The sequence below is a fragment of the Candidatus Methanogranum gryphiswaldense genome (genome assembly GCA_019262145.1).
In the GTDB taxonomy this organism is placed as follows: domain Archaea; phylum Thermoplasmatota; class Thermoplasmata; order Methanomassiliicoccales; family Methanomethylophilaceae; genus Methanogranum; species Methanogranum gryphiswaldense.
The window spans coordinates 57,672-114,080 of record CP076745.1; the positions used below are offsets into that span (position 1 = coordinate 57,672).

The following is a 56,409-nucleotide window of genomic DNA, read 5'->3' on the forward strand; positions in this document are numbered from 1 at the left end:
AGGAACTAGAAGCCGAAGGAATGATAGAGAACAGGATCGATTCGTCCTCCTTTCCTGTGAAAAGTGAATACCGTCTTACAGAACCTGCAAGAGAATTAATGAAGATCGTTCATGAAATTAAAATATGGGCACTTGAATGGAAGATTGATAACAAACCATGCGGAAAACAAGATTGCAGTCTATGTTTGCTCTAAAAACACAGGACATTGACACCTCTCGACACCAAACATTTATTAATTAAATATAATTCCCCGATATAGGGTAATAATAATGAAAGCATTTCGCGTAACAGGTTCATTTGCAGACCCCAGACAAAAACAGCAGAAATTTTCAGTTGAAATGTCTGGAGAGAACGAAGCCGCAGTAAGAGAGAAAGCACTTTCCACATTCGGTAGCAAACACAGGCTCAAGAGAAGACAGATCGACATCACAGAAATCACTGAGATTCCCGCTGACCAGGTCATAAGCCACGTAGTGAAATACGATATCGGTGAGTGAGATGGAAGATGGTGAGCTCCGTCAGGCGATGGCGGTCCTTGAATCCTACAACAAACAACTGGAATCGCTAGGCCGCCAAGCACAAGTGCTCCAAGCATCAATGGATGACATACTCAGAGCACGTGAGACCCTTAAAGCCTTGAAGGATGCCAAGGAAGGCGACGAAGTACTTCTTCCAATCGGAGCCTCATCTTACATAAATGTCAATGTATCGGCAAAAACAAAAGTAATTGTAAATGTTGGAAATCGCGTTTCTATCGAAAAGACGATCGACGAGGCCATTGAATTTGCAGTCGCCACCGGAAACGAGTGCTCAGATACTCTTAAAAATGCAGTTAATGCCATGGGAGAGATCGAATGTTTAGCTAACGACCTCACAATGGCCATACAGAATGAGTACCGCAACAAACAACAGAAAGGTCAGTGAAGATGTTCGATTCGCTTAAATCCAAGCTTAAAAATGTTTTTCATAAATCAGAAAAGCTGGATTCAGAGAAATTATACGAACAACCAACAGATGAACCAGCGAAACCTGAGAAAGTTCCTTCCAAAGACGAAACTTTAATTCAAATTTCTGAAATTCCGACCCCCTTAACAGAAGATAAAACTGTCTCTAGGAAGGAACAGATAAAATTGGATAAACAGAAGAGAACAGATACTAAACCCGATAAAAAATCGTCTACTGATTCCAAATATTCCACAGATAAAATGGTCGGAGACAGTGGAAAAAAAATCAAAGAAGATCCTCTGGACGATATTCTTGACGAACTTGAATTAGCACTTTTAGAATCCGACGTCGCATACCCTGTGGTCCAAGAAGTGATCCTCGGTGTGCGCGACAATCTTGTAAATAAGAAATACAGCCGGGAATTCACCCTCGAACAGGTTGTCGAAACAGCTGTAAAAGAATCCGTCAGAAGTGTTCTAACGGTCAATGAATTCGATTTCAAAAAATGGATAAATGAACAGACCAGACCAACTGTGATAATGTTCATCGGTATCAACGGCACAGGAAAAACCACAGCAATAGCCAAGATTGCAAATATGCTTCAAAAAGATGGCAAAAGTGTTGTTATGGCCGCATGTGATACATTTAGAGCTGGGGCAATCGAACAACTCTCTGTGCACGCTGACAGACTCAATGTAAAAATAGTCAAGCAGGCACAGGACGCAGATCCGGCCGCTGTTGCATATGATGCAATAGAACACGCAAAATCAAAAAGAAGAGATGTCGTACTCATAGATACTGCTGGACGTATGCAGACAAATAATAATCTCATTGATGAGATGAAAAAGATTGCGCGTGTTTCCAAACCAGCATTGAAGATCTTTGTCGGTGATGCCCTCGCAGGCAATGATGCGATCGAACAGGCAAAGGTTTTTGATGACGCAGTAGGAATCGATGCTGTGATCCTGACAAAGATCGACACAGATGCAAAGGGTGGTGCAGCACTTTCTATTGCACACACCATCGGAAAACCTATTGCTTTTGTATGCAACGGCCAAGGTTACGATGATATAGAGCAATTCAATGCAGACTGGATGCTTGAAAGACTTTTTGAATGATCATTTCAAGATCATACACACAATTTGTAAAGCAAAGTGGCAAACACCTTTGCATCTATTACGATGCTATCAATAGGAACGTACTCGTTCGGTCCATGAAGTGTTCCTCCTCCATATTCCCACACATATGCATCATATCCCCTTTCTCTGAAGAAGTTAGCACATGTAGCCCCACCGACACCGATCGCCTTTGGTCTAACGCCCACAACGGATTCTATCGAATCAGAAAGTGCGACAAAGATCTCTGAATCTGTAGAAGACATCTTTCCAGATTTGTGCCTCTGAACCTCTGTAACGTGTATGTGTGAGCCGGTCCTGCGTTCATATTCCCTGGATAACTCAACCACAGACGCCTTGATATCATCCAGATCGTACTTGGGAATGACCCGGATGTCCATATAGAACTCGAACTTTCCAGGGATTGTATTTACATTCAGAGAAGTAATCTCATTCTTGGTCGGTTCAAACGTTGACATTGCAGGATCAAACAATGGATCGGTCTCGTTGAACTCTCTTGCAAGCTTACTCATAAGTTCTGATAGGAAAAAAGTACCGACGCGGAATGCGTTCTGTCCTTTATTTGGAGTGGATCCGTGTGTTGTCTTCCCAATGACCTCGAATTTAAGCCATATGAGATTTTTCTCAGAAACCTCTATCATGGAGCCTCCTGGAATCCCCCAATCTGGAACGATAAATACATCATCCTCGGAAAAATAGCCATGATTTAGAAGATACTCTATTCCCATGCGACTCGTAGTTTCTTCATCAGCGACATATGCGATGCCGATTGATTTTTTTGAAAGTATATCTGCTGGAATAAATTTTGATGCGAACATGGAAGAAAGTACGGCCTGACCATTATCTTCTGTGCCGCGCCCATATATCTTTCCATCTTTAACAACGGCCTTAAATGGATCTGTATCCCAATCATCCAAATTACCAGCGGGAACGGTATCCATATGTGCAACGATCCATACAGTGCCTTTGCCCTCGCCGTTCTTTTTCGCCAAGATATTGGATCTTTTTATTAAGGGATTATTTTCGTCGAGAACGTCTATACGTTGAATTGAATCATATCCTACCAAACACCTTTGGAGCATGTCTGCTCTCTTACTTTCGCCAATACCTCCATTTTCAGGAGCCATTGCAGGTATTCCAATCATTTCGGACATGACCTTGACGATGTCCTTACGGGAGCCTTCGATATTCTCCAGAACAGCGTTCAATTCCATGGTCATCCTAATCCAACTGAGTGTTCATATATTCTTTGATGAATAATAAAAAAGGGTAATGGGGGTTGTACCCCCTTGAAATTTTAATATCTGCGGACGATCATTGTGACTGCATTTCCGCCACCAAGACAGAGTGTTGCGAGTCCTGTATCCAAATTGCGATCATGAAGTGCATATATCAATGTTGTAAGAACACGTGCTCCAGAACATCCTATCGGGTGTCCGAGGGCGATTGCTCCTCCATTGACATTGAATGCCTCATCTGGAACATTCAGCTCTTTCTTTACTGCACATGATGCTGTGGCAAATGCCTCGTTGTGTTCGAATAAATCGATATCGTCGATCGTCATCTCTGCCTTCTTGAGCACATGTTTAGTTGTGGGTATAGGTGCTTCCATAATGTATTCAGGTTTCACACCACGCTCTCCATAGGCCACGATCTCTGCAATGGGTTTAATGCCGTGTTCCTCTGCCCATGATCTTGAAGTAATGATACACGCGGCTGCTCCATCACTTAGCTGTGAAGAATTACCAGCTGTAACAACACCGTCTTTTTTGAAGACAGGCTTTAATTTTGCAAGTGATTCCAAAGTAGTATCCGCTCTGACTCCTTCATCTTTATTGAATATTATGTCCCCTTTCTTATCTGGGACTACAACGGGGACGATCTCTTTATCGAATTTACCTTCAGCCTGCGCTTTCGCGGCTTTCAAATTACTTTCATAAGATATCTTGTCTGCATCTTCTCTCTTGACATTGAATCTCTCGGCTACAATTTCTCCGGTGAATCCCATGTGTTGATTGTTGAATATGTCCCAAAGACCGTCATGAACCATTGTGTCGACCATAGGTTGGTCATTCATTTTGAGTCCCCATCTAACACCATTTAAGAGGTATGGAACATTCGACATGCTTTCCATTCCCCCGGTAGCAATAACACTATACTCGCCGGCTTTGATGGCGTCTGCTGCATTCATTACAGATTTCAATCCTGACCCGCACACAGCATTGACTGTGTATGAACCAATCTCTACTGGGAGATTTGCACCGATCGCTGCCTGCCTCGCAGGGTTCTGACCAAGACCGGTGGAAAGAACATTACCCATTATGCACTCCTCGATATCCGTGGTCTTGATTCCAGCCCTCTTTATCGCTTCATTGAGAGCAACAGACCCGAGTTGTGTTGCTTTGATACCGGTTAATGCCTTTCCATATTTGCCTATAGGCGTCCTTGCTGCGCTTATTATTACTGCATCTTCCATAACGTACACCTCATTTCTGAGAATGGAGTAAACTCGAAAATACAATATATATTACTGTCGGTCATTGACTTCGGCAATTAACGAAATCAATTGGCTGTTCTTCCCCCATTCTCTTGAGTGGTTTTGATAAATGACGTCTTGCAGAAGTTGGAGGTTCATACCAACCCGTAACCATCCCTCTTTTTGATTTTATAATTACTGGATCCTTTGCTCTAGTATGACATTTCTTACAACGAAAATCTTGTCCGGTTCCTGCTGAACCCATAGTTCTACCACAAACAGAACAAATTGGATTGGACACTTTTTCAAAACTTTCTACGACCTTTAACACATGGATCTTTTCTATGTTCAAGGTCCTCGGATCCTCTCTCAATTCTCCCATCACTCCGATCTTGTCACCTATGCGTAGATTATCGAGAACATAACGGAATTCCTTTGACGGTTCATAAGCACCGCATGTTATTCTACCATATCTTGTGATGATGTCAATAAAAACATGTCCGCCTTTAATGTGTTCAGATAAAGAGGTCACCTGACCTTCAAAATAATAGGATTGATTTGGAATCAATATTTTAGGATTATAAATTATATGATCGTCAGTACCTTGATTTGTAAGAAATATTACCCACCTATCAAGAGATTCTGTCTTGATCATTTTATATCCTTTTATCAGATCGTCTGGAATATCTCCTCTGAATCCATACATCACCGGGCACGGAGTGGAAGGGACCATGGCAACTTTCTCTGCCCTATCCTCCCAACTATTGAAAGATGTGCTAATGCAATGCTCAGCATCTCTTATGCTAAGGGGGTCGTATATGCGCTTGGTACCCCATCTTTCCCTTGGCCTATATGTCAATAATTCATATGTACTGTCGCGAGGCCTCCAGGCCATGCCACAGATGCACCCGATAACACCTCTTCCGTTACCAATCTCAAATTTTTTTGCACCTATTCTTAAGATCTCATCTTCTATGATCTGCCGGTCCATGATGGTCCTCACACCATTCCAATAAAAACATTGAGATGGCTTATTTTTTGAAAGTATCAATCCGGGATCCGCTGTCGGTTCATGATTTTTTTCGATAAGGGGAATTATTCTTCTAAGTAGATCGTTTTCGTTCGGTTCAAATGATTTCATTCTATCAAAACAATATATGTCACGACCACCAATATTACCAATCAATCTCTTATTTCCAATACCTTTTCCAAATCTCATTATCAACGAGCCATTTCCCCTTGTTTTCCAAGGAGTTGCTGGATTTAAACGAACAAGTCTGGGATTGCCTATTAGATCGAGATCATTCAGTTCTCTGATTATCTCAGTTGCCAAAAATGTGGTACAGTTTCCTTCTGTTGAGTCTGTATCATCCACTGCAACGTACATGTATAAGACTAATTCATCAATATATTATATTTTATTCTAAGGTAACAAATTTCATTGAACTTACAAAAAATATAGAACCATCATCAGAAAATTTGCCATCGATCTCATATGAACCTACGTCTGGCTCATATTTATAATAACATTTGATTATTAAACAATCTGTTTTTTGAAATTGAAAAGTATAACCATTGGAAGATTTGTTTATATCATATACAATTCCGTAAATATTCTCATTTTCTATTTTTATTTGTTCTTTTTCATTTGAAACAACGAACAATGATAACATAATTATTAATGAAATTGAAATACACATTAAAAAATATTTATCTTTTATTATTTCACTCATAAATCAAAATATTTTTTGTAAATAATCAAATGAGTCATTACAATTATATTTAATGCCCCCCACCCCTCCATTTCCACTGCATCATAGAAGTGGTATTGATAATATTTAAAATTAAAAAAAGTTTGATCTTAAGATAACTTTCCAATAGCGAAAAGTAATAAAACAAAGGCTACAATCCCAAGAATGCAACCTCCGATAACTAACCATCCTTTCATAGTTCTATCTCCTAAGGTATTGAAAGGTAATACTCATTCAGTTATAAAATAGATGTACTCAAAATCAATCAACAAAAAACAAATCATTATAATCTTTGGATAAATACGTATTCCATCGGAAAGAGTGGTTGTACAAATGGAAAAGGAAAAATCAATTTTTGAAAAATATATGGAAAGAAGAAATATTCTAATAAAAAATAGAAATATTCTTCAATCGTCCTTTATTCCAGACCAACTTCCTCACAGAGACATACAAATAAATCAAATTGCAGAAATATTAGCACCTTCATTAAATAAAGATAAACCATCTAATATCTTGATATATGGTAAAACTGGAACAGGAAAAACCGCAGTTTTAAACTATATTGGAAAAGAATTAAAAAAAGCCGATCCTGATGAAAAAAATTGTAGTTATATTTACATAAATTGTGAAGTCGTGGATACGCCATCTGGAATTTTATATAATATATCAAATCAAATAATCACTGAATTTAATAGAAAAATTCCATTTACAGGTTGGGCTTTAGATAAAATTTATTATGAATTATCAAATTATATTGATGAAAAAGACAAAGTATTCATTATAGTACTTGATGAAATAGATAGATCTTTTAAGAAAAATGGTGACGATATATTTTATTTCCTTACAACAATGAATGAAATTCTTAAAAAATCAAGAGTTTCAATTATAGGCATTACAAATAATTCAAAATTCACTGAATTGCTTACAACAAAAATAAAAAGTAGATTAGGTGAAGAAAAAATAGTTTTCAATCCATATAATTCTTCAGAATTACAAGATATTCTTTATGATAGAGCAAAAGAAGCTTTTGATGTAGATGTTCTTGATTTTGCAGTAATACCTTATTGTGCAGCATTATCAGCTCAAGATTCAGGTGATGCTAGGAAAGCTTTAGATTTTCTTAGAATTGCAGCAGATATCGCAGAAAGAAATGGAGATTCGATTGTAACTGAAGCACATGTTAATTTTGCACGTGAAAAAATTGAATTTGATGCAGTTGTTGAAGTAATGAATACAATAACAAATCAATCAAAAACAGTTTTAATGAGTATTATTAAAAATTTTGAAAGTAATAATAAAAAGATGACAACTGGTGATGTATATACTACATATAGAGAAATTTGTTCTATGATCAATCTTCCTATTTTAACTCAAAGAAGAGTTGCTGGTTTGATATCAGAATTAGATATGTTAGGTATTATTCATGCCCAAGTTAAATCATTAGGAAGAAATGGAAGAACCAAAGAATTTTCATTGAATATTAATCAAGATATAATTGAGAAATTTGTAAGGGATTCTCTTTTTGAACCATTGGTAAATTATAGACCTACAAAACAAACAACACTTATGTAATCTAATCTAAATTTGATTTGATTTAGTGTTCATAGGTTACAATGGAAATGGAGGGGTGGGGGTCTCATTTATTATTACGTCTTTTGTAATATTTTGAAAATTCATGATAATTGTATATTGAGCTAATTGCAATAATTGAAAGAATAATTGAAAATGCTGATATTATCATACAAGGAATTGAGTTTGGAACCCACGTATCGATAACTGTATTTTTACCATTACTGATCAACTTAATTATTCCGCCCCAAGGAATTTCAATCCATGCAACAGAATTGATTTGATTCTCAGTAACAAGGCCTATTACTATGGTCAATTGATCAAAATAAGAGTTATCTGAATTATCTCCCATCGTAAGATATCCACTGTGAGGGGCTTTTACTGCAAGTTGATCTAAATCAATAGAAACAACTTTGGAACTATAACCAACATCATATAATGTCAATGTTCCACTAAGATCATTCCAGTCAGAACTTCCGGTGCAAGACCAGAGATTACTACTATAATCTGATAAAGAATAGGCACTCCAATGTCCTGTATCCTCATTATAATCAAGCCAAAGGATTAGACGGTGGATTATGGGATTGGCGGTCGTCGAATTGTCCCTTTCATAAACAACAACAGTACCGTATTCACCAAAAGACGAAACACTTGTCTTCGAGCCCTCTACATATGTTATCAAGTGTCCATATGTATCTTTGTCCGTGTTGTCCTTTGTTTTTAATATGACCATGTCTCCAGTATCTATGAGACCTATCTGTGAAGTATGGGAATGCTGCATGCTTTGAGATTCGATGTTTGTAAAAGTCGGATTTACGTCGGACTCATACTGTATGTAACCGTACAATCCACCTACGACAAGAATTGTGACCATTAGGATCGCAATTGATTCTTTCGTATCCTTCTTCATCATCATCAGATATTACATTTTGGATTATAACTTATTCCTAAAACCAATTATAGAATTAGTGTGATGCGGTATCATGAACAGGCCTTCCAATGACCAATATTTCATGTCAATGGCACATCTCGTCTCTTCTAGGTCCACATGTGTCAGAAGGATGGTTGGAGCAGTAATTGTAAAGGATAAACATATACTCTCTACAGGTTACAACGGAGCTCCCAAGGGCACGCGCCATTGTGTTGAGATGGGATGTATAAGAGAACAATTAAAAATTCCATCTGGTACCAGACATGAATTATGCAGGGGGGTACATGCAGAACAGAATGCTGTAGCCCAGGCAGCATATTTTGGAGTGAGTGTAAATGGAGCCACCGTGTATACCACTACCTTTCCATGTTCAATGTGTGCGAAGATCTTAATTAATTCCGGCATTGTGGAAATTGTATATGATTCTGGATATATTGACGATCTTTCAAAAGAATTGCTCTCTGAAACCAATGTAGAAATACGTCATTTTTCATTAAATGACGAAAAAGATCAAAACAGTATTCCTTTAATATAATAAAATAATCAAAAGAAAGCATTACGTTTAAGTAAGGTCAAAGGATATCGCATCCCGCAAATAGTCGGGGAGTGTAAATTGAGCCGAACTGACATACTTTCGGAAATTAAAGAGGCTGAAGCGAAAGCGGACGCCAAGGTCGTACAGGCCGAGGCAAATAAAAAGGACGCGATTGCAGAAGCTCGCAGAGATTCTGTCAAGAGAATTCAGAACGCTGAAGCAGAGATGCGCAGTACTTATGAATCCGCAATGGCAAAGGAAAGAGGGATACTTGAGAATGAGAGGGCTGTAAAGCTTGCCGTAGGCGAGAAAGAAGCCGCTTCTATCGAGTCCTCTTCCAAGAGAAAGAGCAAGGAAGTCAATGATTTTCTTAAAAAGAAGTTTGAGGAGATCATAAATGTCACTTCCTGAGTCGATGAGTAGGATTGTGATTGTGGGTACCAAATCACACATGGATGAGGCCGTAGAGGCCTTCTACAGAGTGAAGGCACTCCACTTGATCGATCATACCACCGGCGCGGACGGACTCTCTATTGGGTCTACTGTGTCTACTAACGTAAAAGCATCTGAAAGGTTGCTTAAAGTTAGGGCCATGGAAAAAGAGCTTGGTATAAACAAACATACCGAGACCTCTAAAGTTCCAGTAGATGAGATCAAAGGTCAGATCAAAGCTGACAGCGTCGAAAATGCCGAGAACGAAATAATGAAAGTTCTCGACAAAAGGAATGATCTTAGTCAAAGAATCACTGAGTTAAACTCTAAGAAGAAGAACTTGGAGCTTCTCGCACCGATCCCTGTGGATCTTGACCTATATTCTGGGTACAAGACCATCACATCGATCGTCGGTTCTGTTGCCGAGGATCCCACCGAGGTCTTGAGAACGATGAATGACATCGAATATTTTGTCTCCTTCAAAAAGAAGGAGGGCGGTGTCGTCGCGGTCTTTATGAGGACAGCGGAGAGGGATAAGATTTCAGCAGTACTCGCTGATTTCGAATTCACGGAGGTGTCCGTTCCTGAGGGAAGGGGCTCCATAAGTGAGAATATCGCGTTAACAGACGAAAAACTGGCGGACCTCACCGTTCAGTTGAATTCGGTCGAGAAAGAAATCGAAGTTCTTCAGATGAAACATAAAACCTTCCTGAGAGCATCAGATGAACAGTTATCTATCGAGATTGAGAAAGGGGAATTCCCTCTCAAGGTCGCGATTACAGAATACTCGTACATCATGGATGCATGGGTTCCGACGAAGAAACTCGAGACAGTAATGAATGAGCTCGAGTCCAAACTTGGAAAAGATGTATACGTGGAATTCCAGGAAACTCGTGGTAGAAGTATGCACGAGACTGAGGAAGTTGAGGATAGATACAAGACCGTTCCGACTAAATTCAATAATGGAACAATTGCGAAGGAATTCGAGTATCCAACCAAATTGGTATCGATACCGAAATATCAGGAGATCGATCCGTCGATCCTCATAATGATCTTCCTTCCAATGATGTTTGGATTTATGATCGGAGACTGCGGATACGCGATTCCCTTCATTATTTTGGGAGCGTATGGATTAAAAGTAACACATCATAAAGACTGGCGCGCCATCGCTACGGTATTGTTCTTCGGAGGCATATGGTCATTCGTCTTTGGATTCTTCTTCTTTGGAGAAGCCCTTGGAATGCACTTTGTCACAGAAGATTTCGAGAATACAATATGGGGTGGCGGGGTCAATGTAACTTGGGACCATCTGTTGGGAGTAACATTCCCTGCATGGTTCAGTGGATTGCTTCCATTCGGCCACGGAGTTGGAAAATTGGAAGCTGTTACATTGCTTCTCAAATTGTCAGTCTACATAGGAATTGTACACCTTTTGATCGGTTATTTCTGCGGATATTACAACAAGTATATCCAGCACGGCAACAAAGAAGCCTTTGTTGAAAAAGGAGGATGGATCTTATCATTCGTTGGTATGGTAGTTCTCTGTTTCGTGCTTACGCAGGTGATGATCGTCGAAGATGCATCCGTTGTGATACGTGGTACGCAGGTTTATATTGTGACCGCGATCGGATTTATTCTGCTTATCGCTGGAGTTGCAATAAACTTTAAGAGAGAGAAGGCGCAGTCGATCCTGGAACTTCCAGGAATGATAGGAAATATTCTTTCCTATACTCGTTTGGCCGCTATCGGTATGTCTAAGGCTGGTATGGCTTTGGCATTCAACTATATAGTGTTCGATATGATCATGTCGATACAGACTGGGACACCGGGAATACTTATGATTATCATAGGTCTTCTTTTGTTCTCGTTCCTTCACTTGGTTATATGGACACTGGCCATCTTGTCGGGAGGATTGCACGCATTAAGGTTGCAGTTCGTCGAGTTGATGACCAAATTCTTCGAGGGTAATGGAATAGAATATTCGCCCCTGAAGGTAAAACGCAATAAAACAATTTTAACTACAGAAAATACTAATAAAGAGGTATAAAAATGACAGACGTTGGAACAGGACTTATTGCAATTGGAGCAGGACTTGCAGTCGGACTTACGGGTCTCGGTGCGGGTATGGCAGAGAAAGATGTCGGAGCAGCAGCAGTCGGTGCTATCACCGAGAACGAGGCTCTCTTCGGTAAAGCGATGATATTCATGGTTCTCCCTGAGACAATCGTTATCTTTGGTCTCGTTATCGCAATCATGGCAATCTTCGTAATGTAAGTCGAGAGGCCCTTCCATGGCACTTGACAACGTAACGAAGGAGATAGTCGCATCCGCCGACACAAAAGTCGCCGAGATCACAGTCCAGCAAACAGCTGAACTTAAGAAGATCCAGGCAGAGGCAGATGCAGCTATCTCCGAAATGAAAGAAAAAGAGGACAAAAAGCTCAAAGAAGCAATTGAGCTTCTCAAACGCCAGGAGCTTTCCAGTGCAGATCTGGAGAGTAAAAAAATCGTCCTGTCGAAGAAAAAAGAGATCCTCGCCAAGGCATTCGAGACGGCACTCAATGACCTCGAGTCTGCATCCAGCGAAGAAAAGCTGAAGCAGTATCGGGAGATGGTTGAGTCAGCAAAGACTGTTATCGATAAGCCTAAGGCATTCATTTCAAAGAATGATAAGTTCACTGCAAGTCAGTTGAAAGTATCATCCGTTGAAGTGGATACGAGGATCCGTGCTGGCATCATTCTTCAAAGTGAAGATGGTACCATCGAGGTCGACATGCAATATGAGACCCTTCTTCAGACGATCTGGGACCGCGAGATCAAAACTTTGTCAGACATTCTATTTGGGTGAGACATATGTTTAGGCGCAGCGGAAAGAAAGGCAACTATGCGTATACTGTCGCTAGAGTTAAGGCCAAAAAGTCCCTCCTGATGAAAGAAGAGGATTACAACAAGATGCTAATGATGTCTGTACCGGAGATTTCCCGTTATATCAGCGAGTCAGGTTATCAAAAAGAGATGACCGATCTCGCGGGTAAATATACGGGGCTAAATCTCCTGGAACATGCGACCTATGGTAGCATGGCAGGGATCTTCGGCGATATCCTCTCGGCTTCTCAGGGTGAGTTGAAGGACATGGTTTCTGCATATCTCGCTAAGTGGGATTACTGGAACCTGAAGGTCATACTCCGCGGAAAGTCATACGGTCTTGGTGCTGACGGAATCAAGGAAGATCTTGTTCCAGCCGGCAGCCTCAGCGCCGAAGATTTGGATAAACTCATCTCTTACGAATCCGAGGACGATATCCTTGCCGGTTTCTCCGCAATGGTACATGTTACAATCCCTTCTGAGACGATCACTGCGTTCAAAGCAGGTAAGAATCTTGGAATTATCGAGGATTATCTTGACAAGTGCTACTACGCAAACCTGATAGGAAGCATCAACCCCCGTTCAAGACCTGAATTGCTCTTCCTGAATTATGTTAGGCAGGAGATCGATATCAAGAATCTGGAAACCATTCTCAAGCTTAAACTTGAAGGAATCCACGGAGAGGCTGCAATGCAGTACTTCATTCCCGGAGGGAAGCAGATTGACACGAAGCTTGCGACACAGCTTGCTAATGCAGAGACCATCGATGCAGCAATGACTGACATCGGGCAACTCGATTTCTTCGAGAGCATCAAAGAAGGTCTTGAATCTAGCACGTCCTCGCTTATGGGCGTCGCTGTCGGTATGAGAAAGTATGAGACAGATCAGGCAAAGAAGTTCTCACATCTGTATCCCTTGTCAGTCATCCCGGTGATTGATTTCATGCTCAACAAAGAGAAGGAAGTCAAGAACATAAGGATAATAGCAAGAGGTACCGATAGCGGATTAGACAAAGATGCAATCAAACAACTACTGGTGATCTAATGCAAATAGCGGTTATAGGAAGCGATGAGTTCGTTCTCGGTTTCAGATTAGCTGGACTGAGACGTGTTTTTATCGCTGACAAGAACAACTACCAGGGAATGATGGCGGAGGCAATGGCCGATAAGAACATAGGGATCCTTGCCGTCGATGCCAAAGACCTGGAGTATCTTCCCGCTAACGTTAGGGCCAAGGTAACGGATTCGATCCAACCAGTGGTCGTACCGGTAGGCGGAGACGAGAGCGACCTTCGTGAGAAGGTAAAAAGAGCGATTGGCGTTGATTTATACAAAACAGAGGATGAATAAATGAGCACTAAAGGTGTAATTTACAGAGTCGCAGGACCTGTCGTGACCGCCACAGGGATCTCGCCCAAGATGTACGATGTCGTACATGTTGGTAACGAGCAACTGATGGGAGAGGTCATTAAGATCGTCGGCGACTATTCTATCATCCAGGTTTACGAGGATACCTCCGGCATAAAACCCGGAGAACCTGTTACAAATACAGGACTTCCTCTTGTTGCGGAATTAGGACCCGGACTTCTGGCATCGGTTTACGATGGAATCCAGAGGCCCCTCCCTGTACTCAGGGAGAAGATGGGAGATTTCATCTTCCGTGGTGTCGCAGCACCTGGACTCGACAGAGACAAAAAATGGGAGTTCACTCCCGTTGTTAAGAAAGGAGAAGAGGTTGAGGCTGGCCATGTACTTGGTACAGTTATGGAAGGAACAATGCTTCACAAGATCATGGTTCCTCCTGCAATCAAGAAAGGAACAGTTACTGAGATCAAACATGGAATGTTCACTGTGGAGGACACAATTGCTGTCATCAATGGTGTTAATGTTCAGATGATGCAGAAATGGCCAGTCCGTGTACCAAGGCCTGTTTCTGACAAATATCAGCCTGATGTTCCACTGGTCACAGGACTCAGGGTTCTTGATACGATGTTCCCCCTTGCAAAAGGAGGAGCAGCTGCAGTTCCCGGTGCATTCGGTACTGGAAAAACAGTTACTCAACAGTCCCTCGCAAAGTATTCTGATGCACAAATAGTTGTATACATCGGATGCGGAGAGAGGGGAAACGAGATGACAGAGGTTCTTACAGAGTTCCCAGAGCTGGTCGATCCTAAGACCGGACAGTCTTTGATGAACAGAACAGTACTGATCGCCAACACCTCCAACATGCCTGTAGCTGCAAGAGAAGCTTCCGTTTATACGGGAATGACCATTGCAGAGTACTATAGAGACATGGGATATGATGTCGCACTCATGGCAGACTCCACTTCAAGGTGGGCAGAGGCAATGCGTGAGATTTCGTCCAGGTTGGAAGAGATGCCTGGTGAGGAAGGTTACCCCGCGTATCTTTCCGGACGTCTTTCCGAGTTCTATGAGCGTGCTTGCCGTGCAAAGACACTAGCAGGGGAGAATGGATCGATCTCAGTCATCGGTGCGGTTTCACCTGCAGGCGGAGACCTTTCTGAGCCTGTTACGCAGAACACTCTGCGTATCGTCCGTGTCTTCTGGGCATTGGATACAAAACTCAGAGAGAGAAGGCACTTCCCAACAATCAATTGGTTGACGTCTTACACAATGTATGACAAACAGCTCGCTGGTTGGTACAAGGAGAATGTCGGTCAGGATTTCCCTGCACTTAAGGCATGGGCCATGAAGACCTTGCAGAAAGAGTCCGAACTTCAGGAAGTCGTTCAGATGGTCGGTTCCGATTCTCTGCCCGATGAGCAGAAGATAACACTCGAGGTCTCCAAGATGATCCGTGAGATCTATCTGCAGCAGAACGCATACCACCCGGTCGATTGTTTCTGCCCTCTCAACAGACAGTACGTAATGATGAAACTCATCAAAAAGTACTCAGAACTCGCAGAGAAGGCACTTGTTGCAGGTGTGTCGGTTGATAAGATCGCATACATCCCAGCAAGGCAGAGGTTCAACCAGGCCAAATACGAAGAGAATGTCGACGCAGAGCTCGAGGCTGTCAACAAAGACTTTGACACTCAGTTCGCAGCATTAGGAGTGTAAGTATATGGCAAACGCTAAAGTTTCCAAAGAGTACAAGACGATCTCTCAGATTGCAGGGCCCCTGGTCTTTGTTAAGAATACCGAGCCTGTTGGTTTCCAAGAGATGGTCAGTGTTAGGCTCTCTAATGGAACCATAAAAAGAGGACAGGTCCTCGATACGTCCAATGACATGGTCGTCGTTCAGATCTTCGAAGGTACTTCAGGTATCGACAGGGCGGCATCAGTCCGTTTCCTCGGAGACACTATGAAGATGCCCGTTTCAAAGGACATGCTTGGAAGGATCCTTTCAGGATCAGGACAGCCTCTGGATGGTGGAGCGAACATCATTCCTGAGAAAGAGCTCAACATTGAAGGATCGGCCATTAATCCTTGGGCAAGGGACAGTCCCGCTGATTTCATTCAGACCGGTATCTCTACGATAGACGGTATGAATACTCTGGTCAGAGGACAGAAGCTACCAATATTCTCGGCATCTGGTCTTCCTCACAATGACATTGCATTGCAGATTGCAAGACAGGCAAAGGTCCTTGGAGAGAATGATGAGTTCGCCGTCGTGTTCATTGCGATGGGAATAACAAACGAAGAGAAACAGATGTTCATGAAAGAATTCGAGAGGACCGGTGCACTGAAAAGCGCAGTGGTTTTCCTGAATCTTGCAGATGATCCCGCAGTCGAACGTATCGTTACGCCCCGTCTCGGTCTCACAACAGCAGAATACATGGCATTTGAACTCGGAATGCAGGTTCTCGTGATTATGACCGATGTCACAAATTACTGTGAGGCACTGCGTCAGGTCGGAGCAGCCCGTGAGGAAGTTCCAGGAAGACGTGGCTATCCCGGTTACATGTACACCGATCTTGCACAGCTATACGAGCGTGCAGGAAGGATCAAGGGCAAGAAAGGGTCCATTACACAGGTACCAATCCTGTCAATGCCCGGTGACGATATCACCCATCCCATCCCTGATCTGTCTGGTTATATCACCGAGGGTCAGATAGTTCTGTCAAGGGAATTGCACCGCAACGGAATCTATCCGCCAGTCAATGTATCTTCATCTTTGAGCCGTCTGATGAACTCCGGTATCGGAAAAGGTAAAACGCGTGATGATCACAAAGCAGTATCAGATCAGCTTTACGCATCATATGCGGAAGGTAAGGATCTCCGTGGACTCGTTGCGATCGTTGGAAAAGACTCCCTGTCTGCAAAAGACAGAAAGCTCTTGGACTTTGCGGACCTTTTCGAGGACCGTATTGTACGTCAGGGCCACGACGAGGATCGTTCCATTGAGAGCACCCTCAATATTGCCTGGGAGATACTCAGAGAGCTTGATGTTGATCAGCTGACAAGGGTCGATCGTAAGTACATCGACAAATATCTCAAGAAGTGAGTTAAATGGGCACGCATGACATCACACCGACCCGTTCCGTACTTCTGGACCTAAAAAGAAGGATCAAATTGTCCCAGAGTGGATATAAGATCATGAAGATGAAGAGAGACGGTCTCATCATCGAGTTCTTTGAAGTCATGGAAAAGGCCAGGAAGATGCGCGCAGGCGTCACTTCCGACTACGCCAATGCTATGAATAAAATAACCATAGCTCGCGCGGTGGAGGGAGAGATTGCCGTTAAGAGCGCAGCATACGCTCTTAAGGCAGACCCACAGGTCAGAGTGGGCAGCAAGAGCATCATGGGAATGATGGTGCCAAAGGTAGAGGCGACAGCGTCAATGCACACAAAGATAGTCGACAAAGGCTATGGTGTCATCTCTACCTCCCCCTATATCGAGGAGGCATCACAGGCTTTCGAGAAGCTTCTCGACACATTGGTCCGTGCGGCCGAGGTTGAGACCACGATGAGGAAGCTGCTTGACGAGATCGAGAAGACCAAGAGAAGGGTCAATGCTCTTGAGTTCAAGATAATACCTGATCTCAAAGAGTCTGAGAGATTCGTGAAGTTCCGTCTCGAGGAGATGGAAAGAGAGAATACAACTCGTCTCAAACACTTGAAGAGGAAAGGAGAGGCCGTAGAGTGAAGTCATTCGGAGAACGCTGGGATGATATCCGCAAGGATCCCGTCAAACTAAAGAGGCTGTTTACAGCTGTCTGGGTAACAGCGTATTCGATGCTCATACTGGGGTTTTTCCTTATCGTTTGGGTCTTACTCACTGCGAGATGAATTAAACTTTTTAAAATAATCTCTTTTTTTTAGCATATATGACAATTAATGTTTAAAATTCTTAAAATATGCTAATTCGAAGTATATTTATTTCATGAAATTTTTCATAACGGTTCTTCCAGTTCCAAGATGAACCATGGGCATTATTGCGGGATCTGGATTGAAATTATGCATTTTTTGATATTCTGTTTGGCTTTGCCAAGCTGACGCATTAATAAGTCTCACTCCCTTGTATTCTTTTGTTCCAGCGCCGTGAACATGTCCAGAAACAAATATATCTGGTACATTTTCCATAACAAGATAGTCCTTTTTTTCAGGTGCGAGTGCTGTTCTCTGGCCATACATGGGTGCAAGATGGCGCCTCACGGCCATATATTCCATTACTTTCAAAGGATCCTCATATGAGAGTTGTTGGACCCCTGCCACCCAATCATCTATGCCCTTTCCATGATACGACAGTATTGTCCTTCCTTCAATTTTTAGATTAACAGGATTACCCACCATCATTATGTTCGAATCAAAAGATTTTCTGAAAACATCTGGTAATGCGGGTTGAGGCTCAGTGATGCGAACTGCATCGTGATTTCCTGGATGTACGACCATTTTTATATGATCCGGAATCTCTTTGAGATATTCTGAAAGTGTTTCATATTGTTTGTAAATGTTGTTTATGGTAAGTTCCTCTTCCTGATCTGGGAAGATACCGATGCCATCCACAACATCCCCAGGAAAGATGATGTAATTCAGATTCAGATTCATGGAATTGGTTTTAAGCCATTGGATCATTTTTTTCCATTGTGGTTCTAAGAAGGTATAGCTTCCAACATGTATATCGGATAGGAATGCGACGGATGAATTGGAATCTGATGGTATCCAACTGTTATTCGCTGGAATATCTGGCCTGTATATCTCGTTTGCAATGAAAAGGTCCTTTCTTGATGTAGGTTTTCCTGCGATTCCAATGACCTCATCATTCACATAGGTCTCAGTTATAAGAGGCGTATCTTTCGAGATAAGCACATTGCAGGATCCGGTATCATCTTCCACTTTGATTATGAAGTGTCCGTTTTTCGTTTCTTTTTTTTCATAGATGATACCGATTATCTTTGTGTCTCTATCGACCCTCATCGCCTTTTCTATCGACATGGCAGAACCGAAGTCTCTCCGTCTTTCGATTATTTTTTTAAGTGCGAAATATCTGCTCTTAAAATAGTTAGCGAAATCATTGATCTTCCCTTCACAGGTAGATTCTCCCGTTACATCTGTTCCAGCTACTACGGAAATGTCCCATTGAAATTTGTTATTGGGTTTTATGGTTTTTGGAGATTCGAATATGACGGTATCTCCTGTTATTGCATTCATCACGTCTTGTTTTGTTAGGAACATGGAATTTTCAGATAGTTTTGACAGCACAGTATTCATGAATTCCATCGGATGGGAATTGGAGAGTATCATTTCCAGAGCATCAGGAGAAAGGAAGATACTCTTCCTCGCGGCTTCGGATAGCACTTCGTTTTTCATCATCGGTTGACCCCATTGCCCTCGTTGCCTAAATAATTTCTATCTGTTTCGGGAGCGTTAAAATATCAACAAAACTATGAGGACACATGGTAAGAGTTACGGTTTCGTGTCCCGTTTATCCAAGCGAAGATCCTAAAAAGGTCAGGGAGGCCATAGCTAGGATATTTCCCGGAATGGAATTGGAAGAGTCGAAATGGGGATTAAAGGGAGAAGGTTCCTTGGACAATTTTTCCAAACTAATAAGGAGGCAGGAGATATTGGACAGTACCAGAAACATGCTTTTCAAGGGAATGCACGGGAACAAGACCACCATTCGTTTGAATAAACAGGTTGCGACAGTTGGTAAAGTGTCCTTTGCAGAACCGCGTGCGATACTCGGTAGCATAGATATCGTAATTGAGGATGATGATCTAGAGGCCGTTATAGACAGGATCGCACCAGGTACTGTTGATGGTAGGGAAGTGTTCCATTGATAGGCATTTCCTGTACTGAGTTCTGTTCTAAGGATTTTGTAGGGACTTGGAAAGAGGTCAGTAATGACTTTTCTCATTGGGAGATATTTTCTGACGGAACGCATGCTGTTCAGAAGATATGCGGTGAATTTATGGCGAACGTGAATGAATTCGAGATGTCCTATTCTCTTCACTCTTCTATTGCAGATACAAACGTGGCAGCGATCAATGAACGTATGAGAGAAGCGACCTTTATGGAATTCTATTCTGAGATCGAGAATTGTCAAATAATGGGCATAGATCTTATCACGATACATCCTGGTCTATGCAATCTTACCTGCAGTGCTTTAAGAGAGCGTTCAATAGAATGTGCCAGATTGACAATGAAAAGTCTAGATCGTGTATCTCAGGAGTATGGTGTAAAGATAGCTATCGAAAATATGCCGAATCTTTCATTCATGTTGGGTCAGACGGCGACAGATCTTTTCCATATTGTTGAAGATACGGAACTGGGTATTTGTTTTGATATTGGGCATGCCAATACAATGGGGCAGATCCAAGAAATGGTAGAGTTGTTTGATCGTAGGATCATCAATGTACATATTCATGACAATATGGGAGATAAGGATTCACACCTTACTATAGGCGAGGGCAATATTGATTTTCAGAAGGTCGTCCATCTTTTAAGGAATTATGCTGGCAATTATATAATCGAGGCTAAGAGCATCGAGTCCGCAGTCAAGTCGAAGAAGGTCCTTGAAGGCCTACTAAGTTAATCTTTGATTTTTGGCAGCAATGTCAGACTATTCCATTCTGTTATGGCTTCATCTTTTTTCGGTATCCTTGTTGCTATATAAGCGCAAGCGAATAGTCCCAGCGCAATGAATGTGATCTCGCCTAGTACACTTATCGAAGGCACACCGACGTACATGAAACTTCCAAGATAATCTGTTAGGAAATGCATTATTATCGAGGCATATAGGCCGAACTGTACATACACGTATCCTAGAACTATTCCTCCGACACAGGTTATGATTGCCTTTGTCATCCCCCAACTGTAATAATGTGCCAGACCAAATATTATTCCAGAGAATAAAATCAAGATCAATGCGATCTTGTTCATTCCGAAACCTCCTAATAGGCATTTCATGGAATCTAATTTTTTTGTTCTGAATAATTGTATGGCCATTATCGGTATGCCGATCATCATAACGCGAGATATTATCTCCTCCCAGACGGAGGCATTGGCAAGCATGTAAAGCAGCTGTTCGTGAGTATATTCATCCATCCAGCTAGAGTCTATTTTTAGACCTAGATATATTGCAATGGCAAAATAAACAATCTGAACGAAAATATCGGCACAAAAAAGAATCCCTACCCAGTAGATGGCGGTCTTCGTCAACTGGGTGTCATCTTTTTCCTTGGATAATTTCTTGATCCCTTTCAAGAATGTTCTTAATGCGTAAAATGTGCAGACAGATATTGTGATCACAATTAGTATCCAATAGATTTCTGCTCCCAATCCATGTATTGTAATCAATCTAATGGATTTTGGAATTATTATCGAAATACTTACTCCGAAATCACCTATTATTGAAAGTATCGCAGGAGCTTTGATCAAAAGTACTGCTATTTCGCAAATAAGATATATCGCAGTTATAAAAGCGATCAGTAACATTATTTTTTCGAGGAAGTTTCTTTGTCCTTTTTTCTTCGGGAATCTATAACCGCATGCACCACAGAATTGAGAACCGCGATCATAATACCCTTGACATTTATCGCATTGCGATTTCATCTCAAATCCTCTATATGCCTTAATATTCCGTCGACTCTTTCTGCCTCTGCCACCACCAAGATCGAGCGCCTGTATTTAGGTATGTCAAGTATCTGTTCGGCGATGTATTTCTCACGTATTTCGGAGACCTTTCTGTATCCTTTTACGCCGTTTATGTAGGCATCCCAACTTTTTACAAAGGATTCCGGTGAGGACATGTTGAATTTCTTTCTCATACCTTTTTTGGCGACTTTATGTTCTTTAACGAATTCGGTGGTTTTTATTGTGTTAATATACACGTCCGTAAAACTGTCCTCATCCATGTCTAAGGGTATGACATTCTTTTCATCTTTTTTGCATAGATCAACTAGTTCACAGAATGCTGGACAGGGAAATTGGACTTCTCCAAAAACAGAAAGACGATCTGCATATACCAGATCCAGTTCGCTTACTTCATAATCATCAGAGAGTTCATCTCTTTTTGACAGTGCGATGATACTTTCTATGCTCAATGGTATTCCATATGCTTCATAATTTCCGTAGTTTTGTTTTACGGCCTCAGCTTCTGACGTGAGTCCTTGAATAATGGGCAAAATATCGATTTTGCAGTTATCAATGTTTAAGGAGATCATTTTTTCGTACTCCTGGATTTCACCATATCGGTCAGTTCGTCTTGGTCGTCGATCTTTCTGAGTTCTTCCTTAGAAACTATGGCCGTGGTATCGATATTGTCGGCAGACGATTTCTTTTCGACTATCATAAGTGAATGTCTGCCTGTTATTCTGGAGATCTCAGCAGCTACTAAGGCTCTTTGGATCAATTTTTCTTCTTCTGATCCAATACCAGTGAGCATAGTTATATCTGAATTTTTTGTAATCGCTTCGAACGGACTTTTTAGTACAGGCGTTATAGTGAATCCAATCTCTGCCATATGGTTCAGAGGTTGGGAGTTGATCTGTGTCTTAATGATGTATTCTTCTGTTTTTGTTTCACGTTTATACTCGAACGGATCCAACGGTTCGATTATTGGAACATTCAAAAATTCTTCAAGTCTTAGAGCAGCATCAATCATAGCTCCCATTCCTGCCTCATACATCTGTATTGTGCGTCTTGATACGCCCGCGGTCTCTGCAAGCGTACCTAGGCTAATGTTATTTGATTCTCTGAGATCTTTGAGAAGGCCACTGGATATTTTTACATATAGCCCGCCGGGGGCTGCAAAAATGAACGGCGGAACTTCTTCAAGAAGGTGTTCAGCCAAGGTTTCGTTGGATATTATGGGGATTTTGAATCTTGAATAAACAATTCCTCCTTCAAGTGGTCCTGAACTGGAATTTTCGCCTATGAGGAGTGGATTGGCCCCTAATGCATCTGCAAGGATCTTCATTTCGTCTGCGTTGTCTCTAGAAAATGCATCTACATTTGTAAGGACTTTGATAATTAGCAATGTTTTATCCTTTTTTCCTACTATGTCGAAACATATGCTACGTAGAGCAAGTGCTGAAGATACATCGAAACCTGCCTTGGCAAGAATGGCTCGGGTGGTATTGATGAGTTCCTCTCTGCTCATAGAATATACAGTGGTTGTTCTTCTATAAAAAGTATTTACTTAAAAATAAGGATTGGAGGTTGCCGGGATTTTATTCCCGGCATTGTGGTCATTCGATATCGATCTTCTTTTTCATGTCCTTTGTACCAGCAATCTCAAAGATCACTTCCAGGATCCCGTTGTTGTATGTGGCACGTGCGGTCTCGGACCGGATTTCACATGGCAGTGCGAGAACCTTGGTGAATGTTCTTCTTGCAGTTTGTGCTTGGACAGAAAGTGAATCCTCTGTGCATTCAAGCACAATGTCTTGTTTTTGAACACCAGGTATTTCGAGAGTGACCCTAACGATATCGTTCTCGACGGTAATATCACTGAAAGGTTCAATGGTATTGGCCTCAAGACTGTACTCTTCTTTCGCGTTACCAAATTCGTGGAAATGTGGTACTCCATCAGGTCCCTGATACATCGTGTAACCATAGGTCTTGAAATCAAGATCGTGGAAGTTATTCATCTCAGAGAATATGCTTTCAATCCTTTGGTTGAGGAGTTTGAAATCTTCTCCGAAGATGTCGTTCCAAATGTCGTCATTTTTCATATTTATCACCTGTCATCCTTTATTTTTGATTAATTTTTGTTCTTGTTACCGTATTCTCTCAGTTCTTTTGCTATCTTAGGCCCGAATTTCTGTACAGCGTTTTCTAGATCGATCATATCTACCTTTGTAGCATTGATCTCATCCTGAGTGGGGATCCTGCCATCTTTTACCAGGCGTCTGACCGCTGTCATGACTGCCTCGTTGCAGATCGCAGCGATGTCAGCTCCGGTACAGCCTTCGGTGGCATCTGCGAGTTTTGACAGATCTACATCTTTAGCCAGAGGTTTTCCGGCAGTATGTATCTTGAATATGGTCTGTCTTGATTCTTTGTCCGGTGGACCGATGTATATGCTCTTGTCAAATCTTCCAGGCCTTAGCAATGCTGGGTCTATGATATCAGGTCTGTTTGTCGCTGCAATGACGACCACATTGTTCATTGCTTCAAGCCCGTCCATTTCTGTAAGCATTTGTGATATCACTCTTTCTGTGACATTGTTATTATCGTCCCCACTTCTTGTAGGTGCGATCGAATCTATTTCGTCCATGAAGATCACGCATGGTGAAGCCTGTCTTGCTTTCCTGAAGGTTTCTCTGACTGCTTTTTCCGATTCTCCAACCCATTTGTTGAGGAATTCTGGACCTTTGACGGATATGAAGTTAGCTTCCGATTCTGTAGCAACCGCCTTTGCCAACATCGTCTTTCCTGTTCCGGGGGGTCCGTAAAGCAATATGCCCTTTGGAGGTTTGGCGTCCATATGTTCGAAGACCTTCGCGTATTTCAGTGGCCACTCAACAGCTTCCCTGAGTTCTTGTTTGGCGGATTCCAGCGCACCGATATCATCCCACTTGACGTTGGGTTTCTCTATCAAGACCTCTCTCATGGCTGAAGGTTGGAGGTCCTTTATCGCGGACATGAAATCGTCCTTCGTGACGCTTATCTGATTAAGGACATCTATTGGGATCTCCTCGGTCTCTAGATTGACGCTAGGAAGTACGCGCCTTAGTGCCGCCATCGCAGCTTCTTTGCACAGGGCGGACAGATCCGCACCCACATATCCGTGCGTTCTGTCGGCTAACCTTCCCAAATCCACATCGCTTGTCAGTGGCATTCCTTTTGTGTGTATCTGAAGGATCTCAAGGCGTCCGTTCCTGTCAGGTATTCCGATCTCGATCTCACGATCGAATCTTCCAGGTCTTCTCAATGCTTCGTCTAGAGAGTTAGGTCTGTTTGTTGCCCCTATTACGACAACCTTTCCTCTCGAGTTCAATCCGTCCATCAATGATAGTAGTTGAGCAACGATGCGTCTTTCTTCTTCACCGGTGACCTCGTCACGTTTCGGTGCGATCGAATCTATCTCATCGATGAAGATTATACTCGGTGCGTTTTCTTCTGCTTCCTTGAATATCTCTCTGAGTTTACCTTCGGATTCTCCGTAGAATTTACTCATGATCTCGGGTCCACCGATGGAAATGAAATTACTGCTGGTCTCTCCGGCAACAGCTTTTGCCAGCATCGTCTTTCCTGTTCCAGGTGGCCCATGCAATAAGACTCCTTTAGGAGCTTCAACGCCAAGCCTCTTGAAGAGCTCTGGGTGCTTAAGAGGCAGTTCTATCATTTCTCTGATTTTACCGACCTCATTACCAAGTCCGCCTAGATCATCATAGGATACCTTGGGGACCTCCATATTGGAAGCCTTCACAGGTTTCTCTGATACTTTCACTTCAGTGTTGGTATTCATGATGACGGCCTCTGCCGAGGGGGCGAAAGAGGTCACTATCAATTCGATCTTGTTGCCCATGACGTTAAGTGTCAAAACGTCACCTTTCGTGAAAACACGGCCTTCCATGACCTGTGCTAGATATTCTTCCCCACCCTGGAGTCTGAGTTCTTCAATCGGTGAGAAGGTTATCTTTTCAGCATTTTTTGCTACTATTTTCTTTACGTTCACTCTTTCATCAATGGATGTACCTGCATTGCGTCTTGTCGAACCGTCTATCCTTATGACCCCACGATTCGCATCTTCTGGTCCTCCCCTGAGTACCTTTGCTACTGTTTTTTTGTTGCCGTCTATCTGGATTATATCTCCGACCTTTATATCCAGTATATCCATTAGTTCGGGGTCTAGACGGCAGATTCCCTTTCCGGTTTCTCCGGGTTTTAGTTCTGCGACTTTAATCGCTTTGTTGTTTGTCATTGATATCACCTTGTTTCATCTAATATTTTCAATAGGTCGTTCATCATCTTGTCAACGAATGTCGCATTTACGCCCATCTCTTCAGATATTGACGACGTATCCATGTCTGGGTTGTTCAGTAATTCATAAAGCAGATTTCTGTGATCATAGTCTATAACACGGTCGTCTATGCCTTCAAGGAAGGTTTTGATGAGGTTGTTACGCTTTCCGATCATTTCCGATCTCAGTCTATTGATCTCTTCCAGTTGTTTGTCTATCTCAGATATTTTCTCCCTTGTTTCTTGGAATTCTTTTGTATTTTCTATTGCTTTTTCTATTTTCAATCCTATATCGGTTTGATTAAGTTCCACCATCCGTGTTTCAAACATCCCGTCACGCATGTCGATCACGATCGTAAATTCTCTGCTGGGGCGGTAGAATATCCGGTCGGGTCCGATGTTGCTACTTTCCTTGTAGCTTACCACCAATCCGTTACGTTCCATTATTTCGAGATTTTTAACTACGGCTTGTTGGCTTATTCCCAATTCCTTTGAAAGTTGTAAAGGGTAGTGGGGTTCACGCACTATGGCTTGTAGTATGCGCCTTCTTGTGGGGTTCTCCACTATTGACAAGACTTGATCGAGGTTATTCATGGTTTCACTTGTTCTTTAAGTTTACAACTAGTAGTTGTATAGTGATTTTTGAGTATAAATAGCTTTCTTTTTTGCATTATAATGTATATTATTAGTCATTGATGTATAAAAAGATAAATAGATAATTGTTGTTAAGTGATTTATGGCAATACCAAAAGATGCAAGAATAAATCTGTCGCCAGAGGACATCCCCAAGCGCTGGTATAATATGGCGGCAGATCTGCAAGGACTAAAACCTCCAATGAATCCAGGTACGGGAGAACCTGCGAAGCCTGAAGATTTCGAGCCGATATTCTGTAAAGAGATAATAAGGCAGGAAGGCTCGACCGAGAGGCACATCGCAATCCCAGAAGAGGTCAGGGACAATCTTATCTATCTTAATAGGCCGGCGCCACTTCAAAGGGCATACAGGCTTGAAAAGCATCTTAAGACCCCAGCAAAGATCTATTTTAAAAGAGAGGATATGAGCCCTCTAGGCAGCCATAAAGGTAACACGGCTATCGCACAAGCGTACTATAATGCAGAGGCCGGCATTCACACCTTGACAACAGAGACAGGCGCGGGGCAGTGGGGTACCGCTCTCGCAATGGTTTCCAATTTATTTGACATTAAGACCACTGTGTTCATGGTAAAGGGCAGTTACATCGCCAAGCCGCTAAGGAAAACTATAATCAATACGTATGGTGCCAAGATCTATGCTTCACCGAGTACACAAACAGAATTTGGAAGAAAAATTCTGAAGGAGCATCCAGAAACATCAGGGTCCCTCGGAATAGCAATTTCTGAAGCATGTGAGGTCGCAGCCAAAGATGAACATACTTGCTATTCATTGGGCAGTGTTCTCAATCACGTGATGCTCCATCAGACTGTCATAGGTCAAGAAACAATAGAACAGATGAAGATCGGAGAGATCGATCCAGATTATGTGATAGCTTGTGCGGGCGGAGGTTCTAATTTCGCAGGTATGACCTTCCCGATGCTCGGTGAGAAGATCAAAGGAAAAGATTTCAAAGACACGGAGTTCATAGCAGTAGAACCTAAAGCCGCGCCATCACTCACAGAGGGGGTGTTCAAATATGACTTCGGTGACACAGCAGGATTCACACCATTGTTGATGATGTACACTCTTGGAAGTGATTTCATTCCGTCATCCATCCACGCAGGTGGGCTGAGGTATCATGGGATGTCTCCGTTGGTATCAGCAGCATACGATCAAAAAATGATAAAGGCCGTGTCATATGATCAGGTCGATACATTTGAGGCAGGAGTGATGATGGCCAGGACGGAAGGGATAATACCTGCTCCAGAATCGTGTCATGCACTCAAAGCGGCCATCGATGTGGCTTTGGATTGCAAAAAGAAGAATGAGGAAAAGACAATTGTCTTTTGTTTATCAGGGCATGGTCTCTTGGATCTGTATGGCTACGAACAGTATTTGGAAGGTACACTGGCTTCTTCACAGCGCTAAACATTTTTTGGGAGTTACTTTCTTTCAGGTTCCATTACGAACCTGTAAGATTGCATTCCCTTTTCTTTTTTTATATTTATGATGCTGGCAGGCACATATTTAGTTCCAGTTTTTTGGAATATCATCTCTGAGATCTCTCCAATGTAGAATTGAAGGAGTGCATAGCAACCAATATTGGTAAAAAGTGTGCATTCAAGTGTCAGCGTGAGTGGGATGTAGGATTCCAAAGTTAATGTGCTGTACATTCCGTTTTCTTCCTCGCAGAGTTTCATGATCATTTTATCGGCATTTGTATCGTTGGACCGTTTTAGCATTATGTGTGCATAGGACCTTCCCATGCAATTTTGAATGTTACACGTATCGATCGATGCGGCATCCAGTACCATAATAAGATATTGGAAAACGTATCTGTAATACAATTCGGGAAACTCTGCGGCCTTTTCGAGCATATTTTTTACATGTTCAAGATTGATAGGCAAATCGTTTTTTTTGGACATGACCTTTAAGCCGCAATTGGTATAGGTATTGGAGCCTGGAGAATTTCTGTCGGTATGAACAATTTTTAAGTTTTCCAATTTGGTTAGATTGGAAAAAATTGTTGATTGGGACCCTCCAAGTTTCTCATTAAGTCCTTTTAGAGTATCTGGCTCAGCCTCCAATCTATCTATTATCTCGATCTGTGACAGATTATCTATCATTCTTGGATATCCGTCTCCATCCATAATTATGCAAAAATTGTCTTCACCACGATTCTTTTTGATTTTGATGAATTCATAGTCCGTATATGGATCTATACGGGTCCGTTTGTTTCTATTATCGGGTTCGATTTTAAAAAGTAAAGAATAGTGGTCATCCATCATTTTTGATTCTGTTATTACGTGTGATACACCAGTGCAATGTTCAATGGCAGAGCATACCAGTCCGATTGATGATCTGAATACGATACTGGGGTCGCTTGGTAGATTAAAATCGAATTGCATCTTTATCTTTATAGGGGAATTAGATTGTAGGGATATTTTGGGTCCGTTTGATATAATGAAATAATCTTTAAGATACTCGATAACTTGGTCGATCGTTTGATTTTTGAATTTATCTTTCATAGCATTTCCAATTAGTAACCCAGCTTTCTCCATAAGAGGGCCCAGATTTAGACCCATTGTCATAGCACCTGAATTGACAAAACCTACGAGATATTTGTAAAATAAGGGGTTGTTGGTTGGTGTATTTACGAGCATTTTTTCCATGACTTCTTGGAATTCAGGATGTGGTTCCATCGAAGCGATCATTTTGATGGAGATGTTGGTGTAATAGATCTTTCTCCGGTCATTTTCATCTTCATATGTTCCAATTAGTTTTTTTTCTTCAAGTTTATTTGTGTTAAACAGTACCGTTGACATTGGTAATTTTAGTTTTCTTGAGATCTCAGCCAGAGTAAGGTCACTTTTATCAATAATATCCATTATACTCATGCCTATTTCGTTATTAACACATTTCATTTCGTTTTTTGTGTAAAAGATTCCAAATGATCTGCCTTTGTCCTCGGTTGACATGCGGATAAACATACGCGATGCAAAACATTTAAATTCTTTCAATAAGGCGTTATTGTTTTCATAGTGCGTGTTGCTTTGAGTTAATCAATCTTAAATTATCTTATTTTCTATTTCTTAGCAGAATAACTCATAAATAGTGACTTACAGTAACATTGGTGATGTCCGGGGAATTGATAGATGATATGGTGGTCGTGGAAGATCAAAAAGAGGGGTGTCAACTTTTCAATAAAGGCAATTTTGGTTATCCAAGGCGCGGAGGAGGTTCAGAATTGGACCTTGTAGAGGCGACATTTTTGACTGAATGCAAAAGACTCGATGTAATCTATCAAGGAAGGACACTCAATTTCGAAGAGATGTTTGATTATGCATCATCATTGAGTGATGGTTTTGATATTAGATATCTTGTGTACAGGGACATAAGGCAACGTGGTTTTGTTGTGAAGATGGAAACTGGGGCATTTGATTTTTCAGTTTTTCCAAGAGGCACCACAATGAGCAATGCACGTCCGATATACCTTGTGCGTGCAACATCTGAACGTACAGCACTGGATATAACGAAATTCGCATCTGAGATAACACAATCTGAGAATAAAGGTAAGCAACTTTTGTATGGCGTTGTTGATGAAGAGGGCGACATAACTTATTACATTATGTCGACAAAGGACCCTACGGGTAAGGTTTTTGAGGAATTGTCGATCGCGGTCGAAGGAACGCTCATACGCGACCGGGTATTCGTTTTCAACCCAGAACATGCTGAAGCCCTTCGAAAAGGAGGATTTTATGGTAAACTGTTGGAAGGAATGCTTCAATTATCTTTGATAGAAAGTTGTTATCTTTCATCCGAGGGATTGTTGAAGATATCTTCTGTTAGTGGTGATCGTATCTCACAAGAAGAGTTGATGGAATTTGGAAGGAATGCACAGGATGAATTCGATCTGCGCATGAGGGCATTTTCTTCGCTTCGTAAAAGGGGACTTGTTGTAAAGACCGGATTCAAATATGGTACGCATTTTAGAGTTTATGAGCAGTCTCCGGATGATTGTCATGCAAGATATCTAGTGCATGCCGTGCCGGCATCAAAGGTGACGATGTGGCCAGAGATTTCAAGGACCGTTAGATTATCGGGCGGGGTAAAGAAGGAGATATTGTTCTGTCGTGTGAGTGACAAGATCGAGTATCTGGAATTCAAGTGGTTCAGACCGTAAAAAATTTAAATGGTTTGAAAAGGGTTTGTATCAAAGCTGTATCTCAATTCCGAGTTTTTCGGTGAGTTCTTTGTATCTGTTCCTTATGGTAACTTCTGTTACGCCTGCAACATCTGCGACCTCTCTTTGAGTTCTGCGTTCATTGCAGAGTATGGATGAGATGTAGATCGCTGCTGCTGCAACACCGGTCGGTCCACGACCAGATGTGAGCTCTTTTTCAGAGGCATCTTTTAAGATCTCTGCGGCTTTGCTTTGTACTTCTCCGCTGAGTTTCAGCTCAGAGCAGAATCTCTGGACATAATCCTGAGGTTTTGTTGGCATAAGTTTCAGTTTTAGTTCGCGAGTCATGAAACGGTATGTACGACCGATCTCTTTCCTACCTACGCGACTTGACCCTGCAACTTCGTCAAGTGTTCTTGGTACACCGCATTGTCTGCAAGCAGCATAAAGCGAGGCAGCAACCACACCTTCGATAGATCTTCCTCTGATGAGGTTCTTGTTGACGGCCTTTCTATAGATCATAGCTGCCGTTTCCCTTACATTCCTTGGCAGCCCCATGGCTGAGGCCATTCTGTCCAATTCAGATAAGGCAAATGCAAGGTTTCTTTCAGTTGCATTCGAAACACGGATCCTTCTTTGCCATTTTCTAAGTCTGTATAGCTGAGCTCTGTTTCTTGTGGGTATGCTTTTTCCGTAGCTGTCCTTGTTTTTCCAAGAAATCTCAGTAGACAATCCTTTGTCGTGGATGGTGTAGGTCATTGGGGCACCGGTACGTGCCCTTTTTTCGCCCTGCTCAACGTCAAAGGCCCTCCATTCCGGACCCTGGTCAATGAATTGATCATCAATCACAAGTCCACAGTCCTCGCACAGGAGTTCTCCTCTCTCGTAGTCACGTATGAGGTGGTGGCTCCCGCACTCAGGACAGACTTCAATCTCCTCTGTTCCTTCTTTTGCCTTTACCATGTTGAGTTCCCTTCGTGAAGTATAGTGATTTGTTCTTCAGTCCCGAAGTGATAGTTTTGTCGTCGACGGCAACTGTTACATAAGGCTCGTCAACGGGACCGAAAATGCGTTTTACAATTCCCACCTTTTTTTCTTTTTGGTCGAATACTGGGTTGCCTATTTCTGGAAGTGTCTGGCTTCTGATTATCGCTTTGCCGTCAGCGGTCACCTCTTCAACAATTCCTAACAATTCCATTTTCGATCCTCAAAACAACGGTGTGACTTATATACCACCTTAGTATGATGTATTATTTAAGTATTTTGGATATATTTAAAAATATTCAAGGGAAAGTATATCATACTTATCGCTTTTAATTGGAAATTCAAACTGATTATGGTCATTACATCCAACTATGAAATAACGAATGTTCAAAATTAGTTTTTCAATATAGTTTTAGTTTGTTTTTCGGTGATGTACACGACTCCACAGTGTCGACGTAATAGAGGGCATTCAGGGTGTTCACACCCAAGGTTTAATAATAATCTAATCTATCACTTGGCAGTTATCATTCAGTTAGAATGTTATAAAAACGGAGGCAAAAAAATGGATATTTGGAGTTTCCTCACGCTCATCATCTTTGTATTCGGTATAGTTATGATGATCGCGGGTATCTTCTCGGCCTACTTCGGAGCGGGGAAGAACAGGATGTATGGCGGAATAATCTTCGCCGTTGGTCTTATTGTTAGCTTCGTATGGGCGTATTTGACATTATGGAGCGGTATTTCACCGTTCAATGATGTGGATGTTTGGACAGTTATGTATGATGCAGTGGTCAATCTTATTGGAATCTTGATCGGTGCACTGATAGCGGTCGGCATTTTCTTAGTCGTTGTACTCAAGAGCTAAAAACAACGGGGGCAACCCCCAAACCCTATTTAATTAATTTTTTTAGACGTTGGTTATTTATTCTCCAATACTGTCGCCGTTTCTGATGCCAAAGGTTTCAATCATAATGGGTAGCAAGAGTGATTTCCCGGTCGCGGAAAAAGCACTTGCTGTTTTGAAGATGTTCGATGTGAGTTACGAGATAGCTGTTGCCTCTGCACACAGAACACCCAAGAGGGTGGAAGAACTGGTCACGTGCAGTGACGCTAGTGTCTTCATCACGATTGCAGGACTATCAGCGGCGCTTCCGGGTGTAGTTGCATCTCATACAGTTAAGCCAGTCATTGGTGTTCCAGTAAGTGGAACGTTGAATCTCGATTCGATATTGTCCATTGTACAAATGCCGCCAGGTATCCCCGTTGCTGCCGTTGGGTTGGATCGTGGCGATAATGCCGCAATTCTCGCTATCGAGATCTTAAGCATATCGGACGCCGATCTCAAAAAAGCTCTGTTGAGTTACAGAAAAGAACAAGCAGATAAGGTTTTGGCAGATTCTGACAAGGTGATTTCAGATGTTCGGTGTTGAGGATTTTGTTAATGAAGCTGTCGAGGACATAAGGTCCAAAGTCAAGGGGAAAGCAATAATAGCATGCTCCGGCGGAGTGGACAGCATGGTTGCGGCAGCGCTCACCAGTAAAGCGATCGGTGACAGGCTTCTCGCGGTGTATGTGGATAATGGCCTCATGAGGAAAGGCGAAACCGATGAGGTTCGTGCTATGATGGAAGATATGGGCATGAATTATACGGTCGCAGATGCAGGGGAGCAATTTCTTTCTGCGTTAAAAGGCATTACAGATCCTGAGCAAAAGAGAAAGATAATCGGTGAGAAATTCATAAGGGTGTTCGAGGTTGAAGCCAAGTCATTCGGTGCTGAATTCTTAGTTCAAGGTACAATTGCACCAGATTGGATAGAATCGGGTGATGGTGTAAGGGATACAATAAAATCGCATCATAATGTCGGGGGGCTTCCCAAAGACATGGGTATGAAACTAGTGGAGCCTTTGAGGGACCTTTATAAGGATGAGGTAAGGGATGTTGCAAGATTCCTAGGTGTAAAAGCATCCGAGAGACAACCGTTCCCAGGACCTGCGTTGGCCGTTAGATGCCTAGGTGAGGTTACACAGGAAAATGTCGAGATCGTTCGTGAGGCATGTTTCATTGTTGAGGACGAGATAAGGAAAGCGGCAGAGGCAGGCAAGATGTCTTTACCTTGGCAATATTTTGCAGTATTGTTACCTACGAGGTCTGTTGGAGTGCAGGGTGACAGAAGAGCATATGGGAAGACGATAGCTATTCGTGCTGTTACGTCAATCGATGGAATGACTGCGACATATGCTAGGATCCCACTGGACATTTTAGATGTGATGGCTACACGTATCACCAATGAAATGAAGAGCCAGGTCAATCGTGTTGTTTACGACATCACCAATAAGCCCCCGTCGACCATTGAATGGGAATGAATACATAAGCCGGGTTATCCCGGCAGATTTTAATTTATTTCTCGTCGTTATTAATATCGTAGACTAATGGTAAATGCCGATCTTTGAATGGAGATTTGGTGGGTTTAGATCTCTGATCATTCACATCATCTTTATATTTTCGATATTTATCTTCATACAATGAAGGTATACATCGTTGATAATGGGGGTCAGTGGACTCATCGTGAGTGGCGGGTCTTAAAATACCTGAAAGTGGAGACCAAGATCGTTCCGAATACAACGCCATTTGATGATTTAAAAGACATTGACGGTCTTGTTCTTTCTGGAGGATCCCCCAGTGTAGCTACTGATGCGGATCTTATGGGTAATAACGGCGTTTATCTCGATAGGGCCAAATATCCGATTATGGGCATATGTGCTGGGATGCAATTCTTGTCTGAACATTTTGGTGGAACACTGGGCCCAAGTAAGATACCGGAGTTCGGTCATGTAAGTCTGAAAGTGGTTTCACATTACGATCTTTTCAAAGGACTTCCAGACGAATTCAACGTTTGGGCGTCGCATAACGATGAAGTAAAAACAATTCCTGAAGGATTTGAAGTAACCGCCACATCCTCATCATGTCCTGTGGAAGGAATGCGCTGTCTCTCTCGGCCTATTTATGGAGTACAATTCCATCCAGAAGTTGAGAATACTGAGAACGGTCCGCAGATATTCCAGAATTTTTTGAATATAATAGAGGACCACAATTATTGAAATAACGAGGGTGCATGATTGCACCACTCGTTATTAAAAATCATTCATCTAGACTGGCTAATAATTTCGAGTTGGCTCATTATGTTATAGATGAGCGTTCTGCCGTGCATCGGTATGTTGGGATCATTTGCCAGATCGTCGAGGATCGTAATGGCCCCCGTGGCACGGACATCAATGGGGTCCTTTCCCGAGAGCTTAGCTTTAGCATCGGTCGCCCCTTTTCTTATATTCCTGGGAACGGAGGTGTCCTCCGCAAGCATATCCAATGCATCAACAACTGGTTTGATCTTGTCTACCATAATAATCACTTTAGATTGATTCGAATTCTTCCTGGAGATCGCTGATTAATTGTTCTAGTACCTCTTCGAAGTTAGGGGATTTGTATTCTCTCACGCCACCAAGATCGCTCTGAATCCTTGCGACAATGTCATTGTTCTCCTTGACCAATTCAACGTTGCACAAAATTTCTTCCATAATCAACACCCCGTGCAAATTATGAGTTCCGAATTGGTATCATGTATATAATAATGTCTATGGGTGTTTTTGCACAACAATTAATATCCATATATGACCTACAGAGCGCGATGAGTTTGCTGGACGATGATATTCGTAGATATTCCGTATATTATGGCATTATTTTTGCGATAGCCTCGGCAGTATTCATCATCATAGTTTGGGCAACAGGAGTCCCTTCTGATGTCAAAGATTGTTATTTCGTCTATGCAGATGCAATGATGAACGGGGTTATGCCTTATACTCCCGGAACGGGCCTTTCATGGGAATATCCGCCATTTTCTTATGTTTTCATGTTCATACCTAGAATATTTGCATCTACGGCAACCGGTTATGAAATCGGGTTTGTTATTGAAGTTATTATCTTCTTCGTTTTGGGGTTGTTAGTTACCGGAAAAATCGCGATCAAACTAAGGCAAGGCCCCTATTTGCCGATGCTTGTGTATTCTATTCTCATGCTGGTGATGTTCGAGTTTCTTACAGATAGATTCGATATATTCACAGCTGTAATGACTCTTTTTTCTGTGTATTTGTTCTTCTTCACAGACAAAAAATGGTTGGCATTTGTCATTTTGACGATAGCTGCTGCGACTAAACTTTATCCCGCACTATTAATTCCGCTTTTCATAATACTTCTTGGTGCAGATCGTAAATGGAAAGATGTCGCAATAGGTGGGGCCGCGGTATCGATCACTACATTGTTGATAATGATCCCTTTCATATTGACAGGGGTAGAATATATGATGTTTTTACAATATCACACTGATCGTCCTTTAGAAGTGGAGAGTGTAGCTTCGTCAATAATCATGATAGCATCTATGCTGGGGTTAACTCAGTCATATGTTGGTTTTGATTTTGGTTCAGACAATCTATATGGTCCCTGGGCAGATGCTATAGGGCCATACATGACCTGGATATTTGTAATAGTGGTAATTATTTTGTATTTTGTATTTGCTAGTTATGCAGTAAGAGCAAAACGTCAAAAGATAGATATTAAATTACAGCTCGTTTCTGTTTTTGGATTTATGATAATATTGTCCTTTTTCCTTTTTGGTAAGGTAATATCTGGACAATATCCAATATGGTTAATCCCATTTGCCCTTCTCATAGTTATGGTATTTTCTAATGAGAATACTATGAAATCAAAACTTTTCCTTTGTTTTCTGGCATCAGAAGCATTTACGCAGCTCAACTTCGCGGTTAATTATGGGTTGAGAGACAAAGGCGAGGATTTTTCAGATATTGGGATAATTATTCTTTTCATTAGGAATATTTTGCTGATATTGTGTTTCTTGTTAGCGTTGTATGTCCTAAGGCGTAACATAGGGCCGATAAAGGGTGTTTTGAATGAAAAAATTTCAAGTAACATATAATTTGGACCGTAACCTTTATAATAACAATCCATTTTAGGGACAGTATTCAGTTGTTGCCGTCCAGTGGTAACGAAAGAGTGAAAAAGTATTCCGCATATCATTGCTGGATACTAAAGGAAGGAGAAAGATGAACGCAAGCAACAAGGCAGAAGAGTTCCAGGGTACCATTGAGTCCAAAGTAAGCGGCCTTGGCAAGGGAAAGTACGGAAGAATCCTAAAGATGGCCCGCACCCCCACCAAGGAAGAGTACAAGAAGACGTGCTACATAGCAGCGATCGGTATGTTGATTCTTGGGGCGGCAGGGTTTGCGATCTTCTGGATTATGACATACCTTCCAGATTACTTCTAAATGGGGCGCGATGAAACATGTCAGACAATGTAATGAGATCCCCGATTATGACCGGGGAGGACGGTCAGAAAGATGTTCGTGCCGGGGGAACGGTTTTTTGGAAATTCCAACTAAGCACGGATTCATCAGAGGCACTCCTTGATTTCGATATCATAACAGGGCCTGATTCAGATAGTGCTCCCGAGTGGAATGTTACACTCTATGATTCCACAAACGAGGAATTGTGGAGTAATTATCGTAGTAAGAGGGAGGCCGACATAGGTCTTCCAGGGAACAAGGCCAAGATGTTAAAACTCGAGGTCATATGTCCCAAAGGTGCAAGGTACGGGGACAGGGTCGAAGTTGCGATCAGATGTGGTTCTTCGTCCCTTGTCTTTAAGGCCGTGGCTAAACAATCAATCATGGTACTTAAGACCCAAATCGATCAGGAGAAAAGTGTAGCAGACAGTCTCGTGTCCAAAGCGAATATTGGAGAGAAAGACATATACGCTATCTTTGCTCCTGCCGGTTTGAGAGGATACATTTTCGTAGAGGGAATGAATACCGACCGTCTTCGTGAGAAGACAAGGGACATCAAGAAAGCACGTTCCTTCGTCGACGGAGAGACAAGTCTCGAAGAGATCAGTCACTACTTGGTGCCTGTTTCCGCCGTCGTTGGAATTGTTGAAGGAGACCTTGTTGAATTGGTCAGCGGACCGTTCAAGGGAGAGATCGCGAGAGTACAGCAGATCGATCAGAGCAAAGAGGAGATCACAGTTGAACTCGTCGAAGCTATGGTTCCGATCCCGGTTACCGTCAAGGGTGACAGTGTAAGAGTAATTGAAAAGGAGAAATGAACAATGGTAGATACTGTTGAGGCATTGGTAGATGGAGGCAGGGCCTCCGCAGGTCCACCCCTCGGTCCGGCACTCGGACCTAAAGGAGTGAACATCGGTCAGGTTATTGCAAAAATAAATGAGAAGACGAAAGCCTTCGAAGGAATGAAAGTTCCTGTAAAGATCCTGATTAATGGCGACAAGACATTTGAGATAAAGGTAGGAACGCCTCCCATGTCGGCTCTTGTAAAGTCTGAGCTCGGACTCCAGAGTGGGTCCAGCAATGCAAAGACAACAAAAGTCGCAAACATGACATTGGAGCAGGCGATCAAGATCGCTAACATGAAGCAAGATAACCTTTTGGGGGCTACCCTAGGGGCTCGTGTTTGCGAGGTCGCTGGAAACTGTGTCTCTGTCGGAGTTACCATCGATGGAAAGGACCCTAAAGTCTTCCAAAAAGATGTCAAGGCCGGCGTATACGACGCAAAACTGTCTAAATAAACATTCAGCGAGGGGGTTACCCCCTCATTCACTGAAACACATGGGGTCTTCGCAAATCCCATTTTTATTTTTTTCCCTTTATGATTTCATTAGTTCTATCCCGGCGTAGATATTTTCCATTATATCCAGGTGTAGTCAATTTGTCCCATTTTTTCCCTGCAGCCTTCATGAAATCGTCAAGATCCATAGAGTCAACAATGTCGTTTATAGTATGATACCTTAGTATTATCCAGGCAATGATCTCTAAGACCACCGCACCAATAAAGTCACTTACAATAAGGTCCTTTAAGGTGTCTAGGACAGAATAAGACATGAAAGCATTTCCAAAAATATTGTCAATGACCCATTCTTGTATTTCCCAAACATTACCAAAACCCCAGGCCATCAAGAAGGTGAGTATCAGTATGGTCTTGGTAGAACCAAGGGAAATGCGAGTAGTGTAATTGGAAATGATCAGTAGCGCTACAAATATGATTAGACCGACCACCAATGAAGAATATGAATGCGCTATGATGTCCCAGTATTCAAAAGATTGATAGAAACCGAAGAATAAGGAAGCCGAGTGAAGCATCGGTACAGTTGTTATCATTATCATAAACCAATAAGGGGAATGGAACTTTCTCATAACACGTAAAAGAGGCAATATTGTTACAATGATCGCAGAAACAATCTCTGTCATCATAACATATGATCCGGAGAAGTACGCAGGAGAATATTCATAGCGGGCAAGTATGGCCAGCGTTACAAATATAAACGGAAACAGGATAAGACAAAAAATATCAATTTTTCTTTCTATGGGAGTATAGTGACTCATAGGTCATTCTCCATTACTGTTTCGGCGGTAATAAGTTTGATTTTTTTGTTTATCATTATGTAATTTGCTATTAATACTATTAATAAACACATCATCAAAATAGTAAAAGATTGGGCATTCAAGTAATAGTTCATGGTCATTAATTTTTCTGATGTTTGGTTCGAGGTGTCGATTCTGAGTAGGAAGAATACTGCATATACAATATTTACACAAAGCGTAGAGAAAATGGTAAACACGGAAAATAGCAGCCGGTCCAAATTCACACCGTTGTAACCTATCAATATGATTATGATCCCCATTCCAGCTATCACAAAGGAAGGTGCGGACAGTATGAAATCTATCCAATCTAAATCAGTATAATGCATATGTCCCAAGAATATTCCAGACGCATCTATCAATAGTCCTGCACACATCAACCAGCACAGCCAAGTTTTAATGCCTTGGCGATTTTTAGAGGATACTAGTACATAAATCATTATAAAGAGCGAAATAATGGCTGGAGCCAACAGGTTTTCTTTAAGAAAAACAATGCCTATTAAGAGTGAGAAGATGGTGATTAAAAATGTCGATTCATAGATAATTTTTCTTCTCATTCATTAATTGATGTTTGTTTTTGTTATATAGGTTTGTACCGGGGTAAGGTGTGGGCCGATAATTAACCATACTTAAACTTTATATACTACACCTATTTTATGAGTATTGCTTGTAGGAGAGTTCACATTGGACTCGTTTGCACTACGAGGAGGAATTGTATTGGCAGAAAAACCAACCGTAATAGCCGTGCAGAAGGCACTTCAGAGTGCAAAGAAGCGCAATTTTACAGAGACGGTTGAGTTGGCTATCAATCTCGTAGATGTTGATTTGTCCATTCCAAAGAACCGTATCCAGGAAGATATCATACTTCCTAACGGTCGCGGAAAACAGATCAGGGTCTGCGTGATTGGTGGTGGCGAATTAGCCTTGAAAGCCAAAGACGTTGCCGATCGTGTGATCACTCCCGAGGAATTGGGAGCGTTCGCAGATGACAAGAAACAGGCAAAGAAGATCGCGAATCAGACTGATTATTTCATCGCCGAGGCCCCTTTGATGGCCCAGGTCGGTAAAAGACTCGGTACGGTTTTAGGTCCTCGCGGAAAGATGCCAAAGCCCATACCGCCGGGAACAGATCCCGCTGCAATGGTTGATGGTCTCCGCAAGTCTGTTACCGTCAGAACGAAAGACAGGAAAACTTTCCACGTGCCCGTTGGAACAGTTGATATGGATGCAGAGAAGATTGCCGATAATATCGACATGATTTTGAAGCGTGTCGCACTCCGTTTGGAGAAAGGTGACGCTAATATTCAGTCTGCGTACGTAAAGACCTCTATGGGACCGTCAGAGAGGATCATGTAAGGAGGTCTAATATGGCACACGTCGCAGCTTGGAAGAAGGACATCGTCAATGAACTGGTTCAGGATATGTTGGAGAACCCTGTTGTCGCAATTGTCGATTTACACGGTATTCCAGGACAGCAGATTCAGTCTATGAGGGCTGGACTTCGTGCTCATGCTAAACTCAAGATGACCAAGAACAATCTTATGATCTTGGCAATCGATGAGGCTGCAAAGCAGAAGCCCGGAATTGAAGGACTGAAAGCAGCGGTCCATGGACAGTGCGCCATCGTTGCAACGGATATCGATCCGTTCAAGCTTTTCAAAAAGCTTAAGGCCACGATGACGCCAGCGCCGGCGAAACCTGGAGATATCGCACCACACGACATCACAGTTTTCAAAGGACCCACCCCGTTCGGACCCGGACCCATTATCGGTGAACTTCAGAAGTTAGGCCTTCCTGCAGCAATCGATGCAGGAAAGATAGCAATCAAAAAGGATACCACACTCGTGAAGGCCGGACAACCGGTCCCTGCGAATGTTGCAGCAATGCTTCCAAAGTTAGATATTCTTCCCATGATCGTTGGAATGGACCTCAGGGTCGCCTACGAGGATGGGGTAGTCTATGACAAAGATGTATTGAACATTCCCGATGATTACTACAAGACAATGTTCGCTACGGCCGTGTATAACGCTCGCGCGCTGGCAGTCGAGATCGCGTTCCCCACAAAGGAGACGATCACATTGCTCGTTGCAAAGGCGTTCAGGGAGACAATGGCTCTCTCGATAACGGCCGCGATACCGACCAAAGAGAACATAGAGATCCTTATTGCAAAGGCGGACGCACAGATGTTAGCATTAGCATCCGCGTCTGGTGTTCAGATAAAATAAAGGAGATGACATAAATGGAGTACATTTACAGCGCAATGGTGCTTTACTCTGCAGGCAAAGAGATCACAGAGCATTCAGTTACAGCAGTTCTTGCTGCAGCTGGTGTTAGTGTCGATGCAGCAAAGGTCAAAGCATTGATCGCTTCACTCGACGGCGTAAACATAAAAGAGGCCATCGCAAATGCCTCTGTCGCCGCCGCACCCGCAGCAGCCGCCGCACCCGCAGCAGCACATGCAGCCGCACCCGCAGCAGCAGAAGAGCCTGAGGAAGAAGCAGTCAGCGAGGAAGAAGCAGCAGCAGGTCTCAGCGCACTGTTCGGATGAACAGGGAGTTGGTTCAGACAACACAAACCTCTTACACAATACCTTTTTATTTTGAACACAATCTACGCTTGGTCTCAATGACATCAACAGAAAGGGTCGTAGTAAGGTTAACGCCAGATACCATAGCGGTTTTGGATACGTTAGTACAATCCGGGGAGTTTTCTAGTCTTTCCGATGTTATTATGGGTGCCATAAAGGATTTTATCAGCAAGAAGTTCACAGCAGAGGAGATAAGTAAGGTCCTGGAAGAACTTCCGAATAAGAAGATAATAGATCCTGAATCATTAATGGAATCCGGTACACCTACGGACATGGATGCAGCTGTGAGAGCGGCAGTTGGTAATTACGTTCGTAACAGGATGGACGGACAGAGGTGATATTATGACAGGTGTTGCCGTCATAGGATGTGGCGGTGGAGGATGTAATATCGTATCGGATCTTAGGTCCAGCTGCGAAATAATACCTGTTACGATAAATGTTGCCAAACGTGGTAATGATGTGACCATACCAATGGATCTGGGCGATATGACGGATTGCAGAGGGGATCCGATACTTGCTTGGACCTTGACAATGGATCATAAAAAGATGATCTTGGATACAATGGTCGGTAATTCGGCGATAATAACGGTTGCAGTATTGGGGGGCGGAGTGGGATCGGGTTCGATGTCAGTGGTCCTGGAATGTGCAAAAACACTTAAGTTAACATCTATAGCGATTGTTGGTATACCTTTTTCTGTAGAGGCCGGTAGACGTAAGGCTGCATTAGATCAACTTCAGGATGTGATAGGTGGTGCAGACCGTACCATAATATTCGATATGGACCGTACCATAGTTGCAGTTGGCGGGGATACAAACATACCTGCGATATTGAACAAGATCAATGTGCTCATGTGTGATGCTATTTGCAGGATCTCAAGTCTCCTCGATGGTCCTTTTTTTAGTTTGTTTTCGGAGAAGGCGTATACTGTGGCCTATGCTGATTCTGCAGATCCAGAAAAGGCAGCGATGACCGCAATAAGTAATGGTTACACTTCTACCGATCCTTCGCATGGCAAGATAATAATCGATACGGATTCAGAGTTTTGGCCACAGGATATCGATCTGATATCAAATGCGGTGTGTAACAAGACCGGAATTTTTCCTGAGGTGGTTTCACAGAATAAAGGTAAGGGACACGGTATGATGATGTTCATTCCCATTGCTTACCGTACTTTATGATCTTGGCGGCATCGCCGAAGACACCCATAATAGTATTGTACTCGTATTTTGTTGGAATCGAACGTCCCATCATTCTTCTAAACATGATCGCAGTCATTTCCCTTCTATTCTCTGGATAGTCGATGGCCTCCATGAGGTCCACGAAGAAGTCGAACATGAGCTCCTTTTCATTATGATCTGCCGGCTCTGCTTTTCGGTCAATAGACTGTGCTTGAAACATCTCATACATCACAAGTGTCGCAGCATGAGAAAGGTTTAGAATTGGATATTCATTGCTCGTAGGTACAGTTATCAAAAGGTCACATTTATTGAGTTCTTCCTGTAATAATCCAATATCCTCACGTCCAAAGATCAATGCTATTTTTTCTTTATAACCACGACATTGCTGGGCAAATTCCCTCGCAGGCACTGGTACACGAGTATAATTCTTATCGCCTTTTGTTATTATGCCGCTTGTTCCCACGGTAAGGAAGCAATCTTTTACAGCGTCATCAATAGAAGTTACAATTGTTGCATTATCTAGAAGGTCATTTCCGTGTTTTGCTCTACGGCGAGCATCATCACCAATTTCGCAGGATGGATTCACAAGATAAAGTTCGGTGATATCAAAATTAGACATCGATCTTGCGATAGCACCAATGTTTCCCTCGAATTTCGGACCTACCAATACAACGCGTATCTCAGGCATTGTCACGGTTCAGAACATAAATCTATATCAATTGTAGCCTTATGTGAGACCGTGAGCACTCCTATAGATCATCCAAGATACAAGTCTCTCATGGTAAGAGAACAATTGGCAGATATGGTGGATAAAGGTTTGGTGAATAAGACCGGATTAATATCTCACGGTAGAGGGGAAGCATTCGATTATTTGATGGGCGAGCACTCAATAGGACCTGCGATAGAAGCTGAAAAGGTCGCGGCTGCTTATTTATTGAGGGCAAAGAATCCAGTTGTTTGCGCTAATGGTAACGCTACGGTTCTAGATCCAAAGAATATCATTGCTTTGGTAGACGCGGTACCTGCTAAATTGGAGGTCAATATCTTTCATCGTTCAGAAGAAAGGATGGAGGCCCTGATAGGTTATTTGGAGTCTCAAGGTGCAAAGAATGTATACGGTCGTAATCCGAATTCGAGAATTCCAGGACTCACATCCGATCGTGCACTTTGTACTAAGGAAGGGATTTTTGAGTGCGATGTCATTGTAGTTCCCATCGAGGACGGGGACCGTGCAGAAGCGCTCGTAGCAATGGGGAAGGTAGTTATTTCTATCGATCTGAATCCGTTATCAAGGACGTCCAAGAAAGCAACAGTGTCTATATCGGATGAGATGACACGTGCGCTTGAGAATATAATCGGATTCGTGAATGAACTCAGAGGCAAGGATGAAGAGATCGCCGAAGTGATCTATAAGTTCTCTAATTTGGAAAATCGTAAAAGAACAGTTGAATGCATATGCGATTCATTGATGTCAGAATTTAATTAAGGGTGATTTTTTGGATGATTTATTGAGAAAGGGAAGCCTCAGGCTTCATTGGGCCAGTGAGCACATGCCTGTGATGAAAGAGATCAACAGGAGATTTGAGAAAGAACAGCCTTTGGCAGGTTTGAAAATTGGAATGGCTCTTCATACAGAAGCGAAAACAGGGATACTTGCCATTACACTTGCGAATGCAGGAGCCAAGATATGTCTTGCAAGTTGCAATCCTCTTTCCACCGACGATTCGGTTTCTTTGGCACTCAGGGAAGAGTACAATCTAGAAGTTTATGCAAAGAAAGGGGAGACGCAAAAGGAGTACTACAGCAATTTGAATCATGTTCTGGACATCAAGCCTGATTTTGTAATCGATGACGGAGCCGATCTCATAACGATGGCACACACCAGTCGCAGAGATGTTCTTTCCAATATCAAGGGTGGCAATGAGGAGACCACCACAGGCGTGGTCCGTCTTAGAGCCATGGCCAAAGACGGTAGGCTTGAATTTCCTGTACTTTCTGTCAATGATGCAAAGATGAAGTACCTCTTTGATAACAGATACGGGACGGGGCAATCCGCATTTGACGGATGGATGAATGCCACGAATCTGATCGTTGCGGGAAAGGCCTTGGTGGTAGCTGGTTACGGCTGGTGCGGAAAAGGTGTCGCGATGAGGGCCAAAGGCATGGGAGCGGACGTCATAGTATGTGAGATCGATGCAATAAAAGCAATCGAAGCCAAGATGGACGGGTTCCGTGTAATGAGGATGATGGATGCTGTAAAGGAAGCAGACATAATCATGACGGTCACCGGATGTAAGGACATTCTAAGATCAGAGCATTTTGCGGTCATGAAGGATGGTTGCGTTATGGGGAATGTAGGTCATTTCGACAACGAGATCAACAAGTCCGATCTAAAAGCCGCTTCAAAAAGTGATCTGCAGGTCCGTGATTTCATACAGGAGTATGAGATGAAAGATGGACGCAAGCTATATCTCATCGGAGAAGGGCGTCTTATGAACCTTGCTGCTGGGCAGGGGCACCCTGCTGAGATAATGGATACAAGTTTTGCCACACAAGCACTCGGAATAGAATATGTGGTGAATAATTATTCAAAAATGGAAAATAAGGTCTATGATGTTCCCGTTGAAATGGACTATGCGATTGCCAGGATCAAATTGAGATCCATGGGCGTACAAATCGATGAGATGTCAGAGGAGCAGGAAAAATACGTTTGTTGTTGGCAGGAAGGAACTTGATATGCGAATAGCGGTCATGACGGATAGTTATCTGCCTACAAGGGACGGGGTCGTAACGGCGGTCACTACCCTCAGAAAGACCCTAGAGGACCTTGGACACACAGTCTTCGTAATAGCTCCCGATCCAGGAGAAGAATATCGTGAAGATGGCGTGATATATTTCCGTGCGACCAAGTTTAAGAAATACCCAGAGTACTACCTTCCAATCTTTCCCTCGAACAAGAGAGAGATAATAGAATCTTTGAATGTAGATATAATCCACATTTATGGGGTGACATTCATGGCTTTAAAGGCCCTCATCGTGTCACACACGACACATGTTCCCACGGTCATGACATATGTCACCAATGTAGTGGATGCATTGGAATTTTATTCTCCTTTGCCATTACCGCTTCCGATGCAGAGTAGGCTTGCATGGATATACATTCGTAATGTATTGAAAAGACCCAGCTGCATCATTGCATTAACGCCTTCCACGGTTAAGGAATTCGAGGATAACGGTATCAGGACAAAGAGGACCGAGATAATACCCATTGGTATAGACATCAGACATTTCACAGAAGGTCTGGACGGTTCTGAGATAAGATGCAGATACGGTCTTGAGAACAGCCGTGTCGTTATACACGTTGGAAGGGTATCTTATGAGAAGAATATTCCTCAGGTAATAGATGCAATGAGGTTCATGCCAGAGGATGTAAAGCTTATGGTGGTCGGTAAAGGACCTGCATTGAACGATATAAAGAAGCATGTTGAGGAATTAAAGCTGTCCAATCGTGTGATATTTACTGGTTTTGTGTCTGATAAGGAGCTCCCATTGCATTATGCGGCCTCGGACATAGTGGTTTCCGCATCAAGGTTCGAGACACAGGGATTGACGATCGTAGAGGCGATGGCATGTGGCATACCAGCAGCATGTGCGTCCGGCAGAGCTTTTCTAGATGTCATCAAAGAGGGTTATAACGGGTATCTGTTCGATGATTCTGCAGAAGAATGTGCAAAAGCGATGACCGAGTGTCTGAATAACAAAGCTGAGTTGCAGGCAGGTATCCGTGAAACAGCTGTAAGATATTCTACGGATGTGGTCGGTAAGGACCTCGTCACATTATACGAAAGCGTCGTAAGCAATAGATCCGATTGAGTAATTTCTAATATTGCTGTCGACATATGAAGTGTCATGTCAGAGGGAAACGTGCCCTTCCTTTCTGTGTACGGGCACATCACAGTAGACCAGATAATATCTGTAAAAAAATTCCCAGGTCTCAATGAGACCGTGGATGTCATTGAGAAGAAGACAGTCCTTGGCGGTACTGGAACCAATATTGCTGTTACAGCAGCAAAGCTTGGTGTTCCTACAGCGATCTGTACGTTTGTGGGAGAAGATTTTCCTCCCAATTATGAAGGATTTATGAGAGGGTCCGGACTTATAATGGAAGATTTTGTGAAGGTAAGTGAATATGAGACCTCTCAGGCTATAATAATTAACAACGAGCAATTGGAACAGAAGGTGGTCTTCTATCAGGGGCCTATGGGAAGCGCAAGTAAGTTGGGGAAGATGCTTACAAGCACGGCCTCAAGATCAAAGTATGTTCATTTCTGCACAGGTGAGCCAGAATACTACATCTCAATAATGAAACAGCTCGAGGGTAAAGGCATCAGTATCGCATTGGATCCTGCACAGGAAGTTTACAAAATGTGGGATGGAGACAAGATAACAAGAGCACTCGATCACTGCGATTCTTTATTCTGCAACGATTTTGAAGCAAAGGTAATTGAGAATTATCTTGACATCGGGGACATTCTTTCCATAAACCTGCCGATAATTGTTCGTACCCTCGGAGAAAAGGGCAGTATCGCAAAGATCGACGGGAAGTTGTATGAGGTCCCAGTCATAAAAGCAAATAAGTTCGTTGATGCCACCGGTGCCGGTGACGCATACAGGGCCGGATTTTATGCAGGGCTTTATCACGGATACAGTGCGGTGGATTCTTTGGTCATCGCTTCTTCTGTGTCTTCGTTCGTTGTTGAAAAGGTAGGGGCGCTTACCAACACTCCAACATGGGACCAGGTAATTGAACGTGCGGAAAAATATATTTGAGTGTGAAAAATGCCTTTGATAGCGTTAACAGGAACACCAGGTACAGGAAAGACATCAGTGTCCAATGAGCTGAGGTCCAGAGGATACAAGGTAATTGACATCAATCAATATCTGCGTGAGCATTCTCTTTTTGGCAATAAGGACATTGCCAGAGACACATATGAGGTCGACATGGATAGGTTGAATGAATCATTGAAAGAGTATCTTGATACAGAAGAGTGCATCTTCATGGATAGCCATCTCTCCCATTGTCTTGATTGCCATGAGATAATAGTACTAAGATGCTCTCCTAAAGTACTTGCTGACAGGTTGAAGGCAAGAGGATACGGGGAGGACAAGGTCAGAGAAAATGTTCAGGCAGAAATATTGGATGTGATACTCTGCGAAGCGACTGACTCGGATATACCAGTTCATGAGCTGGATTGTACTTGTGGATGCGTTTCTGAGGTCGTTAACACAATCGTTGATATTATTAATGGCTTGGACGATGACCATATGCCCGGAAATGTAAACTGGTCCGAGGAGATGGACGAATGGTTTTAGACTCGAAGAGAAGTACTGTTGATTTTGCAATAACGCCTGTTGCGAAAAAGCTCATCAATGTGAATCCGAACACGATCTCATGGATCGGGCTCATTCTGGCATTCTTATCTGGTCTTTTACTGTACTACAGTTATCAATATCATTGGTTTTTGCTGTTGGGAGCGTTGCTGGTGATAGTATCTGGCTATTTCGATGCTCTTGATGGAAAGGTTGCCAAGCTGTCAGACAAGGCATCCAAGAAAGGGGATTATTTAGATCACGTCTTCGACCGTTATGCAGATATCTTTATGATAGGTGGTGTTGCGGTAAGTGCTTGGTGCAATCCGTATTTAGGTATTCTGGCACTTGTTGGTGTATTGCTTACTTCCTATATGGGCACTCAGGCACAGGCCATCGGCGCACCGCGTTTGTATTCAGGTCTTCTCGGGCGTGCAGATCGTGTTGTGCTGAGCACGCTTTTCCCAATAATACAATTGATAATGATCCTGGTGGGATATCCTTACATCGTCATAGGGGACATATCCGTATCTTGGATGGAAGTGATGATGATCTACTTTGCGATAGTTGGAAACGCTACCGCGATCCAGAGAGCAATGATCACTTGGAAGAATCTCAATAAGGCCGACGGGGAATGATCATTCTTCCTTTTCAGGTCTTTTGAAATTTCCAGATTTGATCCTGTAATATGTAAGCGGATGATTAACAGAATAGCGGGTGCAGATTTCATCCGGATCAAAGCATAGTCCATTGGTTTTCATAGTGGAACATTCGGGCGGAGTATATCCTTCTGTCCCAGATAGTTCTCCAGTTATGTGTTTAATTTGATAACTCGACTTCGATTCATCAAAGTCAGGTGATTGCGAGAAGAGTGAGATTATACCATCATAATTTACACCGAGGGCATGAAGGAAAGACACTAGGGCGAATCTTGCGCTATGTGGAAGATTCATGCCATTTTGTGCATTGGCAAGTATTGTTCTAATACACGGTGGTAGATATTCTGGAGTCATTCCTTGTCCCCCGGTCGGACTTAACCTATTCTTGGTCTCGGTAAGTTTCATGCTTACGTGATCTACGTCCTTTTGCAGAGGTTTTCTAAGATTATCAGGTATGTTGAGAGGTAATTCTGACTCAATTCTCTCTTGGAGAGCGGTCTGTAGGAGACGACCGAATTTTTCACGTTCCATAGAGACATTTCCGTTCTTCACATCCATGTTTATGAGTTTCCATTCAACTGCTTTCAGTACGCATGAATATCTCAAGTAATCTGGAAATGGTATGGAAACCTTGGTATCTCCATCAGGAAACGATCTTACTTCTAGTTCTTGAGAGATCAAAAGTGAAGATTCGGGGTCTCCTTTTAGAAGCTCATACATTCTTGATGCCTCGGCAAGAGCATATCTCTTTGTTAGAAATCTATCATTGACAAGAGATACGAGCATCCTTGCATAAGGATAGCTCAGAACTTCCATTAGGCAGGCATAGTCATTCGTCAAAGGTATCTCGGACACCTTGTGGCTGTCTATGGCGTCGATGACCCTTTGTAGGCCTCTTTTTCTTGCATCAGAATATGAGGGTGAGGTCAGAAGTGATTCGATATCGGCATTGTGCTGTTCAGCGAATTCCGCAGACGAGCTAAGGAACGGATATCTTGCCGCCCTGATAGTGTCCATACATGCAGAATACATTAATGCTAATTGAATTTGATGTCATTTGAAGACGATAAGATTTTTAAGTCCGCCGATAACGTTGCGGTCCTCGAATATTTTATCTAATTCATCCATGTCATTAAATGGTCTCTTTACCACAATATTGGCCGCTCTTTTCTTTCCTATACCGGGAAGTGCTTCGATTGCAGACATAGGCATGGTGTTGATGTTGAACGGATACGAGATGCCCGTCACAGATCTGAATCCCCAGTCCGTTATTAGGATATCATAATTGGTTTCAAGTTCCAATTTATACGGGACTCCCACGAGGATAGGATATGAACCGATCTGGCGTCCGAATGTAACATTGCCATCATGCAATTCCATCCATACATCTTTGAGGATCGTGCCGCGCGGGACCATGCGTTCTAGCATTACATGATCTATGTTCTCTCTTACATCCTCTTTGAATTTTTTAAATTTCCTTTGATCTATTTTAACTTTGAATTCTCTCCTTATCGGAAGTACCTGACGTATGTTTATCCTTCTGATTATCAGGCCCTCATCTCTTATTTTTTCCAGGAGTTCCATATCGGCCTTGTATGTTTTGGTAGTTTCACCATCCAATCCGCAGATTACATTTATCCCAGGCAATAGTTTTGGCAATCCCGTGTCACCTTTCTCTCCGCCGATCTTGTTGATCATTCTTACCGCGGTCATTATTTGGTCAGGACCGCTGTTAAGATTATTCTCTGATATGACGATAGGGTCTGCGGATTCCATTCCTAATGCCAGTATGTTTCCTGAAGTACAACAATCAGCTATTGTTTTGAGTATCAGTTCAGATTCTTCTCGGTGAGATGCTATTACTGCTGGATTGGCATTATCTACATGTATTGTCTGAAAACCGATAGCTTTCAATCCGTTGAATAGTTTGGATATGGCTTCAGGGTTTGGTTTGGGTATCTCGGAGGTATCCAAAGAACCGTAGGATATTATACAGGTCTGTCCGCCGATCCTTATGTTCCTCACACCAAGGTCCTTAAGGCATTGAGCTTCGCTCAGTATGTCTTCTGGAGATCTCATTAAAGGCTTTCCCTTCAGGGGTTCGATGCAGAAGGAACATCCGCCACTTTTGTATCTATGACATCCCCTATAGGATTCTATTTCGACCATTAGGGGATGAGGATAATCCTGATGTTGTTTGACTATTTTCGCGCCAAGAAGCATCCATCTGTTCCATTCTTCTAGTGTTCTCAATCTTTCTCCAACTTCTTTTCCGATCATTCCATCGTATAGGGATGCAGCGAGGTCCTTTTTCACTTGAAAATCAAATTTTTCAGCGACCTTCGTATTGGCTGCCGAGCCTCCGACAAGTTTCCATCCTTTTAATTTAGGGACCAATTCATCCATTTCTTTCAGGGACATCGGCATTGAACGCAGGTATTTTCCAGGTACCGTATTGCCAGAAAGCAGAACACTGACATCAACATCAGGCATCTTTTTTCCTCTGCGGATCATATCTATCGAGATGTATTCGACATCTGCACCCGCGTCGATTGCTGCTCCAGCGACCGCTCTTATCATAGGGGATATGTACGGCGGTACACCTAATGCAGCGGGATCATCGATATATCCGTCGATTATGGCCACTTTGATGTCATTACTCATGGAACTCGAATATAAATCAAGTATAAATATGAATACCGTTATGTGGCTGATTGCAAATCGCAAATAAACTACGAATTTCGTAGAAATTTGGAGAATCGATCATGGTTAAGAGTAAGGAATTAACGGTTGAAGAGCGCCTTGAGCTGGCCAAAAAGCCCGGAAAGGACGCAATGGTTATGCACAAATATTACGGCGGTAAAATCGAGACCGTTCCGAAAGCTTGCATAAGGTCATTTGATGATTTTGCCATTTGGTACTCTCCTGGTGTAGCTGAACCTTGTAAGGATATAGCAAAAAATCCAGACATGGTATATGAACACACGTGTAAGTGGAACACCGTCGCAGTGGTATCTGATGGTACTCGTGTTTTGGGATTAGGAGACATAGGACCAGAGGCGGCCATGCCAGTCATGGAAGGGAAAGCCATGCTTTTCAAATATTTGGGTGGTGTGGATTGTGTCCCCATCTGTCTCGATACAAAGGACCCTGACAAGATCATAGAGACCGTTAGGCTTATCGCACCTTCTTTTGGTGGAATAAATCTAGAGGATATCTCCAACCCAAAGTGTTTTGACATCTTGGACGAGCTTAGAAGAGATTGTAAGATCCCCGTTTGGCATGATGATCAGCAAGGTACGGCCACGGTTGAGGTCGCTGGAGCTATAAACGCACTCAAACTCGTTGGAAAGAAGATAGAGGATGCGAACATTACGGTGATTGGTGCTGGAGCGGCATCCATAGCTATTGCAAGGCTTTTGCTTGCAACAGGGTTCAAACCAAGTCATCTATGCATGTGTGATTCCACAGGAATTCTGAACAATGACAGGAACGATGTAGAAGGTTCCTTTAAACAGAAGTGGGAGATCTGCAAGAAGACCAACGGTGCAGGAAAGACCGGCGGTATGAAAGAAGCCATGAAAGGTGCAGATATTGTGATAGCAGCATCTAAACCAGGGCCAGGAACCATCAAGCCGGAGTATTGTGATGGAATGGCGCATGACGGTATAATATTCGCAACAGCGAACCCAGTACCTGAGATATGGCCATGGGAAGCTAAAGAGCATGGTGTAAAGGTCTTCGCTACAGGGCGTTCCGATTTCCCGAATCAGGTCAACAATTCAATGGGATTCCCGGCCATCTTCCGTGGTGTGTTGGACGTAAGGGCAAAGACCATTACCGATGAAATGTGTTTGGCAGCGGCAACAGAACTTGCAAAATGTGCTGAGGAAAAGGGTCTGTCAGAAGAATACATCATCCCTAATATGTCAGAGTATGAAGTATTCCCAAGAGAGGCTGTGGCAGTGGCAATGAAGGCTCAACAACAGGGTGTTGCGCGTTTGAAATTATCCCGTAATGAATTGTATGAAAAGGCCGATTATATGATCAGCAGATCTAGAGGACTTACGAAGAAGATGATGGAAGACGGATTCATAAAACCATATAAAGAATGATTTTTTGGGGGAGAAATCCCCCATCTAATTTGTTTTGACGACAATATCAAAAGGATGTTATGAGAAAAACAAAAGAGTGTAATTCTCAGTTCTCATTTGACCAAATTATGTTAAAATTTGTTTTTTATTGCTGAAAGGTCGGATCTTGCATATGCATGGGATCCGTTTTGTTTCTTTTTGTAATTCCAGCAATCAACGGCATTTTGCAGGGTCATTTTTTTGTTATCTTTAAAAAATTCTCTCACATATGTGTTGTATTCAAATTGTTTTCCAATATCGGTTTTTCTATTCTTTATATCAATTTTGATAATATGATAGGCCGTTATTGAGTCTCCATATGTTTTTTCTGGGTTGGATCTTAACCAATTTAAGAACGGAACGTTAAATGAGAATCCTTTGATCTGTTCAATAAAGAATTCGCGACATTTTTGTGAACATACAGGGTTCGGTCCAATTATCATGTCGAGGGAATAATCTCCTATCTTGTTTTTTTTGGAATGATGTTTTATTGTTGATCTTTCCCCAGTATCTAAATAAATTGCAACTCTTTCTACCAGTTCCGGTTTGTTGCCAGTGGTTTGGAGATTTTCTTTTTTGCAAAAATTGACAAGTTCTTCTTTGAGAAAATATGTGGACAGGAATATTTCTTTTTTCAAATTCCTGTCCAATAAGGGTTTATCTATCATGGAATTCAGTAGCCCAAGAAACCCTTTTTATAGGATTCTATGGCGCCATGAACAATTTTCTTAGCTTCTTCTGCACCAATTATCTCATCAACAGCAGTTTGTTTTTTCTCTAATGCTTTGTAAACAGTAAAGAAATGTGCCATCTCATCGAATATGTGCTGTGGGAGTTCAGATATATCTTTGTAGCCATTGTAGGTGGGGTCGTCGAAAGGAATCGAAATGATCTTTTCGTCATTGGCTCCATTATCTATCATTTTTATCGCGCCTATGGGGTAGCAATGTACTAACGTCATAGGCTGGATCGATTCCGAACACAGTACCAATGCATCAAGTGGATCTTTATCATCCGCATATGTTCTGGGAATGAAGCCATAGTTTGCCGGGTAATGTGTCGAAGTGTACAAGATGCGATCTAATTTGAGAAGACCTGTTTCCTTGTCAAGTTCATATTTGTTCTTGCTTCCTTTCGATATTTCCACTACCGTCATAAAGTCGTCGGCGGATATCCTTCTAGGATCCATATCGTGCCAAATGTTTGCCATGTGATCACTCAAAATTAAAAGCTATCAGTTATCAAATAAAGTTTATGGGGGCCATCCCCCGCGGTTAGTTCAGAGAACTGTATTAGAAACGCATTCAACGTTATCAATACCTTCGATTGAACGAAGAGCATCTTCAACTTTGCTGCCTATCGATTCATCTGAATCGTCAATTACAAGACCCACTTTAACTTTCATTAGGCCGAACGCTACAGGTACGATTTTATGTTCGATAATCCTGACGCCTTTGGGCATTTTGTCTGGAAGTGCCGCAATTACTTTCTTTAAATCGATTTCTGTGCTCGCTGGCATGAGGTCGTATTCTGCTACTATTTGTCCCATGTCAACACCCTTAAGGTCCGATGAACCCGCATTTTTTGCACTCGTATGGAACGCCCTGGTCGCGGCACTGGTCGCACCTTCCAATCTCAGTATCTCCACATCTGGGGCACTTGAAGTAGGTGTTGCCTTGGCCGATAAGCCTCTTACCGCACGAAGAGCATATCTTGTCTGCTGCCATATTTGAGCGATACTTTTTATTGTATATAAAGGCAAAGGATGGTTGGTCAAACATCTATGAGAACTAATTAATGTTTGTTTGATCATTGAGAAGTATGCGGCCTTATTCTGATTGTGTTCCATGTTTGTTAAAACGGGTGCTATTCCAAGCGCGCCTATTGGATAATGATAAGGATTTTGATGCTGTTCGTGCGGCATTGAAGGTGTATGCAGAAAAGATAGATACTGCAGAAAATTCGGCAAAATTGGCAACAGCAGTTCATAGAAGTGCTTATGATGCCATGGGAGTGGAAGATCCATATTTCGAATTAAAAGTGCGTGCAGATGATATCGCCAGTAAGTATATGGAAAGATTAGAGAATTTTGTGGATTCGTCTGATGACAGGTTCGCTGCAGCGGTAAGAGTATCGATAATAGGTAATGTAATGGATTTTGGTTCGGGCATTGCAATCGACGATCCCGACGAATTCGAGGGCGAATTCGATTCTTTATTGGAGCAAGGAATCGCATCAGATGAGACCCAACGGCTAAGGGCGTTTGTGGATTCTAGCTCAACGGTCATTTATTTTTTCGATAATTGTGGTGAGGATCAGTTTGATAAAATATTGATCAGAGAACTAAGAAGAATGGGTAAGCGGGTTGTTGGTGTCGTAAGAGGGAAAGCGATACTTAACGATGTGACCCTATCAGATGCTGAACGTATAGGGTTGGATAAAGAGCTTGATAGATTGTTGACATCTAATGCATTTTCAATTGGTGTGGACATGAGTAAAATAGGCGAAGATCTGAAAAAAGAGATCTCCGATGCAGGAATAATCATTTCAAAAGGAATGGCAAATTATGAGTCTTTGTCCGATGAGGACCTATGCATACCCATCGCTTATCTTATGAAAGCTAAATGTATTCCTGTGGCTAGATCGCTAGGCGTGTCTGTGGGGGACAACGTTGTCCGTATTCAGACATAACTGTCGGTGAATTTCTTTTAATAACAAATCCTATCCAGGTGAAGATAAGATGGCGTCTGAAGTAAAACAGGCGGTCATAATGGTAGGCGGTCAAGGAACAAGACTGAGGCCTTTGACCGAGACCAGGCCAAAACCAATATTGCCCGTATTAGATAAACCTTGTTTGAGGTACCTCATAGAATCATTGGTGGAGGCAGGAATAGATGATATCGTTCTTGCTTGTGGATACAGATCTGAACAGTTGGTCAAGGCCATCGGTACAGGTTCTGATCTAGGAATAAAGATAGAGTATTCTTATGAAGATGAGCCCCGCGGTACGGGTGGCGCGATAAAACTAATAGAGGATAGGTTAGACGACATCTTTGTCGCTGCCAATGGAGATGTTTTTGCCGATATTTCCATAAAAGGTGAGATAGATAGACACATTTTTACAAATTCTGCTGTTACAATGGCATTAACATCAGTCAAAA

68 protein-coding genes (2 of these 68 running past the window's edge) are annotated in these 56,409 nt (G+C 42.4%); 42 read left to right on the forward strand and 26 right to left on the reverse strand.

Going from position 1 to position 56,409, the window contains the following annotated elements; all coding sequences use genetic code 11:
* The 4 genes from KRP56_00285 to ftsY form a co-directional block, all read left to right on the forward strand.
* Window positions 1–194, forward strand: the 3' portion of a protein-coding gene (locus KRP56_00285) for a helix-turn-helix transcriptional regulator (GenBank protein UAL07742.1). The gene continues 175 nt to the left of window position 1, outside the view; only the last 194 of its 369 coding nucleotides appear in the window; its start codon lies off the left edge, out of view; it ends in the stop codon at window positions 192–194.
* Window positions 195–270: 76 nt separating this feature from the next.
* Window positions 271–498: a 50S ribosomal protein L18a gene (locus tag KRP56_00290; protein ID UAL07743.1), complete on the forward strand. Its 228-nt coding sequence runs from the start codon at window positions 271–273 to the stop codon at window positions 496–498.
* 1 nt (window position 499) lies between these two features.
* Window positions 500–925 (forward strand): prefoldin subunit alpha, encoded by a 426-nt coding sequence (gene pfdA / locus KRP56_00295; protein ID UAL07744.1) that lies wholly within the window; start codon window positions 500–502, stop codon window positions 923–925.
* Between the two features lie 2 nt (window positions 926–927).
* Window positions 928–2,064, forward strand: coding sequence for a signal recognition particle-docking protein FtsY (ftsY, locus tag KRP56_00300; protein ID UAL07745.1), 1,137 nt, complete (start codon window positions 928–930; stop codon window positions 2,062–2,064).
* An 11-nt stretch (window positions 2,065–2,075) separates the two neighbouring features.
* Here the strand turns inward: ftsY and KRP56_00305 are convergent, their stop codons facing one another.
* From KRP56_00305 to KRP56_00320, 4 genes are all read right to left on the reverse strand, one after another.
* Entirely contained in the window at window positions 2,076–3,296 is a 1,221-nt protein-coding gene (locus tag KRP56_00305; GenBank protein ID UAL07746.1) for a M20 family metallo-hydrolase, read from the reverse strand.
* An 83-nt stretch (window positions 3,297–3,379) separates the two neighbouring features.
* Complete coding sequence (locus KRP56_00310; GenBank protein UAL07747.1) at window positions 3,380–4,558, reverse strand: acetyl-CoA C-acetyltransferase; 1,179 nt, start codon at window positions 4,556–4,558, stop codon at window positions 3,380–3,382.
* A gap of 61 nt (window positions 4,559–4,619) precedes the next feature.
* A complete protein-coding gene (locus tag KRP56_00315) occupies window positions 4,620–5,945 on the reverse strand; it encodes a tRNA(Ile)(2)-agmatinylcytidine synthase (GenBank protein ID UAL07748.1) in 1,326 nt (441 codons plus the stop codon).
* 31 nt (window positions 5,946–5,976) lie between these two features.
* The gene (locus KRP56_00320; GenBank protein ID UAL07749.1) at window positions 5,977–6,291 is read right to left on the reverse strand and encodes a hypothetical protein; all 315 of its coding nucleotides are present in this window, start codon (window positions 6,289–6,291) and stop codon (window positions 5,977–5,979) included.
* 351 nt (window positions 6,292–6,642) lie between these two features.
* On the opposite strand from KRP56_00320, the gene KRP56_00325 reads away from it, so the two are divergent.
* Window positions 6,643–7,881 carry an ORC1-type DNA replication protein gene (locus KRP56_00325; GenBank protein ID UAL07750.1) on the forward strand — a complete coding sequence of 413 codons (1,239 nt, stop codon included), beginning with the start codon at window positions 6,643–6,645 and terminating at the stop codon, window positions 7,879–7,881.
* Window positions 7,882–7,945: 64 nt separating this feature from the next.
* Here KRP56_00325 and KRP56_00330 read toward each other — a convergent pair whose 3' ends face one another.
* Window positions 7,946–8,788 (reverse strand): S26 family signal peptidase, encoded by an 843-nt coding sequence (locus KRP56_00330; GenBank protein UAL08400.1) that lies wholly within the window; start codon window positions 8,786–8,788, stop codon window positions 7,946–7,948.
* A 73-nt stretch (window positions 8,789–8,861) separates the two neighbouring features.
* On the opposite strand from KRP56_00330, the gene KRP56_00335 reads away from it, so the two are divergent.
* The 11 genes from KRP56_00335 to KRP56_00385 all read left to right on the forward strand — a co-directional run bounded on the left by KRP56_00335 (window position 8,862) and on the right by KRP56_00385 (window position 17,895).
* Window positions 8,862–9,344, forward strand: a complete 483-nt coding sequence (locus tag KRP56_00335; protein UAL07751.1) for a cytidine/deoxycytidylate deaminase family protein — start codon at window positions 8,862–8,864, stop codon at window positions 9,342–9,344.
* A gap of 78 nt (window positions 9,345–9,422) precedes the next feature.
* Complete coding sequence (locus tag KRP56_00340) at window positions 9,423–9,755, forward strand: hypothetical protein (GenBank protein UAL07752.1); 333 nt, start codon at window positions 9,423–9,425, stop codon at window positions 9,753–9,755.
* A gap of 40 nt (window positions 9,756–9,795) precedes the next feature.
* Complete coding sequence (locus KRP56_00345; protein UAL08401.1) at window positions 9,796–11,823, forward strand: V-type ATP synthase subunit I; 2,028 nt, start codon at window positions 9,796–9,798, stop codon at window positions 11,821–11,823.
* 2 nt (window positions 11,824–11,825) lie between these two features.
* The gene (locus KRP56_00350) at window positions 11,826–12,050 is read left to right on the forward strand and encodes an ATPase (protein ID UAL07753.1); all 225 of its coding nucleotides are present in this window, start codon (window positions 11,826–11,828) and stop codon (window positions 12,048–12,050) included.
* Between the two features lie 16 nt (window positions 12,051–12,066).
* A complete protein-coding gene (locus KRP56_00355) occupies window positions 12,067–12,624 on the forward strand; it encodes a hypothetical protein (protein UAL07754.1) in 558 nt (185 codons plus the stop codon).
* Window positions 12,625–12,629: 5 nt separating this feature from the next.
* The gene (gene ahaC, locus KRP56_00360; protein UAL07755.1) at window positions 12,630–13,685 is read left to right on the forward strand and encodes an ATP synthase A1 subunit C; all 1,056 of its coding nucleotides are present in this window, start codon (window positions 12,630–12,632) and stop codon (window positions 13,683–13,685) included.
* Window positions 13,685–13,990, forward strand: a complete 306-nt coding sequence (locus KRP56_00365; protein ID UAL07756.1) for a V-type ATP synthase subunit F — start codon at window positions 13,685–13,687, stop codon at window positions 13,988–13,990. Before ahaC ends, KRP56_00365 begins: the two co-directional genes overlap by 1 nt.
* Window positions 13,991–15,721 (forward strand): V-type ATP synthase subunit A, encoded by a 1,731-nt coding sequence (locus KRP56_00370; GenBank protein UAL07757.1) that lies wholly within the window; start codon window positions 13,991–13,993, stop codon window positions 15,719–15,721. It abuts the gene before it with no gap.
* Between the two features lie 4 nt (window positions 15,722–15,725).
* Window positions 15,726–17,108: a V-type ATP synthase subunit B gene (locus tag KRP56_00375; GenBank protein ID UAL07758.1), complete on the forward strand. Its 1,383-nt coding sequence runs from the start codon at window positions 15,726–15,728 to the stop codon at window positions 17,106–17,108.
* 5 nt (window positions 17,109–17,113) lie between these two features.
* Window positions 17,114–17,752, forward strand: a complete 639-nt coding sequence (locus KRP56_00380) for a V-type ATP synthase subunit D (protein ID UAL07759.1) — start codon at window positions 17,114–17,116, stop codon at window positions 17,750–17,752.
* A complete protein-coding gene (locus KRP56_00385; GenBank protein UAL07760.1) occupies window positions 17,749–17,895 on the forward strand; it encodes a hypothetical protein in 147 nt (48 codons plus the stop codon). Before KRP56_00380 ends, KRP56_00385 begins: the two co-directional genes overlap by 4 nt.
* Window positions 17,896–17,982: 87 nt before the next feature.
* Here the strand turns inward: KRP56_00385 and KRP56_00390 are convergent, their stop codons facing one another.
* Window positions 17,983–19,419: a DNA-directed DNA polymerase II small subunit gene (locus KRP56_00390; GenBank protein UAL07761.1), complete on the reverse strand. Its 1,437-nt coding sequence runs from the start codon at window positions 19,417–19,419 to the stop codon at window positions 17,983–17,985.
* A gap of 83 nt (window positions 19,420–19,502) precedes the next feature.
* Between KRP56_00390 and KRP56_00395 the strand changes: the two genes are divergently transcribed.
* Window positions 19,503–19,889, forward strand: coding sequence for a hypothetical protein (locus KRP56_00395; protein UAL07762.1), 387 nt, complete (start codon window positions 19,503–19,505; stop codon window positions 19,887–19,889).
* On the forward strand, window positions 19,886–20,644 hold the full coding sequence (locus tag KRP56_00400) for a sugar phosphate isomerase/epimerase (GenBank protein UAL07763.1): 759 nt from the start codon (window positions 19,886–19,888) through the stop codon (window positions 20,642–20,644). Before KRP56_00395 ends, KRP56_00400 begins: the two co-directional genes overlap by 4 nt.
* Here the strand turns inward: KRP56_00400 and KRP56_00405 are convergent.
* The 6 genes from KRP56_00405 to KRP56_00430 form a co-directional block, all read right to left on the reverse strand.
* On the reverse strand, window positions 20,641–21,663 hold the full coding sequence (locus tag KRP56_00405; protein ID UAL07764.1) for a CPBP family intramembrane metalloprotease: 1,023 nt from the start codon (window positions 21,661–21,663) through the stop codon (window positions 20,641–20,643). The two genes, KRP56_00400 and KRP56_00405, sit on opposite strands and share 4 nt — an antisense overlap.
* Window positions 21,660–22,274: a hypothetical protein gene (locus KRP56_00410; GenBank protein ID UAL07765.1), complete on the reverse strand. Its 615-nt coding sequence runs from the start codon at window positions 22,272–22,274 to the stop codon at window positions 21,660–21,662. The genes KRP56_00405 and KRP56_00410 overlap by 4 nt, the downstream gene beginning before the upstream one ends.
* A complete protein-coding gene (locus KRP56_00415) occupies window positions 22,271–23,212 on the reverse strand; it encodes a transcriptional regulator (protein ID UAL07766.1) in 942 nt (313 codons plus the stop codon). The genes KRP56_00410 and KRP56_00415 overlap by 4 nt, the downstream gene beginning before the upstream one ends.
* 88 nt (window positions 23,213–23,300) lie before the next feature.
* The gene (locus KRP56_00420) at window positions 23,301–23,786 is read right to left on the reverse strand and encodes an Hsp20/alpha crystallin family protein (protein UAL07767.1); all 486 of its coding nucleotides are present in this window, start codon (window positions 23,784–23,786) and stop codon (window positions 23,301–23,303) included.
* A gap of 29 nt (window positions 23,787–23,815) precedes the next feature.
* The gene (locus KRP56_00425; protein UAL07768.1) at window positions 23,816–25,981 is read right to left on the reverse strand and encodes a CDC48 family AAA ATPase; all 2,166 of its coding nucleotides are present in this window, start codon (window positions 25,979–25,981) and stop codon (window positions 23,816–23,818) included.
* 5 nt (window positions 25,982–25,986) lie between these two features.
* Window positions 25,987–26,613, reverse strand: a complete 627-nt coding sequence (locus KRP56_00430) for a helix-turn-helix domain-containing protein (protein ID UAL07769.1) — start codon at window positions 26,611–26,613, stop codon at window positions 25,987–25,989.
* 142 nt (window positions 26,614–26,755) lie between these two features.
* Here KRP56_00430 and KRP56_00435 point away from each other — a divergent pair, with 142 nt between their 5' ends.
* A complete protein-coding gene (locus KRP56_00435) occupies window positions 26,756–28,081 on the forward strand; it encodes a TrpB-like pyridoxal phosphate-dependent enzyme (protein UAL07770.1) in 1,326 nt (441 codons plus the stop codon).
* A 14-nt stretch (window positions 28,082–28,095) separates the two neighbouring features.
* Here the strand turns inward: KRP56_00435 and KRP56_00440 are convergent, their stop codons facing one another.
* Window positions 28,096–29,631 carry a winged helix-turn-helix domain-containing protein gene (locus KRP56_00440; GenBank protein ID UAL07771.1) on the reverse strand — a complete coding sequence of 512 codons (1,536 nt, stop codon included), beginning with the start codon at window positions 29,629–29,631 and terminating at the stop codon, window positions 28,096–28,098.
* 158 nt (window positions 29,632–29,789) lie between these two features.
* Between KRP56_00440 and endA the strand changes: the two genes are divergently transcribed.
* The gene (gene endA, locus KRP56_00445) at window positions 29,790–30,836 is read left to right on the forward strand and encodes a tRNA-intron lyase (GenBank protein ID UAL07772.1); all 1,047 of its coding nucleotides are present in this window, start codon (window positions 29,790–29,792) and stop codon (window positions 30,834–30,836) included.
* Window positions 30,837–30,866: 30 nt separating this feature from the next.
* Here the strand turns inward: endA and KRP56_00450 are convergent, their stop codons facing one another.
* Window positions 30,867–31,799, reverse strand: a complete 933-nt coding sequence (locus KRP56_00450; protein ID UAL07773.1) for a transcription initiation factor IIB — start codon at window positions 31,797–31,799, stop codon at window positions 30,867–30,869.
* Window positions 31,765–32,034, reverse strand: coding sequence for a Gar1/Naf1 family protein (locus KRP56_00455; GenBank protein ID UAL07774.1), 270 nt, complete (start codon window positions 32,032–32,034; stop codon window positions 31,765–31,767). The genes KRP56_00450 and KRP56_00455 overlap by 35 nt, the downstream gene beginning before the upstream one ends.
* 348 nt (window positions 32,035–32,382) lie before the next feature.
* On the opposite strand from KRP56_00455, the gene KRP56_00460 reads away from it, so the two are divergent.
* From KRP56_00460 to KRP56_00475, 4 genes are all read left to right on the forward strand, one after another.
* The gene (locus KRP56_00460; GenBank protein UAL07775.1) at window positions 32,383–32,685 is read left to right on the forward strand and encodes a hypothetical protein; all 303 of its coding nucleotides are present in this window, start codon (window positions 32,383–32,385) and stop codon (window positions 32,683–32,685) included.
* Between the two features lie 85 nt (window positions 32,686–32,770).
* Complete coding sequence (gene purE / locus KRP56_00465; GenBank protein UAL07776.1) at window positions 32,771–33,250, forward strand: 5-(carboxyamino)imidazole ribonucleotide mutase; 480 nt, start codon at window positions 32,771–32,773, stop codon at window positions 33,248–33,250.
* Window positions 33,237–34,184 carry a glutamine-hydrolyzing GMP synthase gene (gene guaA, locus KRP56_00470; GenBank protein ID UAL07777.1) on the forward strand — a complete coding sequence of 316 codons (948 nt, stop codon included), beginning with the start codon at window positions 33,237–33,239 and terminating at the stop codon, window positions 34,182–34,184. The genes purE and guaA overlap by 14 nt, the downstream gene beginning before the upstream one ends.
* A 159-nt stretch (window positions 34,185–34,343) precedes the next feature.
* Entirely contained in the window at window positions 34,344–34,919 is a 576-nt protein-coding gene (locus KRP56_00475) for a GMP synthase subunit A (protein UAL07778.1), read from the forward strand.
* 44 nt (window positions 34,920–34,963) lie between these two features.
* Here KRP56_00475 and KRP56_00480 read toward each other — a convergent pair whose 3' ends face one another.
* Window positions 34,964–35,218: a UPF0147 family protein gene (locus KRP56_00480; protein UAL07779.1), complete on the reverse strand. Its 255-nt coding sequence runs from the start codon at window positions 35,216–35,218 to the stop codon at window positions 34,964–34,966.
* A gap of 10 nt (window positions 35,219–35,228) precedes the next feature.
* Entirely contained in the window at window positions 35,229–35,393 is a 165-nt protein-coding gene (locus tag KRP56_00485) for a hypothetical protein (protein UAL07780.1), read from the reverse strand.
* A 110-nt stretch (window positions 35,394–35,503) separates the two neighbouring features.
* Here KRP56_00485 and KRP56_00490 point away from each other — a divergent pair, with 110 nt between their 5' ends.
* From KRP56_00490 to KRP56_00505, 4 genes are all read left to right on the forward strand, one after another.
* Window positions 35,504–36,805 (forward strand): glycosyltransferase 87 family protein, encoded by a 1,302-nt coding sequence (locus KRP56_00490; protein UAL07781.1) that lies wholly within the window; start codon window positions 35,504–35,506, stop codon window positions 36,803–36,805.
* 127 nt (window positions 36,806–36,932) lie between these two features.
* Entirely contained in the window at window positions 36,933–37,154 is a 222-nt protein-coding gene (locus KRP56_00495) for a protein translocase SEC61 complex subunit gamma (protein ID UAL07782.1), read from the forward strand.
* A 17-nt stretch (window positions 37,155–37,171) separates the two neighbouring features.
* Window positions 37,172–37,990 carry a transcription elongation factor Spt5 gene (locus tag KRP56_00500; protein UAL07783.1) on the forward strand — a complete coding sequence of 273 codons (819 nt, stop codon included), beginning with the start codon at window positions 37,172–37,174 and terminating at the stop codon, window positions 37,988–37,990.
* Between the two features lie 3 nt (window positions 37,991–37,993).
* A complete protein-coding gene (locus KRP56_00505) occupies window positions 37,994–38,470 on the forward strand; it encodes a 50S ribosomal protein L11 (GenBank protein UAL07784.1) in 477 nt (158 codons plus the stop codon).
* 64 nt (window positions 38,471–38,534) lie between these two features.
* Here KRP56_00505 and KRP56_00510 read toward each other — a convergent pair whose 3' ends face one another.
* Window positions 38,535–39,152: a hypothetical protein gene (locus tag KRP56_00510; protein UAL07785.1), complete on the reverse strand. Its 618-nt coding sequence runs from the start codon at window positions 39,150–39,152 to the stop codon at window positions 38,535–38,537.
* A 128-nt stretch (window positions 39,153–39,280) separates the two neighbouring features.
* Window positions 39,281–39,877 (reverse strand): hypothetical protein, encoded by a 597-nt coding sequence (locus KRP56_00515; protein UAL07786.1) that lies wholly within the window; start codon window positions 39,875–39,877, stop codon window positions 39,281–39,283.
* A gap of 160 nt (window positions 39,878–40,037) precedes the next feature.
* On the opposite strand from KRP56_00515, the gene KRP56_00520 reads away from it, so the two are divergent.
* The 5 genes from KRP56_00520 to KRP56_00540 all read left to right on the forward strand — a co-directional run bounded on the left by KRP56_00520 (window position 40,038) and on the right by KRP56_00540 (window position 43,086).
* A complete protein-coding gene (locus tag KRP56_00520) occupies window positions 40,038–40,676 on the forward strand; it encodes a 50S ribosomal protein L1 (protein UAL07787.1) in 639 nt (212 codons plus the stop codon).
* A gap of 11 nt (window positions 40,677–40,687) precedes the next feature.
* On the forward strand, window positions 40,688–41,545 hold the full coding sequence (locus KRP56_00525; GenBank protein UAL07788.1) for a 50S ribosomal protein L10: 858 nt from the start codon (window positions 40,688–40,690) through the stop codon (window positions 41,543–41,545).
* A 14-nt stretch (window positions 41,546–41,559) separates the two neighbouring features.
* The gene (gene rpl12p, locus KRP56_00530; GenBank protein ID UAL07789.1) at window positions 41,560–41,868 is read left to right on the forward strand and encodes a 50S ribosomal protein P1; all 309 of its coding nucleotides are present in this window, start codon (window positions 41,560–41,562) and stop codon (window positions 41,866–41,868) included.
* A gap of 77 nt (window positions 41,869–41,945) precedes the next feature.
* Window positions 41,946–42,245, forward strand: a complete 300-nt coding sequence (locus KRP56_00535) for a hypothetical protein (GenBank protein UAL07790.1) — start codon at window positions 41,946–41,948, stop codon at window positions 42,243–42,245.
* A 4-nt stretch (window positions 42,246–42,249) separates the two neighbouring features.
* Window positions 42,250–43,086: a hypothetical protein gene (locus KRP56_00540; protein ID UAL07791.1), complete on the forward strand. Its 837-nt coding sequence runs from the start codon at window positions 42,250–42,252 to the stop codon at window positions 43,084–43,086.
* On the opposite strand, the gene KRP56_00545 is transcribed toward KRP56_00540, so the two are convergent.
* Window positions 43,058–43,774 carry an RNA methyltransferase gene (locus tag KRP56_00545; protein UAL07792.1) on the reverse strand — a complete coding sequence of 239 codons (717 nt, stop codon included), beginning with the start codon at window positions 43,772–43,774 and terminating at the stop codon, window positions 43,058–43,060. The two genes, KRP56_00540 and KRP56_00545, sit on opposite strands and share 29 nt — an antisense overlap.
* A 51-nt stretch (window positions 43,775–43,825) precedes the next feature.
* On the opposite strand from KRP56_00545, the gene KRP56_00550 reads away from it, so the two are divergent.
* From KRP56_00550 to KRP56_00575, 6 genes are read left to right on the forward strand one after another with little or no spacing between them, the layout of a single operon-like run.
* Window positions 43,826–44,572, forward strand: a complete 747-nt coding sequence (locus KRP56_00550) for a phosphopantothenate/pantothenate synthetase (protein ID UAL07793.1) — start codon at window positions 43,826–43,828, stop codon at window positions 44,570–44,572.
* Window positions 44,573–44,582: 10 nt separating this feature from the next.
* The gene (locus KRP56_00555) at window positions 44,583–45,821 is read left to right on the forward strand and encodes an adenosylhomocysteinase (protein ID UAL07794.1); all 1,239 of its coding nucleotides are present in this window, start codon (window positions 44,583–44,585) and stop codon (window positions 45,819–45,821) included.
* Window positions 45,766–46,959 (forward strand): glycosyltransferase, encoded by a 1,194-nt coding sequence (locus tag KRP56_00560; GenBank protein ID UAL07795.1) that lies wholly within the window; start codon window positions 45,766–45,768, stop codon window positions 46,957–46,959. The genes KRP56_00555 and KRP56_00560 overlap by 56 nt, the downstream gene beginning before the upstream one ends.
* Window positions 46,960–46,995: 36 nt before the next feature.
* Window positions 46,996–47,916 carry a carbohydrate kinase gene (locus KRP56_00565; protein UAL07796.1) on the forward strand — a complete coding sequence of 307 codons (921 nt, stop codon included), beginning with the start codon at window positions 46,996–46,998 and terminating at the stop codon, window positions 47,914–47,916.
* A gap of 15 nt (window positions 47,917–47,931) precedes the next feature.
* On the forward strand, window positions 47,932–48,459 hold the full coding sequence (locus KRP56_00570; protein ID UAL08402.1) for an adenylate kinase family protein: 528 nt from the start codon (window positions 47,932–47,934) through the stop codon (window positions 48,457–48,459).
* Window positions 48,450–49,094, forward strand: coding sequence for a CDP-alcohol phosphatidyltransferase family protein (locus KRP56_00575; protein ID UAL07797.1), 645 nt, complete (start codon window positions 48,450–48,452; stop codon window positions 49,092–49,094). The genes KRP56_00570 and KRP56_00575 overlap by 10 nt, the downstream gene beginning before the upstream one ends.
* Here KRP56_00575 and KRP56_00580 read toward each other — a convergent pair whose 3' ends face one another.
* Window positions 49,095–50,132: a DNA primase large subunit PriL gene (locus KRP56_00580; GenBank protein ID UAL07798.1), complete on the reverse strand. Its 1,038-nt coding sequence runs from the start codon at window positions 50,130–50,132 to the stop codon at window positions 49,095–49,097. It abuts the gene before it with no gap.
* Window positions 50,133–50,168: 36 nt separating this feature from the next.
* On the reverse strand, window positions 50,169–51,779 hold the full coding sequence (locus KRP56_00585; protein ID UAL07799.1) for a radical SAM protein: 1,611 nt from the start codon (window positions 51,777–51,779) through the stop codon (window positions 50,169–50,171).
* Between the two features lie 101 nt (window positions 51,780–51,880).
* Here KRP56_00585 and KRP56_00590 point away from each other — a divergent pair, with 101 nt between their 5' ends.
* Window positions 51,881–53,230, forward strand: coding sequence for an NADP-dependent malic enzyme (locus KRP56_00590; GenBank protein ID UAL07800.1), 1,350 nt, complete (start codon window positions 51,881–51,883; stop codon window positions 53,228–53,230).
* A 110-nt stretch (window positions 53,231–53,340) separates the two neighbouring features.
* On the opposite strand, the gene KRP56_00595 is transcribed toward KRP56_00590, so the two are convergent.
* The 4 genes from KRP56_00595 to KRP56_00610 form a co-directional block, all read right to left on the reverse strand.
* On the reverse strand, window positions 53,341–53,916 hold the full coding sequence (locus KRP56_00595; protein ID UAL07801.1) for an SAP domain-containing protein: 576 nt from the start codon (window positions 53,914–53,916) through the stop codon (window positions 53,341–53,343).
* 5 nt (window positions 53,917–53,921) lie between these two features.
* Window positions 53,922–54,458 (reverse strand): inorganic diphosphatase, encoded by a 537-nt coding sequence (locus KRP56_00600; GenBank protein UAL07802.1) that lies wholly within the window; start codon window positions 54,456–54,458, stop codon window positions 53,922–53,924.
* Window positions 54,459–54,527: 69 nt separating this feature from the next.
* The gene (locus tag KRP56_00605; protein UAL08403.1) at window positions 54,528–54,797 is read right to left on the reverse strand and encodes a translation elongation factor EF-1beta; all 270 of its coding nucleotides are present in this window, start codon (window positions 54,795–54,797) and stop codon (window positions 54,528–54,530) included.
* Window positions 54,798–54,807: 10 nt separating this feature from the next.
* Complete coding sequence (locus KRP56_00610; GenBank protein UAL07803.1) at window positions 54,808–54,975, reverse strand: zinc finger domain-containing protein; 168 nt, start codon at window positions 54,973–54,975, stop codon at window positions 54,808–54,810.
* 94 nt (window positions 54,976–55,069) lie between these two features.
* Here KRP56_00610 and KRP56_00615 point away from each other — a divergent pair, with 94 nt between their 5' ends.
* Both KRP56_00615 and KRP56_00620 read left to right on the forward strand, forming a co-directional pair.
* On the forward strand, window positions 55,070–55,939 hold the full coding sequence (locus tag KRP56_00615) for an ARMT1-like domain-containing protein (protein ID UAL07804.1): 870 nt from the start codon (window positions 55,070–55,072) through the stop codon (window positions 55,937–55,939).
* Between the two features lie 49 nt (window positions 55,940–55,988).
* On the forward strand, window positions 55,989–56,409 hold the 5' portion of the coding sequence (locus KRP56_00620; protein UAL07805.1) for an NDP-sugar synthase. It continues 617 nt past the right edge of the window; only the first 421 of its 1,038 coding nucleotides appear in the window; its start codon is at window positions 55,989–55,991; its stop codon lies beyond the right edge, outside the window.

Coding starts and splice junctions, on each gene's coding strand:
- KRP56_00290 (UAL07743.1), top strand. CDS start 271: ATGAAAGCATTTCGCGTAACAGGTTCATTTGCAGACCCCAGACAAAAA.
- pfdA (UAL07744.1), top strand. CDS start 500: ATGGAAGATGGTGAGCTCCGTCAGGCGATGGCGGTCCTTGAATCCTAC.
- ftsY (UAL07745.1), top strand. CDS start 928: ATGTTCGATTCGCTTAAATCCAAGCTTAAAAATGTTTTTCATAAATCA.
- KRP56_00305 (UAL07746.1), bottom strand. CDS start 3,296: ATGGAATTGAACGCTGTTCTGGAGAATATCGAAGGCTCCCGTAAGGAC.
- KRP56_00310 (UAL07747.1), bottom strand. CDS start 4,558: ATGGAAGATGCAGTAATAATAAGCGCAGCAAGGACGCCTATAGGCAAA.
- KRP56_00315 (UAL07748.1), bottom strand. CDS start 5,945: ATGTACGTTGCAGTGGATGATACAGACTCAACAGAAGGAAACTGTACC.
- KRP56_00320 (UAL07749.1), bottom strand. CDS start 6,291: ATGAGTGAAATAATAAAAGATAAATATTTTTTAATGTGTATTTCAATT.
- KRP56_00325 (UAL07750.1), top strand. CDS start 6,643: ATGGAAAAGGAAAAATCAATTTTTGAAAAATATATGGAAAGAAGAAAT.
- KRP56_00330 (UAL08400.1), bottom strand. CDS start 8,788: ATGAAGAAGGATACGAAAGAATCAATTGCGATCCTAATGGTCACAATT.
- KRP56_00335 (UAL07751.1), top strand. CDS start 8,862: ATGAACAGGCCTTCCAATGACCAATATTTCATGTCAATGGCACATCTC.
- KRP56_00345 (UAL08401.1), top strand. CDS start 9,796: ATGGATGAGGCCGTAGAGGCCTTCTACAGAGTGAAGGCACTCCACTTG.
- KRP56_00350 (UAL07753.1), top strand. CDS start 11,826: ATGACAGACGTTGGAACAGGACTTATTGCAATTGGAGCAGGACTTGCA.
- KRP56_00355 (UAL07754.1), top strand. CDS start 12,067: ATGGCACTTGACAACGTAACGAAGGAGATAGTCGCATCCGCCGACACA.
- ahaC (UAL07755.1), top strand. CDS start 12,630: ATGTTTAGGCGCAGCGGAAAGAAAGGCAACTATGCGTATACTGTCGCT.
- KRP56_00365 (UAL07756.1), top strand. CDS start 13,685: ATGCAAATAGCGGTTATAGGAAGCGATGAGTTCGTTCTCGGTTTCAGA.
- KRP56_00370 (UAL07757.1), top strand. CDS start 13,991: ATGAGCACTAAAGGTGTAATTTACAGAGTCGCAGGACCTGTCGTGACC.
- KRP56_00375 (UAL07758.1), top strand. CDS start 15,726: ATGGCAAACGCTAAAGTTTCCAAAGAGTACAAGACGATCTCTCAGATT.
- KRP56_00380 (UAL07759.1), top strand. CDS start 17,114: ATGGGCACGCATGACATCACACCGACCCGTTCCGTACTTCTGGACCTA.
- KRP56_00390 (UAL07761.1), bottom strand. CDS start 19,419: ATGATGAAAAACGAAGTGCTATCCGAAGCCGCGAGGAAGAGTATCTTC.
- KRP56_00395 (UAL07762.1), top strand. CDS start 19,503: ATGGTAAGAGTTACGGTTTCGTGTCCCGTTTATCCAAGCGAAGATCCT.
- KRP56_00405 (UAL07764.1), bottom strand. CDS start 21,663: ATGAAATCGCAATGCGATAAATGTCAAGGGTATTATGATCGCGGTTCT.
- KRP56_00410 (UAL07765.1), bottom strand. CDS start 22,274: ATGATCTCCTTAAACATTGATAACTGCAAAATCGATATTTTGCCCATT.
- KRP56_00415 (UAL07766.1), bottom strand. CDS start 23,212: ATGAGCAGAGAGGAACTCATCAATACCACCCGAGCCATTCTTGCCAAG.
- KRP56_00420 (UAL07767.1), bottom strand. CDS start 23,786: ATGAAAAATGACGACATTTGGAACGACATCTTCGGAGAAGATTTCAAA.
- KRP56_00425 (UAL07768.1), bottom strand. CDS start 25,981: ATGACAAACAACAAAGCGATTAAAGTCGCAGAACTAAAACCCGGAGAA.
- KRP56_00430 (UAL07769.1), bottom strand. CDS start 26,613: ATGAATAACCTCGATCAAGTCTTGTCAATAGTGGAGAACCCCACAAGA.
- KRP56_00435 (UAL07770.1), top strand. CDS start 26,756: ATGGCAATACCAAAAGATGCAAGAATAAATCTGTCGCCAGAGGACATC.
- KRP56_00440 (UAL07771.1), bottom strand. CDS start 29,631: ATGTCAACCGAGGACAAAGGCAGATCATTTGGAATCTTTTACACAAAA.
- endA (UAL07772.1), top strand. CDS start 29,790: ATGTCCGGGGAATTGATAGATGATATGGTGGTCGTGGAAGATCAAAAA.
- KRP56_00450 (UAL07773.1), bottom strand. CDS start 31,799: ATGGTAAAGGCAAAAGAAGGAACAGAGGAGATTGAAGTCTGTCCTGAG.
- KRP56_00455 (UAL07774.1), bottom strand. CDS start 32,034: ATGGAATTGTTAGGAATTGTTGAAGAGGTGACCGCTGACGGCAAAGCG.
- KRP56_00460 (UAL07775.1), top strand. CDS start 32,383: ATGGATATTTGGAGTTTCCTCACGCTCATCATCTTTGTATTCGGTATA.
- purE (UAL07776.1), top strand. CDS start 32,771: ATGCCAAAGGTTTCAATCATAATGGGTAGCAAGAGTGATTTCCCGGTC.
- guaA (UAL07777.1), top strand. CDS start 33,237: ATGTTCGGTGTTGAGGATTTTGTTAATGAAGCTGTCGAGGACATAAGG.
- KRP56_00475 (UAL07778.1), top strand. CDS start 34,344: ATGAAGGTATACATCGTTGATAATGGGGGTCAGTGGACTCATCGTGAG.
- KRP56_00480 (UAL07779.1), bottom strand. CDS start 35,218: ATGGTAGACAAGATCAAACCAGTTGTTGATGCATTGGATATGCTTGCG.
- KRP56_00485 (UAL07780.1), bottom strand. CDS start 35,393: ATGGAAGAAATTTTGTGCAACGTTGAATTGGTCAAGGAGAACAATGAC.
- KRP56_00490 (UAL07781.1), top strand. CDS start 35,504: ATGAGTTTGCTGGACGATGATATTCGTAGATATTCCGTATATTATGGC.
- KRP56_00495 (UAL07782.1), top strand. CDS start 36,933: ATGAACGCAAGCAACAAGGCAGAAGAGTTCCAGGGTACCATTGAGTCC.
- KRP56_00500 (UAL07783.1), top strand. CDS start 37,172: ATGTCAGACAATGTAATGAGATCCCCGATTATGACCGGGGAGGACGGT.
- KRP56_00505 (UAL07784.1), top strand. CDS start 37,994: ATGGTAGATACTGTTGAGGCATTGGTAGATGGAGGCAGGGCCTCCGCA.
- KRP56_00510 (UAL07785.1), bottom strand. CDS start 39,152: ATGATGACAGAGATTGTTTCTGCGATCATTGTAACAATATTGCCTCTT.
- KRP56_00515 (UAL07786.1), bottom strand. CDS start 39,877: ATGAGAAGAAAAATTATCTATGAATCGACATTTTTAATCACCATCTTC.
- KRP56_00525 (UAL07788.1), top strand. CDS start 40,688: ATGGCACACGTCGCAGCTTGGAAGAAGGACATCGTCAATGAACTGGTT.
- rpl12p (UAL07789.1), top strand. CDS start 41,560: ATGGAGTACATTTACAGCGCAATGGTGCTTTACTCTGCAGGCAAAGAG.
- KRP56_00535 (UAL07790.1), top strand. CDS start 41,946: ATGACATCAACAGAAAGGGTCGTAGTAAGGTTAACGCCAGATACCATA.
- KRP56_00540 (UAL07791.1), top strand. CDS start 42,250: ATGACAGGTGTTGCCGTCATAGGATGTGGCGGTGGAGGATGTAATATC.
- KRP56_00545 (UAL07792.1), bottom strand. CDS start 43,774: ATGCCTGAGATACGCGTTGTATTGGTAGGTCCGAAATTCGAGGGAAAC.
- KRP56_00560 (UAL07795.1), top strand. CDS start 45,766: ATGAGATGTCAGAGGAGCAGGAAAAATACGTTTGTTGTTGGCAGGAAG.
- KRP56_00565 (UAL07796.1), top strand. CDS start 46,996: ATGTCAGAGGGAAACGTGCCCTTCCTTTCTGTGTACGGGCACATCACA.
- KRP56_00575 (UAL07797.1), top strand. CDS start 48,450: ATGGTTTTAGACTCGAAGAGAAGTACTGTTGATTTTGCAATAACGCCT.
- KRP56_00580 (UAL07798.1), bottom strand. CDS start 50,132: ATGGACACTATCAGGGCGGCAAGATATCCGTTCCTTAGCTCGTCTGCG.
- KRP56_00585 (UAL07799.1), bottom strand. CDS start 51,779: ATGAGTAATGACATCAAAGTGGCCATAATCGACGGATATATCGATGAT.
- KRP56_00590 (UAL07800.1), top strand. CDS start 51,881: ATGGTTAAGAGTAAGGAATTAACGGTTGAAGAGCGCCTTGAGCTGGCC.
- KRP56_00595 (UAL07801.1), bottom strand. CDS start 53,916: ATGATAGATAAACCCTTATTGGACAGGAATTTGAAAAAAGAAATATTC.
- KRP56_00600 (UAL07802.1), bottom strand. CDS start 54,458: ATGGCAAACATTTGGCACGATATGGATCCTAGAAGGATATCCGCCGAC.
- KRP56_00605 (UAL08403.1), bottom strand. CDS start 54,797: ATGGGACAAATAGTAGCAGAATACGACCTCATGCCAGCGAGCACAGAA.
- KRP56_00610 (UAL07803.1), bottom strand. CDS start 54,975: ATGGCAGCAGACAAGATATGCTCTTCGTGCGGTAAGAGGCTTATCGGC.
- KRP56_00615 (UAL07804.1), top strand. CDS start 55,070: ATGCGGCCTTATTCTGATTGTGTTCCATGTTTGTTAAAACGGGTGCTA.